At 60.0% G+C, this 56,167-nt stretch carries 54 protein-coding genes (1 of these 54 running past the window's edge); 25 read left to right on the top strand and 29 right to left on the bottom strand.

Annotated elements, in window-relative coordinates:
* On the bottom strand, nt 1-1,184 hold the 5' portion of the coding sequence (gene dsbD / locus BMZ63_RS06575; protein WP_091703345.1) for a protein-disulfide reductase DsbD. Its footprint begins 724 nt before the window's first position; 1,184 of the gene's 1,908 nt are visible here — the first part of the coding sequence; it begins with the start codon at nt 1,182-1,184; its stop codon lies beyond the left edge, outside the window.
* Nucleotides 1,185-1,303: 119 nt separating this feature from the next.
* Between dsbD and BMZ63_RS06580 the strand changes: the two genes are divergently transcribed.
* From BMZ63_RS06580 to pdxB, 3 genes are read left to right on the top strand one after another with little or no spacing between them, the layout of a single operon-like run.
* Complete coding sequence (locus BMZ63_RS06580; protein WP_091703347.1) at nt 1,304-1,870, top strand: elongation factor P hydroxylase; 567 nt, start codon at nt 1,304-1,306, stop codon at nt 1,868-1,870.
* A 19-nt stretch (nt 1,871-1,889) separates the two neighbouring features.
* The gene (locus tag BMZ63_RS06585; RefSeq protein ID WP_091703349.1) at nt 1,890-3,188 is read left to right on the top strand and encodes a DEAD/DEAH box helicase; all 1,299 of its coding nucleotides are present in this window, start codon (nt 1,890-1,892) and stop codon (nt 3,186-3,188) included.
* Between the two features lie 13 nt (nt 3,189-3,201).
* Nucleotides 3,202-4,356 (top strand): 4-phosphoerythronate dehydrogenase PdxB, encoded by a 1,155-nt coding sequence (gene pdxB, locus BMZ63_RS06590; RefSeq protein ID WP_091703352.1) that lies wholly within the window; start codon nt 3,202-3,204, stop codon nt 4,354-4,356.
* A 178-nt stretch (nt 4,357-4,534) separates the two neighbouring features.
* Here the strand turns inward: pdxB and htpX are convergent, their stop codons facing one another.
* From htpX to BMZ63_RS06615, 5 genes are all read right to left on the bottom strand, one after another.
* A complete protein-coding gene (htpX, locus tag BMZ63_RS06595; RefSeq protein ID WP_091703354.1) occupies nt 4,535-5,416 on the bottom strand; it encodes a protease HtpX in 882 nt (293 codons plus the stop codon).
* A gap of 92 nt (nt 5,417-5,508) precedes the next feature.
* Nucleotides 5,509-5,982, bottom strand: coding sequence for a hypothetical protein (locus BMZ63_RS06600; RefSeq protein WP_091703357.1), 474 nt, complete (start codon nt 5,980-5,982; stop codon nt 5,509-5,511).
* 13 nt (nt 5,983-5,995) lie between these two features.
* A complete protein-coding gene (locus BMZ63_RS06605) occupies nt 5,996-7,210 on the bottom strand; it encodes a pyridoxal phosphate-dependent aminotransferase (RefSeq protein WP_091703360.1) in 1,215 nt (404 codons plus the stop codon).
* A gap of 122 nt (nt 7,211-7,332) precedes the next feature.
* Entirely contained in the window at nt 7,333-9,654 is a 2,322-nt protein-coding gene (locus tag BMZ63_RS06610) for a hybrid sensor histidine kinase/response regulator (protein ID WP_227663542.1), read from the bottom strand.
* A 68-nt stretch (nt 9,655-9,722) separates the two neighbouring features.
* Entirely contained in the window at nt 9,723-10,496 is a 774-nt protein-coding gene (locus BMZ63_RS06615) for a hypothetical protein (RefSeq protein WP_091703362.1), read from the bottom strand.
* 225 nt (nt 10,497-10,721) lie between these two features.
* On the opposite strand from BMZ63_RS06615, the gene BMZ63_RS06620 reads away from it, so the two are divergent.
* Nucleotides 10,722-11,732 (top strand): LysR family transcriptional regulator, encoded by a 1,011-nt coding sequence (locus tag BMZ63_RS06620; protein WP_091703365.1) that lies wholly within the window; start codon nt 10,722-10,724, stop codon nt 11,730-11,732.
* Here the strand turns inward: BMZ63_RS06620 and BMZ63_RS06625 are convergent.
* The 7 genes from BMZ63_RS06625 to BMZ63_RS06655 all read right to left on the bottom strand — a co-directional run bounded on the left by BMZ63_RS06625 (nt 11,721) and on the right by BMZ63_RS06655 (nt 18,226).
* The gene (locus BMZ63_RS06625; RefSeq protein WP_091703368.1) at nt 11,721-12,686 is read right to left on the bottom strand and encodes a GNAT family N-acetyltransferase; all 966 of its coding nucleotides are present in this window, start codon (nt 12,684-12,686) and stop codon (nt 11,721-11,723) included. The genes BMZ63_RS06620 and BMZ63_RS06625 overlap by 12 nt on opposite strands.
* A gap of 3 nt (nt 12,687-12,689) precedes the next feature.
* Nucleotides 12,690-13,841, bottom strand: a complete 1,152-nt coding sequence (locus BMZ63_RS06630) for a cupin domain-containing protein (RefSeq protein ID WP_091703371.1) — start codon at nt 13,839-13,841, stop codon at nt 12,690-12,692.
* Between the two features lie 16 nt (nt 13,842-13,857).
* On the bottom strand, nt 13,858-15,225 hold the full coding sequence (purB, locus tag BMZ63_RS06635; protein ID WP_091703375.1) for an adenylosuccinate lyase: 1,368 nt from the start codon (nt 15,223-15,225) through the stop codon (nt 13,858-13,860).
* A 78-nt stretch (nt 15,226-15,303) separates the two neighbouring features.
* Entirely contained in the window at nt 15,304-15,924 is a 621-nt protein-coding gene (gene hflD, locus BMZ63_RS06640) for a high frequency lysogenization protein HflD (RefSeq protein WP_091703378.1), read from the bottom strand.
* Entirely contained in the window at nt 15,921-17,093 is a 1,173-nt protein-coding gene (mnmA, locus tag BMZ63_RS06645; protein WP_091703380.1) for a tRNA 2-thiouridine(34) synthase MnmA, read from the bottom strand. Before mnmA ends, hflD begins: the two co-directional genes overlap by 4 nt.
* Nucleotides 17,094-17,150: 57 nt before the next feature.
* Entirely contained in the window at nt 17,151-17,600 is a 450-nt protein-coding gene (locus tag BMZ63_RS06650; protein WP_091703382.1) for an NUDIX hydrolase, read from the bottom strand.
* Nucleotides 17,597-18,226: a pseudouridine synthase gene (locus BMZ63_RS06655; protein WP_091703384.1), complete on the bottom strand. Its 630-nt coding sequence runs from the start codon at nt 18,224-18,226 to the stop codon at nt 17,597-17,599. Before BMZ63_RS06655 ends, BMZ63_RS06650 begins: the two co-directional genes overlap by 4 nt.
* 158 nt (nt 18,227-18,384) lie before the next feature.
* Between BMZ63_RS06655 and BMZ63_RS06660 the strand changes: the two genes are divergently transcribed.
* Nucleotides 18,385-20,403 carry a putative bifunctional diguanylate cyclase/phosphodiesterase gene (locus tag BMZ63_RS06660; protein WP_177187041.1) on the top strand — a complete coding sequence of 673 codons (2,019 nt, stop codon included), beginning with the start codon at nt 18,385-18,387 and terminating at the stop codon, nt 20,401-20,403.
* Nucleotides 20,404-20,418: 15 nt separating this feature from the next.
* On the opposite strand, the gene BMZ63_RS06665 is transcribed toward BMZ63_RS06660, so the two are convergent.
* Entirely contained in the window at nt 20,419-20,643 is a 225-nt protein-coding gene (locus tag BMZ63_RS06665; RefSeq protein ID WP_091703389.1) for a cold shock domain-containing protein, read from the bottom strand.
* Between the two features lie 238 nt (nt 20,644-20,881).
* Here BMZ63_RS06665 and clpS point away from each other — a divergent pair, with 238 nt between their 5' ends.
* Both clpS and clpA read left to right on the top strand, forming a co-directional pair.
* Nucleotides 20,882-21,241, top strand: a complete 360-nt coding sequence (gene clpS / locus BMZ63_RS06670) for an ATP-dependent Clp protease adapter ClpS (RefSeq protein WP_091703392.1) — start codon at nt 20,882-20,884, stop codon at nt 21,239-21,241.
* Between the two features lie 17 nt (nt 21,242-21,258).
* Nucleotides 21,259-23,526: an ATP-dependent Clp protease ATP-binding subunit ClpA gene (gene clpA / locus BMZ63_RS06675; protein ID WP_091703394.1), complete on the top strand. Its 2,268-nt coding sequence runs from the start codon at nt 21,259-21,261 to the stop codon at nt 23,524-23,526.
* Between the two features lie 69 nt (nt 23,527-23,595).
* On the opposite strand, the gene infA is transcribed toward clpA, so the two are convergent.
* The 9 genes from infA to BMZ63_RS06720 form a co-directional block, all read right to left on the bottom strand.
* Nucleotides 23,596-23,814 (bottom strand): translation initiation factor IF-1, encoded by a 219-nt coding sequence (gene infA / locus BMZ63_RS06680; RefSeq protein ID WP_070057980.1) that lies wholly within the window; start codon nt 23,812-23,814, stop codon nt 23,596-23,598.
* 80 nt (nt 23,815-23,894) lie between these two features.
* Nucleotides 23,895-24,608 carry an arginyltransferase gene (locus tag BMZ63_RS06685; RefSeq protein ID WP_091703397.1) on the bottom strand — a complete coding sequence of 238 codons (714 nt, stop codon included), beginning with the start codon at nt 24,606-24,608 and terminating at the stop codon, nt 23,895-23,897.
* Complete coding sequence (aat, locus tag BMZ63_RS06690) at nt 24,609-25,322, bottom strand: leucyl/phenylalanyl-tRNA--protein transferase (RefSeq protein WP_091703400.1); 714 nt, start codon at nt 25,320-25,322, stop codon at nt 24,609-24,611.
* 12 nt (nt 25,323-25,334) lie between these two features.
* Nucleotides 25,335-26,288 carry a thioredoxin-disulfide reductase gene (trxB, locus tag BMZ63_RS06695; protein WP_091703403.1) on the bottom strand — a complete coding sequence of 318 codons (954 nt, stop codon included), beginning with the start codon at nt 26,286-26,288 and terminating at the stop codon, nt 25,335-25,337.
* A 110-nt stretch (nt 26,289-26,398) separates the two neighbouring features.
* Entirely contained in the window at nt 26,399-27,310 is a 912-nt protein-coding gene (locus BMZ63_RS06700; RefSeq protein ID WP_091703406.1) for an AAA family ATPase, read from the bottom strand.
* A gap of 6 nt (nt 27,311-27,316) precedes the next feature.
* A complete protein-coding gene (locus tag BMZ63_RS06705; RefSeq protein WP_091703409.1) occupies nt 27,317-28,237 on the bottom strand; it encodes a carbon-nitrogen hydrolase in 921 nt (306 codons plus the stop codon).
* Entirely contained in the window at nt 28,234-29,286 is a 1,053-nt protein-coding gene (locus BMZ63_RS06710; RefSeq protein WP_265013601.1) for an agmatine deiminase family protein, read from the bottom strand. Before BMZ63_RS06710 ends, BMZ63_RS06705 begins: the two co-directional genes overlap by 4 nt.
* Nucleotides 29,287-29,387: 101 nt before the next feature.
* Nucleotides 29,388-29,681: a hypothetical protein gene (locus BMZ63_RS06715; RefSeq protein WP_091703795.1), complete on the bottom strand. Its 294-nt coding sequence runs from the start codon at nt 29,679-29,681 to the stop codon at nt 29,388-29,390.
* A 98-nt stretch (nt 29,682-29,779) separates the two neighbouring features.
* Entirely contained in the window at nt 29,780-30,367 is a 588-nt protein-coding gene (locus tag BMZ63_RS06720; RefSeq protein WP_091703414.1) for a PilZ domain-containing protein, read from the bottom strand.
* 97 nt (nt 30,368-30,464) lie between these two features.
* On the opposite strand from BMZ63_RS06720, the gene BMZ63_RS06725 reads away from it, so the two are divergent.
* Nucleotides 30,465-31,709: a lipoprotein-releasing ABC transporter permease subunit gene (locus BMZ63_RS06725; RefSeq protein ID WP_091703416.1), complete on the top strand. Its 1,245-nt coding sequence runs from the start codon at nt 30,465-30,467 to the stop codon at nt 31,707-31,709.
* Nucleotides 31,702-32,406 carry an ABC transporter ATP-binding protein gene (locus BMZ63_RS06730; protein WP_091703419.1) on the top strand — a complete coding sequence of 235 codons (705 nt, stop codon included), beginning with the start codon at nt 31,702-31,704 and terminating at the stop codon, nt 32,404-32,406. Before BMZ63_RS06725 ends, BMZ63_RS06730 begins: the two co-directional genes overlap by 8 nt.
* On the opposite strand, the gene BMZ63_RS06735 is transcribed toward BMZ63_RS06730, so the two are convergent.
* Nucleotides 32,394-32,939 (bottom strand): DUF2062 domain-containing protein, encoded by a 546-nt coding sequence (locus BMZ63_RS06735; protein WP_091703422.1) that lies wholly within the window; start codon nt 32,937-32,939, stop codon nt 32,394-32,396. The two genes, BMZ63_RS06730 and BMZ63_RS06735, sit on opposite strands and share 13 nt — an antisense overlap.
* Before the next feature lie 83 nt (nt 32,940-33,022).
* Between BMZ63_RS06735 and BMZ63_RS06740 the strand changes: the two genes are divergently transcribed.
* The 9 genes from BMZ63_RS06740 to murB all read left to right on the top strand — a co-directional run bounded on the left by BMZ63_RS06740 (nt 33,023) and on the right by murB (nt 41,942).
* Entirely contained in the window at nt 33,023-35,467 is a 2,445-nt protein-coding gene (locus tag BMZ63_RS06740) for a DNA internalization-related competence protein ComEC/Rec2 (protein ID WP_091703425.1), read from the top strand.
* Nucleotides 35,468-35,540: 73 nt separating this feature from the next.
* Nucleotides 35,541-36,167: a MotA/TolQ/ExbB proton channel family protein gene (locus tag BMZ63_RS06745; protein WP_091703428.1), complete on the top strand. Its 627-nt coding sequence runs from the start codon at nt 35,541-35,543 to the stop codon at nt 36,165-36,167.
* A gap of 5 nt (nt 36,168-36,172) precedes the next feature.
* Nucleotides 36,173-36,598 (top strand): ExbD/TolR family protein, encoded by a 426-nt coding sequence (locus BMZ63_RS06750; RefSeq protein WP_091703430.1) that lies wholly within the window; start codon nt 36,173-36,175, stop codon nt 36,596-36,598.
* Nucleotides 36,598-38,367: a lipid A export permease/ATP-binding protein MsbA gene (gene msbA, locus BMZ63_RS06755; RefSeq protein WP_091703433.1), complete on the top strand. Its 1,770-nt coding sequence runs from the start codon at nt 36,598-36,600 to the stop codon at nt 38,365-38,367. Before BMZ63_RS06750 ends, msbA begins: the two co-directional genes overlap by 1 nt.
* On the top strand, nt 38,364-39,404 hold the full coding sequence (lpxK, locus tag BMZ63_RS06760) for a tetraacyldisaccharide 4'-kinase (protein ID WP_091703436.1): 1,041 nt from the start codon (nt 38,364-38,366) through the stop codon (nt 39,402-39,404). The genes msbA and lpxK overlap by 4 nt, the downstream gene beginning before the upstream one ends.
* 23 nt (nt 39,405-39,427) lie before the next feature.
* On the top strand, nt 39,428-39,616 hold the full coding sequence (locus BMZ63_RS06765) for a Trm112 family protein (protein WP_091703798.1): 189 nt from the start codon (nt 39,428-39,430) through the stop codon (nt 39,614-39,616).
* A gap of 22 nt (nt 39,617-39,638) precedes the next feature.
* Complete coding sequence (gene kdsB / locus BMZ63_RS06770) at nt 39,639-40,424, top strand: 3-deoxy-manno-octulosonate cytidylyltransferase (RefSeq protein WP_091703439.1); 786 nt, start codon at nt 39,639-39,641, stop codon at nt 40,422-40,424.
* The gene (locus tag BMZ63_RS06775) at nt 40,417-40,899 is read left to right on the top strand and encodes a low molecular weight protein-tyrosine-phosphatase (protein ID WP_091703442.1); all 483 of its coding nucleotides are present in this window, start codon (nt 40,417-40,419) and stop codon (nt 40,897-40,899) included. The genes kdsB and BMZ63_RS06775 overlap by 8 nt, the downstream gene beginning before the upstream one ends.
* Complete coding sequence (gene murB / locus BMZ63_RS06780; protein ID WP_091703444.1) at nt 40,896-41,942, top strand: UDP-N-acetylmuramate dehydrogenase; 1,047 nt, start codon at nt 40,896-40,898, stop codon at nt 41,940-41,942. The genes BMZ63_RS06775 and murB overlap by 4 nt, the downstream gene beginning before the upstream one ends.
* A gap of 55 nt (nt 41,943-41,997) precedes the next feature.
* Here the strand turns inward: murB and BMZ63_RS06785 are convergent, their stop codons facing one another.
* The gene (locus tag BMZ63_RS06785; protein ID WP_091703447.1) at nt 41,998-43,731 is read right to left on the bottom strand and encodes a proline--tRNA ligase; all 1,734 of its coding nucleotides are present in this window, start codon (nt 43,729-43,731) and stop codon (nt 41,998-42,000) included.
* A 97-nt stretch (nt 43,732-43,828) separates the two neighbouring features.
* A complete protein-coding gene (locus tag BMZ63_RS06790) occupies nt 43,829-44,326 on the bottom strand; it encodes an Lrp/AsnC family transcriptional regulator (RefSeq protein ID WP_091703449.1) in 498 nt (165 codons plus the stop codon).
* A 137-nt stretch (nt 44,327-44,463) separates the two neighbouring features.
* On the opposite strand from BMZ63_RS06790, the gene leuA reads away from it, so the two are divergent.
* Nucleotides 44,464-46,152 carry a 2-isopropylmalate synthase gene (gene leuA / locus BMZ63_RS06795; protein WP_091703452.1) on the top strand — a complete coding sequence of 563 codons (1,689 nt, stop codon included), beginning with the start codon at nt 44,464-44,466 and terminating at the stop codon, nt 46,150-46,152.
* Nucleotides 46,153-46,264: 112 nt separating this feature from the next.
* Here the strand turns inward: leuA and BMZ63_RS06800 are convergent, their stop codons facing one another.
* Nucleotides 46,265-46,474 (bottom strand): cold-shock protein, encoded by a 210-nt coding sequence (locus BMZ63_RS06800; RefSeq protein WP_091703455.1) that lies wholly within the window; start codon nt 46,472-46,474, stop codon nt 46,265-46,267.
* Between the two features lie 136 nt (nt 46,475-46,610).
* Entirely contained in the window at nt 46,611-47,987 is a 1,377-nt protein-coding gene (xseA, locus tag BMZ63_RS06805; protein ID WP_091703458.1) for an exodeoxyribonuclease VII large subunit, read from the bottom strand.
* Nucleotides 47,988-48,200: 213 nt separating this feature from the next.
* Between xseA and guaB the strand changes: the two genes are divergently transcribed.
* The 5 genes from guaB (at nt 48,201) to BMZ63_RS06830 (ending at nt 53,234) form a co-directional block, all read left to right on the top strand.
* Entirely contained in the window at nt 48,201-49,664 is a 1,464-nt protein-coding gene (gene guaB / locus BMZ63_RS06810; protein WP_091703461.1) for an IMP dehydrogenase, read from the top strand.
* Nucleotides 49,665-49,730: 66 nt separating this feature from the next.
* Nucleotides 49,731-51,308, top strand: a complete 1,578-nt coding sequence (gene guaA / locus BMZ63_RS06815) for a glutamine-hydrolyzing GMP synthase (RefSeq protein WP_091703464.1) — start codon at nt 49,731-49,733, stop codon at nt 51,306-51,308.
* A gap of 12 nt (nt 51,309-51,320) precedes the next feature.
* Nucleotides 51,321-51,842, top strand: a complete 522-nt coding sequence (tadA, locus tag BMZ63_RS06820) for a tRNA adenosine(34) deaminase TadA (RefSeq protein ID WP_091703467.1) — start codon at nt 51,321-51,323, stop codon at nt 51,840-51,842.
* Entirely contained in the window at nt 51,839-52,831 is a 993-nt protein-coding gene (galE, locus tag BMZ63_RS06825; RefSeq protein WP_091703470.1) for a UDP-glucose 4-epimerase GalE, read from the top strand. The genes tadA and galE overlap by 4 nt, the downstream gene beginning before the upstream one ends.
* Nucleotides 52,824-53,234, top strand: coding sequence for an HIT domain-containing protein (locus tag BMZ63_RS06830; protein ID WP_091703473.1), 411 nt, complete (start codon nt 52,824-52,826; stop codon nt 53,232-53,234). Before galE ends, BMZ63_RS06830 begins: the two co-directional genes overlap by 8 nt.
* Nucleotides 53,235-53,241: 7 nt before the next feature.
* Here the strand turns inward: BMZ63_RS06830 and fabR are convergent, their stop codons facing one another.
* Complete coding sequence (gene fabR, locus BMZ63_RS06835; RefSeq protein WP_091703477.1) at nt 53,242-53,868, bottom strand: HTH-type transcriptional repressor FabR; 627 nt, start codon at nt 53,866-53,868, stop codon at nt 53,242-53,244.
* 478 nt (nt 53,869-54,346) lie between these two features.
* Between fabR and aspS the strand changes: the two genes are divergently transcribed.
* Complete coding sequence (gene aspS, locus BMZ63_RS06840) at nt 54,347-56,146, top strand: aspartate--tRNA ligase (RefSeq protein ID WP_091703480.1); 1,800 nt, start codon at nt 54,347-54,349, stop codon at nt 56,144-56,146.
* The last annotated feature ends 21 nt before the right edge of the window (nt 56,147-56,167 follow it).

The following is a 56,167-nucleotide window of genomic DNA, read 5'->3' on the forward strand; positions in this document are numbered from 1 at the left end:
CCAACGGCGACCAGTATCAACGGCACGCCCATGCCCAGGCCCAGCGACAGCAAGGCAAAGCCACCGACCACGGCGTCCTGGGTCGTGGAGATATACAGAAGGCTGCCAGCCAGCGGGGCCGACACACAGGGTGAGACAATCAGCGATGACAGGGCGCCAATGCCGAAAATGCTGGCGACCCGGCCGCCTGTCAGTTTATGGCTGGCATTATCCAGTGGTTCCCGGATGAAACGGGGCAGCTGGATTTCAAACAGATCAAACATCGACAGGGCGAAGAGCACAAAGAACGTGGCAAAAATGCCCAGCACCCAGGGAGACTGCAGTTGTGCCTGCAGGTTGAAGCTGGCCCCCAGCAGGCCCGTGATCACCCCGGCTGCTGCATAGGTTACCGCCATTCCGAGCACGTAACTGCCCGAAAGCAACAGGGCATGGCCGGTGGATTGGGTGTTTCGACCGGAGACCATGCTGGAGATGATCGGCACCATGGGCAGGACGCAGGGCGTGAAGGTCAGCCCCAGGCCAAGCAGGAAAAACACGCCGGCAATGGCCAGGGTGGACTGGCTGGACAGAAAGCCGGCCAGGCCGGTGGCACTGGACGTGTCCGGAGAGCCGGCGTTGCCGGAATCCGGAATGCTGGCAGATGAACCGCCCTCGGGTGACGCTGACTCATTGCCGGCCGGGGCGTCACCACCAGGGTAATACAGCACTGTCTGGGTCTGGGGCGGATAACACAGGCCGGCTTCGGCACAACCCTGGTAAGTTACCTGCAATTCCGCTTCTTTGGTGCCCTCCGGCAGGGTGACCGGTACCCGGGCGTCCACCGGTTCGAAAAAAGCCGTGATCTCCCCGAAAAACTCGTCTTCAGTGACCTCGCCGGACCGGGAAAATTCCGGATCGCCGAGGGTCACGCCCTGGGTATCGGAACTGATCCGGATACGACTTTTGTAAAGATAGTGTTCCGGTGCGATGTTCCAGGACAGAATCACCGCGCCGTTGTCTGTGGTGTAACTGAAGGGCAGGGCCTCATCCACCGGCAGGAAATCGCCCTGGCCGCCCAGGGGCGAGCTGCCGCTACCAAACGCATGGAGATGAGTGGGCAGGAGGGCCAGCATTAACAGGCCGGCAAACATCAAGGCTATCGAATACCAGCGTGGGTTGGGTCGGGAAAGCTCAGAAGCGGTCATGAATCCTTCGTTATCCTGAATCCGGAATGCATGGAAAGTCGTTGCAGGCAGTGGACACGACCGGCGTGGCAAAGTTCCCACTGGAATTGCCGGCACTAAAGTCGCACAATAGCCAACCGATGACGCACAATCCAGACGATCTTATCACGCTGTTCAACAACCTGTTCCGGGAAAGTTACCGGACCGTGCTGGTGCGTGGTGGTGATGAACCTGAATACCTGCCGGCCAGTACTGCCAACGGTCTGGCACAGGTGGTGTTTGCCCGTGGTTTCTTTGCCAGCGCCCTGCATGAAATTTCCCACTGGTGCATTGCCGGTGAACACCGCCGCACGCTCTATGATTATGGTTACTGGTATTGCCCGGACGGCAGAACACACGAGCAACAACAGGCCTTCGAGCAGGTGGAAGTAAAGCCACAGGCGCTTGAGTGGCTGTTTGCACTGGCCGCCGGTTCCAGTTTCCACATCAGTGTCGACAACCTGGCCGGCGATGGCGCGGCGGATGAACATGGCTTCCGCCGGCGCGTCAACAGGCAGGTGGCGCAATACCTGGAGCAGGGCCTGCCAAAACGGGCACAGATGTTTTTCGACTCACTGGCCGACTTTTATGGAACCCGGGGCAGAATCCGGGAAAACTGGCAGCGGGACAAACAGCGCATCCTGCCAGCCGAGGCCGAGCTTCAATAACAAGGATTACCCGAATTTTATGACTTCCGAAAAGACCCACACCAGCGAATTGCGTTTTTCCGAACTGCATCTGGACCAACGCCTGCTGGATGCCATCAGCAAAATCGGTTTTGAATACTGCACTCCGATTCAGGCCGAGACACTGCCCTGGACACTCGCCTGTGAGGATTTGATCGGGCAGGCCCAGACCGGTACCGGCAAAACAGCAGCCTTCCTGATTACCGCCATCCAGTCCATGCTGGAAACGCCGATCGACGAGAAAGACCGGTTTGCCTCCGAGCCCAGGGTGCTGGCCCTGGCGCCTACCCGCGAGCTGGCCATGCAGATCGCCAAGGACGCCGAGCAGCTCTGCCACTTTACCGGCCACAATGTGGTCACCGTGGTGGGCGGCATGAACTACGACAAACAGCGCGAACAGCTGCAGAACGAGATTGTTGATATCCTGGTTGCCACCCCGGGCCGTCTGATCGATTTCCTCGGCTCCCAGGACGTGTTCCTGGACCAGCTCGACATCCTCATCCTGGATGAAGCTGACCGCATGCTCGACATGGGCTTTATTCCGGACGTCAAACGCATCATCCGCAAGTGCACGCCCAAGGATGATCGCCAGACCCTGCTGTTCAGTGCCACCTTTAACCAGGACGTTCTCAACCTGGCCTCCATGTGGACCCGCAACGCCGAGTTTGTGGAAATCGAGCCGGAACAGAAAACCGCCGAGCGTGTCCAGCAGACCGTCTACCTGGTCTCCGACGACGACAAGCTGCAGGTGTTGACCAACTACCTGAAACGCCCGGAAGTGGAAAAGGCCATTGTGTTCGCCAATCGCCGGGACCAGTGCCGGGACCTGGAAGAAGACCTGAAAAACCAGGGCGTGAAGGTGGCCCTGATGTCCGGTGAAATTGCCCAGAATAAACGGCTTAAAACCCTCGATCAGTTCAAGAAAGGCGAGATCCAGGTGCTGGTGGCCACCGACGTGGCTGGCAGGGGCATCCACGTGACCGGTGTGACCCACGTATTCAACTACAACCTGCCGGACAACGCCGAAGATTACGTACACCGCATTGGTCGTACCGGCCGGGCGGGCAGCACCGGGGTTTCGGTCAGCTTTGCTGGCGAGGACGATTCCTTCGCCTTACCGGCGATTGAAACCTACATCAGCCAGAAACTGAAAACCGAAGTGCCCGAAGAAGCCTTGATGGCGCCGTTGGAGCAACCCGCCATCCAGCGCAAGCGCCGCAGCCGGCCTTCCGGCGGTCAGCGCTCTGGTGGTCGCCGCCCCCAGGGCAATCGTGGTGGATCACGGCAACGCCGCAATTAAAGGAGCCCTTGCCATGCTGATTGTTGCTGATGAAAACATTCCGCTACTGGATGCTTTTTTCGCGGACATGGGCGACATTCGCCGGGTTTCCGGTCGGCACATGAGTCGGAAAGACGTACGCGATGCCGATGTGCTGCTGGTGCGCTCGGTCACCCGGGTTGACCGCGACTTGCTGGCTGGCAGCCGGGTAAAATTCGTCGGTACCGCCACCATCGGCACCGACCACATTGATCAGCAATGGCTTGCCGACAACGGCATCGGTTTCTCGGCCGCACCCGGCTGTAACGCCAACAGCGTGGTTGAATATGTGCTTGCGGTGCTGTCTTTACATGCAGAGCGATGCGGGTTTGCCAACGGTAACGAATTGAGCGTCGGCGTCGTGGGTGCCGGCAACGTGGGCAGCCGCCTGGCTGAGAAGCTGCAACGCCTCGGTTTCAAAGTTCTGTTGTGTGACCCGCCCAGAGCGGAAGCCGAAGGTGACCAGGGCCCCGAATTCGTCAGTCTGGAACAGGCACTGCAATGCGATGTAGTAACCCTGCACACGCCACTCACGGATCAGGGCCGCCACCCGACCCATCACCTGATTGGCGAAAAACAGCTGGCGCCGCTCAATGCCGGCCAACTGCTCATCAACTCGGGCCGTGGTGAAGTCATCGATACCGAAGCGCTGAAGGCACGGTTAAAGCAAGATGACGCACCTCTGGTTGCGCTGGATGTGTGGGAAAACGAACCGGCCATCGATCCCGAGCTGGTCGGTCTGGTCTGGCTTGCCACCCCGCACATCGCCGGCTACAGCCTGGAAGGCAAGGTGCGCGGCACGGAAATGATTTACCAGGCGCTCAGCAAACATCTGGGCCTGCCGGTCCGCAAAAAGGCCGGTCAGTTTCTCCCTGAGCCGCCGCTGAGCAAGCTTACGTTCACTTCCACAGCCGATGAGCAAAAAGCGCTGAGAACCGCTTTGCGGGTTTGTTATGACCCAAGAGCCGATGATGTGCAGCTGCGCTTGGCTATGAATGGTGATGCGGGAGAAAGGGCTGAAGCTTTTGATGGTTTGAGGAAAAACTACCCGGTACGCCGGGAATGCTCCAGCCTGAAGGTTCAGTTAAAAGGGGCTGGCCGCTCAATGCAGGAAAGCTTCAAGGCGGTTGGCTTCAAACTGAAGCTTTGATGGTATAGCTAAATCAGCACCAGGGCCGGGAGGGGTTCCCGAAAATTTGCGGAGCCAGGGATGGCGGAGCATAAGCGCCACAGGGACGTGCCGAAGGAGCGCTTTTCGGGAACCTCTCCCGGCCCTGGTGCGTCTGTTCAAGCAACCAAAGCCGGAAGTACCCCCGATAATGGCCCGCTTAAAGCTGCGCCTCCTGCAACGCCTTGATACGATCTTCCAGCGGCGGGTGAGTCATGAACAGGCTGGCCAGCCCCTGCCGGGCACCACGGTTGATACCGAACGCCTGCAGGGTATCGGGCATCTGATCCGGCACTTCACTCTCTTTCTTCAGGTGCGCCAACGCACTGATCATCGCCCCACGGCCGGCCAATTGGGCACCGGCGATATCCGCCCGGAATTCACGGCGGCGGGAGAACCAGAACACGATGGTACTGGCCAGAATGCCAAGTACAATCTCGGCAATGATACTCACCACGAAAAAGCCGATGCCGTGGCCTTCCTCGTTTTTGAACACCACCCGGTCAACAAACGAGCCGATCACCCGTGATGCAAAGATCACGAAGGTGTTGACCACCCCCTGAATCAGGGTCAGTGTCACCATGTCACCGTTGGCCACGTGGCCGATTTCATGGCCCAGAACCGCCCGGATTTCCTCTTTGTCAAAACGCGATAGCAGCCCTTCACTGACCGCCACCAAAGAATCGTTCTTGTTCCAGCCCGTGGCAAAGGCGTTGGATTGGGTGGCCGGGAATATCGCCACTTCCGGCATGCCGATACCGGCTTTTTTGGCAAGCTCGGCCACGGTATCCACCAGCCACCGTTCAGCCGGTGTGCGCGGTTTTTCGATGATTTTGGCTTTGGTGCTCCACTTGGCCATGGTTTTGGACAGGAACAGCGAAATGAACGCACCGGCAAAGCCGAAGACCGCCGCAAAGGCCAGCAGAGAACCATACTGGATGCCGTTTTGCGCCAGATAACTGTCCACGCCCAGCAGGCGCAGGGTGAAACTGGCTACCAGAATGACGGCCAGGTTGGTGGCCAGAAACAACAGAATACGCATGGTTATTTTCCTTTTAACCGCCAGGGAATTCAGTGGATTATCTGACCGGGATATAGGGGCCGGGTTCTCTGGTTCAAGCGTCTTTCGTTAATTTAATGAAAGTGTCCGGCCAGGGTCTCGGCAAAAAATGCCGATTGCACCGTCAGGCTGATCCTGTCCGAGTTGCCGCTTTTGATCGCGTTTTTGAGCAAATGTGCGTAAGAAGACAGGTCCCGCCTGATCGAGGAGGGCAGCGACTCATCGCCGGGCGGCGGGCTGATCCGCTCAACAATGGCGGCAGGCGCCGGCGTGCTCAGTCGAACGAATGCCTGCTGGGTCAGCACGGCCTGGTCCAGCGCCTCCTGGCGTATGGTGTCGACGTAGCGCAACAAGCCCTCTTCTTCGAGCCAGAGCAGCGCACCAAAACAGGCCATGTGGCGAGGGCTGTGCAGGCCGAACTCATCGGGTTCGTCCGGCCCGGCGATGTCTTCAACAAACAGGTTGGTGCGCCGGGGAAATACCGAATACAGCTGAACCAGTGCCACGGCAACGTCCTTGTAAAAATCCTCGACGTGGATGTCGGCCATGAAAAGCTCCCGATTACTGGCGGTAGTGTTCCAGGAAATTGCCCAGCCGGCCCATGGCGTCGGCCATGGTGTCCTGGCGAGGCAGAAATACCACCCGCAGGTGTTGCTTGTCGTCGATGTTGAAGGCCGAGCCCTGTACCAGCAGGATTTTTTCCTGCAGCAGCAGATCAAGCACCAGCTTTTCGTCATTGACGATCGGGAAATGCTTCGGGTCCAGCTTCGGGAACAGGTACAGGGCGCCCTTGGGCTTGACGCAACTGACCCCCGGAATGTCGTTGAGCATTTTCCAGGCGGTTTCCCGCTGTTCGTACAGTCGGCCACCGGGCGCCACCAGGTCATTGATGGACTGGTAGCCGCCCAGGGAGGTCTGGATCGCCAGCTGTGCCGGCACGTTGGCGCACAGGCGCATGTTCGACAGCATTTCAATGCCTTCGATCAGATCCTGGGCCTTGTGCTTGGCGCCGCTGATGATCATCCAGCCGGAACGGTAGCCGGCGGCCCGGTAGTTTTTCGACAGGCCGTTGTAGGTGAAAAACAGCACGTCGTCGGCCATGGAGGCGATGGAGGTGTGCACAGTGCCGTCGTACAGGATCTTGTCGTAGATCTCGTCGGACAGGATGATCAGGTTGTGCTTGCGTGCCAGCTCGATTACCTGTTGCAGCAGTTCTTCGGAATACACCGCGCCGGTGGGGTTGTTGGGGTTGATCAGTACAATCGCCCGGGTGCGGCGGGTGATCTTCTGTTTGATGTCATCAATGTCCGGGAACCAGTCCTGCTGTTCGTCACAGCGGTAGTGCACCGGCTTGCCGCTGGAGAGGGTTACGGCTGCGGTCCAGAGAGGATAGTCCGGTGCAGGAATCAGCACTTCATCGCCGGTGTTCAGCATGGCCTGCATGGACATGACGATCAGCTCGCTGACGCCGTTACCCAGATAGATGTCGTCGATATCGACCCGGTCGATGCCCCGCTGCTGGCAATAGTGCATGACCGCCTTGCGGGCGGAGAACAGGCCCTTGGACTCCACGTAACCCTGGGCCTGGTGCATGTTATAGATGACGTCCTGCTGGATTTCTTCCGGCACATCCAGTTCGAAGGCGGCGGGGTTGCCGATGTTGAGTTTCAATACCCGATGGCCTTCCTCTTCCAGCCGGCGCGCCTCGCGCAGAACCACGCCACGGATTTCGTAACACACATTATCGAGCTTGGCGGATTTGAAATAGTTCTGCATGGGTGTCTGATTTCCTTGAAAAACAGTCTGGTTAGGTCAGCAGGTGCGTCGAGCGGCAACCTTGTCACGAATCCTCCATTCTAGCGGACGGAAGGGGGCGGGCAACAGGGCCCGGTCGTGATTTACTCGGATTGGGTGTTGATCCAGCGGGCGATGACGGTCTCCAGCTGTTCCCGGCTGTAGGGTTTGGTGATGTAATCGTTCATGCCGGCATCCAGGCAGGCCTGTTTGTCGCCCTCCATGACATTGCCGGTAACCGCAATGACCGGCAGCGACTGCCAGCGAGGATCGCGCCGCAGGGCGCGGGTGGCCTGATAGCCGTCCAGCACCGGCATCTGGCAATCCATCAGAACCAGATCATAGTGTTGGGATTCCAGCGCTTCGAGCGCCCGCTTGCCATTGTCCGCGTGGCCGACCCGGTGCCCCAGCTTTTTCAGAATGCCGCTGGCCACCAATTGGTTTACCTGGTTGTCTTCCACCAGCAGAATATCGAGCCCATCTCGGTCGCGCGTTTCCCGGCGCACGTCATTCCTGCCTGCTGCCATGCCCCTGGCCGGCGAGGCTTCGCCCAGAGCCAGTCTCAGGCATTCGAACAATTCGCCCCGGCGCAGGGGTAACGAGAGCACACAGGTCCCCGGCCGATCTTCAATTGCGGTACCGTGACGGTCGGCGATTATGACCCCGGTACCCTGCCATTGCCGTGCCTGGGTTTCATCGGTCGTCAGCAGAATGGCACCGGGCGTGCGTGCCGGCGAGCGTACCGGAATGCTCCAGGCCCGCAATTGCGATTCAATGGCCAGCCGGTGCGGGTCGGAATCCGGAATGGCGAGGGCCACGCCGATTACCTGCAGAAGGCTGAGGGTTTTTTCCGGCCAGGGCAGTTTCTCCTGCTGGTAGACTTCCAGGGGCAGGGTAACGGTGAAATGGCTACCCTGGCCCTGCCGGGACTGCACGTCAATCCTGCCGCCCATCCTGTCAACCAGTTGCCGGCAAAGGGTCAGGCCCAGGCCCGTGCCACCATAGCGCCGCGTGGTATCCGGGTCGGCCTGGGAGAAGGGCGAGAAGATGTGTTCCTGGGCCTGTTTCGACATGCCGATGCCGGTATCGACAACGTCCAGCTGCACCCGGTCGCCAGTGTAATCAGCGCGGACCCGGATGGTGCCCCGTTCGGTGAATTTGATGGCGTTGCTCAGCAGGTTGTTGAGAATCTGGCGGGTGCGGGTCGGGTCACCCAGAAAGCAGTCAGGCAGATCCGGCACGGTCTCGTTGACCAGATCAATGTGCTTGCGATGGGCCTGCTGGGCGTGGAGGGTGGCGGTTTCCTCCACCAGTGCCCGCAAATCGAACGGAATGATCTCCAGGCTCAGTTTGCCCGCTTCCACCTTGGAGACATCCAGTATGTCGTTGAGCAGTGCCAGCAGGCTGCGGCCGGCCTGGTGAGCGATTTCCAGCCGGTTGCGCTGGGCCTGTTCGCGGGTGTTGTCCAGGGCCACATCCAGCATCCCCATCAGACCATTGAGCGGGGTGCGTATTTCGTGACTCATGCTGGCCAGGAAATCCGCCCGGGAGCGGGCCCGGCGTACCGCGTCCTCCTTGGCCCGCACCAGCGCCCGGTTACCCTGTTGCAGGGCCCGGTTTTTCTCGGAAATTTCCCGGGTGCGGTCCTGAACTTCCTGCTCCAGTTGGCTGGAGTAGTTCTTCATGGCGTTTTCTGCAGCCTTGAAGCGAGCCAGGCTGCTTTCCATGTTGGCCAGGTGCTGGTTAACAATAGCGACCATGGCGCCAATTTCATCATGCTCGTGATTGGCGGGTGTCGGCAGGCGGGCTTTTTCGGGCATGTCGACGTTTACCCGGCTCAGGGCGTTAATCAGCCCTATCATCGGCCGGGTCAGAACCATGTAAAACACCACCAGCAGCACGATCGAGAGCGCCAGACTTTTCAGCAGGCCGATCAGCAGGGTATAACTGGCCCGCTCAAGAAATTCGGTGCCGTAATGGTAGGTATCAATTGTAACCTGCAGCCGGCCGAGTGGCAGGTTTTCCAGTTGTCGTACATTGAGTTCCGAGCTGAATACCCGGCTGGTCCCGAACAACTGGTCGCTCAGCCAGCGATAACGGGATGCCGGTTTGCTCTTGCTGGCGGAGGACATGGTGTTGCCCTCGGAGTCCAGAATGCGGGCATCGGTGGTGGCCGGGTGTTCCAGCAGGCCGTCAAGCAGTTCTTCGGCGAGGCGAATGTTGAGGTTGTAGGCGATCTGTGAAGCCGGGCTGTGGCTGATCCGCATCAGCGCACGGATGTCCTGCTCCATGTCGGTCTTGGCGGAAAAATAATCCTGGGTAATCTGCACCAGGTTCAGGGCCAGCCCCACCAGCATGGCGATCAGTACCGTATCGCGGGTCAGGCGCCAGGACAGCCGGCGTTTGAAGGGATCAAGCACCGTCATGGGTGAAAGGATGCTCGCTGGTTTGCTGGCTCATGACATCGGGCTGAGATTATGGGATTGCGCCGGACTCAGTTGTCGTAATCGGCTTTTTTCTTCCAGGATTCGTCTTCCTGCAGGAAGTTGTCCCACTCCTTGTCCAGCTTGTTGGCGCCCGGACTTTCTTCCACGTTGCCGGCGGCGATCTGTGCCTCAAGCTCCTTGATGCGGGAGCGGAAACTCTTCACGGCCTTCACCGCCAGCGGGTTGTCCTTGGATTTGCCCATCTCTGTGCTCGCCAGGTGATAGGCGTGGATGGCTTTGCGGGTTTCGTTCTTCTTCAGATGGTCCCGCGCCTGAAACACATACAGGTCGGCGTGGGTCTTGTGTACCAGAAATAACACGTGTTTGAGGTGTTTCTTTGCCGTGGGCGTGTCAAGCCGACCGGCTTTGTGCATGGCTTCGATCATGTTGAACAACGCCTGCAGCAGTTTCTTGATGTAATTGGCCTTGTCTGGCGAATCGATTTTCATGGACGGCCGCTGGTCGTTCTTTTCCTTGACCTTCTGCCGGGTCTGGCGAACGCTCTCCAGCCACTGGGTTACCGGCTGGTCGGATTTCAGCTGCAGCAGGCCGTTGCAGGCGTCTTCCATGCGCTTGAGCAGCACCAGTTTCAGTTCGTCGGTCAGATACTGGCCGGGCAGTTCGGAAAACAACCGGTTGGCGAGGTTGTAACTGTCTTCCAGCGCCGTCATCCGGCGGGCGCGTTCTATCCGGGCCTTTTCCCGCATCTGGCTGAGGAAAATGATAATCAGAGATACGCCGACAATCGCGGCAAGCAGCAGCACAATGGTAACGGTATCCATGGTGTCAGAGAGGCTCCGGGTCCGGTAATGCGTCAAACCGAAAGAATGTTAATGATATTGGCTAAACTTTTGAGAGCCTAGCAGATTTGTTCAGGCCCGTCCGTTTCCGGTTGTAATCGACCGGCGAATCATTCACCTTGTGAATTATAAATTTTTGTGTATTGTTCTGGTGAATGGTTGTTTGCCGGGTATGTGTGCCCGGCCTTGGTAAAACAGGAGATGATAGTGGACGTATCCCGTGTGGATCTCAACCTGCTGGTGTACCTGGATGTGCTGCTGCGTGAGCGCAATGTGACCAAGGCCGCCAATCACCTGGGCATTACCCAGCCGGCCATGAGTAACGGGTTACGCCGTTTGCGGGATCTGTTTGGTGATCCATTGCTGGTGCGCACCAGCGAGGGCATGAGCGCCACTGAACGGGCGCGGGAACTGCAGCCGATGGTGAGGACCATCTTGTCTGACATTGAGCTGGCGGTCCAGGAAAAAACGCCGTTTTCGGCCCGGGAAAGCCAGCGGGTGTTCCGGATTATGGCCAGTGATTACGCGGAATCCTGCCTGATGCCCCGGGTGCTGCGCCGGCTGCGCCAGGAAGCACCGGGCATTACCCTCGATGTGTTGACCCCCAGTGACGTCAGCTTCCTGGATGTGGAGCAGGGTCGTCTGGACATGGCCATTAACCGCTTCGACAAAATTCCTCAGTCGTTTCATCAGAAAACCCTGTGGACCGAGTATTTTGCCTGCTCGATGAATTCCCGGAACCCGATCCTCAAAGAACCTTTCACGCTCGAGACCTACCTGGCGGCCAGCCATATCTGGGTGAGTAAAACCGGTTTTGGCGTGGGCGTGGGGGTGAACCCGAAAGACGTCCAGCGCCTGGGCTGGGTAGACGAAGCCCTGGGCCGCATGGGTCGGAAACGCCAGATTTCCGTATTTACCCGCCACTACCAGGTGGCCATGCTGCTGGCTGAGCAGCACGATCTGATTGCCACGCTGCCGTCCCGGGCGGCCTGGTTACAGAAGGACAACCCGGATCTGGTGGTGAAGGTGCCGCCGTTCGAGATTCCGCCATTCGAGCTGAAGATGGCCTGGAGCCCGCTGCTGCAACACAATACCGACCATCAGTGGCTGCGCCGGCTGATCGTCGAGGTGGCCGAGGAAGTAGATGAGGAGTTTGCACCTTTCGGTGCCCGGTTCGAATCGCCCCAGAGTTTGCCGGGGCGGCATTCAGAGCGGTAGTTCACGCAGTTCCAGTGATGGACGGGCTGCGTCCCACATGCGTTGAAAAGACTCCTCCAGCGGTTTGACCCGGCCACCGGCGGTGAAGCCGGCAAACCCTTCGGGCCTGTCGAAGTTATGGCGGTAGAGCACCCCTTCGCGGTCGGCCAGCAGGAAAGGCTGATCCTCACTGGGGTAATCCGGATTAACCAGGCGCAGCTCCATCCGGCTGGGAAGCCTGCGCATCAGTTCGACTAACTGATGGCGTTTTTTGATCAGTGGCTTGTCATCGTGAATCAGCAGACGGATGTCGCTGAGCCGGTGGCGGCGGGCCAGCGCCGAAAGCAGTTCGCGCAGGTTGTGGCGGTCGTACAGGTTGTGGTCGAGCTCCCGGTCGTACAGCCACAGGCGCTGACGGGCCTGGCCGGCGAGCGAGTCCATCAGCGACAGCATGGGGGCTTCCTGAGCGAACAACCAGCTTTCGGTGTCTGCACCCAGAATCAGGGGGTTGAAGTGCCCGGCGGGTGATTGTGCGATTAACTCCGGCGCCAGGCAGCGCATGTCGAGGTGCGGGATGCCGGCGTCGTCGTAGACGTCCGAGCACACATGAAAACCGCTGCGCTGGTAAAAACCAACGGCATGCCGCTGGGCCGACAGGCGAAGCTCCTGATACCGGCCAGCCGCTTCGCTGATCAGGTGGCGTAGCAGAGCCTCGCCCACCCCCTGGCCCCGGTATTCCGGCAGTACCGCCATGCGCCCGATGTAGCCGGTTTCCTCCAGTGCGGAGAATAGCCGGGCGGTTGCGACCGGCCGGTTGTCGGTATCCACGGCCAGATAGTGGTCAGAAATTTCATCCGTGTCGTCCCACTCTAGTGCTTCCGGCACCTTCTGTTCGTTGATGAACACGGTTTGCCGTATGTCGCGAACGGAGTCGGGTGCCAGTTGCCAGGTATATTTCCGGAATCTCAGGTCCATGGTTTACTCGACGTAGATCGAGCCCTGGTTATAAAGATTGGTGAGCAGACCCAGCAGGGCCTCGTCGCCGGCGAACTCGGCCAGTTCGGCCATGTTAATTCGGGCCTGGGCGCACAACAGCGGCGCCAGTGGCCGGGCATCACCCTTGAGCAGATACTGCTCGCCATCAACAAACAGGGCGGTATCGGTGTCAAAGTCATGATAGGCGAAGCGGGAGCCTTCGTTCCAGCGCAGTTGCTCACCGGCCTCGATGGCTTCGGCCAGATCTGCCGGTGTGGCCGGTTCTTCCGCCGGCACCACGATATCCAGGCTCTTGGGGGCGGTGGTGAACTGGCCGAACCACAGGGCCATTTGCCGGCGGTCGCCCAGTTGTTCGCGGATCACCGCATCCACCCGGTTGATGACCTCGTTGCCGATGGTGCCCGGGTTGTCCTGCAGTTGCAGGTCCGGATCGTCCAGGTGTTCGGCGGCCTGGGGGCGCTGGGACAGAAAATCCGTGAAGCTGGTCAGCACATCGTCCACGGTGGGTGAACGGAAACCCACGGACAGGGTGATGCAGTCGTCCTCGGCCACCCCATGATGGCCCACGCCCGGTGGCAGGTAGAGCATGTCGCCGGGCTCCAGGGTGACGGTTTCCTCGCCTTCCCAGCTGCTCAGGATGCGTAGCGGGGTGCCTTCCACCCGTGGGCAGGTATGGTCGCATTTGCCGCCGAAGGTCCAGCGGCGATGGCCCTGGGCCTGCAGCAGGAAGACATCGTACATGTCGTAGTGGGGGCCGACGCTGCCGCCCTTGGGGGCGTAGCTGGCCATGATGTCGTCCAGGCGCCAGTTGGGGATGAAGCGGAAATGCTCTAGCAGATCGGCAACCTCCGGCACCCAGTGGTCCAGGCCCTGCACCAGCAGGGTCCAGTCCTGTTCGGGCATTTCACTGAAGCGCTCGGGGCTGAACGGGCCGTTGAACAACTGCCACGGCTTGCCGTTGTGTTCTTCCACCACGATGCGGGATTCCACCGCTTCCTCACAGGCCAGGCCGGCCAGTTCGTCCTGGCTGACCGGGCACTGGAAGCCGGGAAATGCCTGGCGGATGACCAGCGGCTTTTTCTGCCAGTAGTCCCTTAAGAATTCCGAGGGGCTGATGCCGCCAAGCATGTCCATGGTGCGTCTCCTGCTTTTAAATGTTGCGGGCCTGCTCGATGGCGTTGCCGATGTAGTTGTCCGGCGTCAGCGAACGCAGCTCGGCCTTGGCCTGCTCCGGGATATCCAGGGTTTCCACGAAATTCTTGATCACCTCGGGCGTCATCGCCTTGCCGCGAGTCAATTCCTTGAGTTTCTCGTAGGGCTTTTCGATGTTGTAGCGGCGCATGACGGTCTGGATCGGCTCGGCCAGAACTTCCCAGGCGTTGTTCAGATCTTCGTTCAGGCGAGCCGGGTTGATCTCCAGCTTGCCCAGACCCTTGAGGGTGGCTTCATAGGCAATCAGGCTGTGAGCGAAACCAACGCCCAGGTTGCGCAGCACGGTGGAGTCGGTCAGGTCACGCTGCCAGCGGGAAATCGGCAGCTTGGCCGCCAGGTGGTCCAGCAGGGCGTTGGCGATGCCCAGGTTGCCTTCGGAGTTCTCGAAGTCGATCGGGTTGACCTTGTGGGGCATGGTGGAGGAGCCCACTTCGCCGGCAATGGTCTTCTGCTTGAAGTAACCCAGGGAGATGTAGCCCCAGATGTCCCGGTCCAGGTCGATCAGGATGGTGTTGAAGCGGGCGATGGCGTTGTACAGCTCGGCGATGTAGTCGTGGGGTTCGATCTGGGTAGTGTACGGGTTCCAGTCCAGACCCAGGCTTTCAATGAACTCCTCGGCGTTGGCGGCCCAGTCCACGTCCGGGTAGGCGGACAGGTGGGCGTTGTAGTTGCCAACGGCACCATTGATCTTGCCCATGATTTCCACTTCGCGGATCTGCATCAGCTGGCGGCGCAGGCGGTAGACCACGTTGGCCAGTTCCTTGCCCACAGTGGTGGGGGAAGCGGTCTGGCCGTGGGTGCGGGACAGCATGGGCTGCTCGGCGTGCTCTTTCGCCAGCTCGGTCAGCTTGTCGATGACCTTTTCCATGCCCGGCAGCAGGCCGTGGTCCAGGCCCTCGCGCAGCATCAGGCCGTGGGACAGGTTGTTGATGTCCTCGGAGGTGCAGGCGAAGTGGACAAATTCGGTGACCGCGTGCAGTTCGGGCACGTCGGCGATTTTTTCCTTGATGAAATACTCGACCGCTTTCACATCGTGGTTGGTGGTGCGCTCGATTTCCTTGATGCGCTCGGCGTCTTCCAGGCTGAACTCGCTGACCAGCTTGTCCAGTGCCGCGTTGGCCTCATCGGAGAAGGCCGGCACTTCGGTGATGGCCGGGTGGTTGGCCAGCTGCTGCAACCAGCGGATTTCGACGGTTACCCGGTTACGGATCAGGCCGTATTCACTGAAGATGCTGCGAAATACGCTGACTTTGCTGCCGTAGCGGCCATCGACCGGGGAAATAGCGGTCAGGGCGGTGAGTTCCATCGAAAACCTCTCAGTTGTTCAAAGATGCGGATCGGTAAAATTTGAAGATGCGTATGATACACCAGCGCGCGACGTGAATCAGCGCAGCAGCTCCCGGGCGTGGTGAATCACTTTCTTGCGGGTAAAAATCAGCTGCCAGCGCTGACCGCCGCACTGGCGCCAGAGCACCGCGGAGCGGATGCCGGCCAGCAGAAGTGCCCGGACTTTCTCGGCGTTTTCCTCACGCTGCAGTACTTGCGGGTTGCCGCTGACCTGTATGCGTAAACGGAAGGTGCTGATGGTGTCGGTGTAGATGGACGCCAGATTGCCCACCAGGTTGGGGTGGGTGTAGCCAAAGTGCGCGGCTGTATGCCGGGCCTGCTCGATACGGTTGCCGATCACCTCCAGCATGTCTTTCTGGCGCTTGAGCTTGGACTCCAGATTGATCAGGTTCAGCACGTAGCGCAGGATCTCCATGTCCTGGGGGCGGGATTGCTGGGCCAGGGAGGTGGATACTGCCTGCAGGCCTTCGCGGATATCACTGATCTCGCCGCCGTAAACATCCAGCGTGGAATCCGGGTTGGTGGCGAACAGGGAACGCAGGGAGCTTTCCAGTGAGGCCTGGTCGCACATGCCGCGGTGGGCGATCTGGTGCACCAGGGAGGCAGCCTGGAAGATGCCCGCCAGGGCCAGGGTCTGGTCGTGCAGGGAACGGCTCATGATCGGACTTCCATTTCCGGGTTAATGCGCGCGGGCAGGGGTTCGCCGTCGCGCCAGGTCTGCTCGATCACGCCGCCGCCCAGGCAGACGTCATCGATGTAGAACACGACTGATTGCCCGGGGGTGACGGCTCGCTGGGCTTCATTAAAGACCACTTTTACGCCGCCATCGATAACCGTGACCTTGCAGTCCTGGTCCGGTTGGCGATAACGGGTCTTGGCCTTGCAATGGAATTGGCCGGAGGGTGCCTCACCGGCGATCCAGTCAATGGGGCCGGAGACCAGGCCTCGGGAGAACAGCAGTGGATGATGTTTGCCCTGAACCGCAACCAGAACGTTACGGGTCAGATCTTTTTCCGCCACGTACCAGGGCTCGTCACCGAATTCGCTCAGGCCACCAATGCCCAGACCCTGGCGCTGGCCAATGGTGTGGTACATCAGGCCCTGGTGCTTGCCGATCACCTGGCCGTCGGGTGTTTCAATGTCACCGGGCTGGGCCGGCAGGTATTGCTTGAGGAAATCCCGGAACTTGCGCTCGCCGATGAAGCAGATGCCGGTGGAGTCTTTCTTGTCATGGGTGACAAAACCCTGCTCCTCGGCAATGCGCCGGACCTCGGGCTTTTCCAGCTCCCCGACCGGGAACAGGGTGCGGGCAATGCGCTCGCCGGAGACCGCGTGCAGGAAGTAGCTCTGGTCCTTGTTCGGGTCCAGGCCCTTGAGCAGCTGTGCCTTGCCGCTGCCATCCTTCAACGGGCGCTGGCGGGCGTAATGGCCGGTGGCGATGTAGTCGGCGCCCAGGGTAATGGCGTAATCCAGGAAGGCGCGGAATTTCACTTCCTTGTTGCACAGGATGTCCGGGTTGGGAGTGCGCCCGGCGCTGTACTCGGCCAGGAAGTGTTCGAATACCCGGTCCCAGTACTCGGCGGCGAAGCTGGCGGTGTGCAGGGTAATGCCTATGGCATCGGCCACGGCCCGGGCGTCGGCCAGGTCGTCCATGGCGGTGCAGTATTCGGTGCCGTCGTCTTCATCCCAGTTTTTCATGAACAGGCCTTCAACCTGATAGCCCTGGTCCTTCAGCAGCCAGGCGGCAACGGAGGAGTCCACACCGCCGGACATGCCGACGATCACGCGGGTGTTTTGCGGAGCTTGGGTTTCAGGTGTCTGGGTCATGGGTCTCTGGGTGTTGGTTAGCCAAAGTGGAGCGCGGATTTTAACAGCTTGCCGCCCTCACGTCTGCGCGTCGACCACAACATCCAGCGGGAATTGCCGGCCGTTGCGGTAATCCTCGATGCATTGCAGCACCATGGGGCTGCGCAGTTTGTCGCCCAGGGCGCGCACCTCGTCGATGCTCAGCCAGTGCGGGGCAATGATCTCGTCGTCAAGCTGGGCGGTTACCTGCTCAAGCGCCCGGGCTGCGTAGCAGAAGCGGTAGTAAGTCACGCCATTGGCGGGCGCCTTGTAGGTGTACACGCCGATAAAATGCGTCGGTTCGATGGTCCAGCCGGTCTCCTCCAGAGTTTCCCGATGCACGGCGCTCAGTACAGGCTCGTCTTCTTCAATGTGGCCGGCCGGCTGGTTGAACACGACCTTGCCCCGGCTGACTTCCTCCACCAGCAGAAAGCGGCCCCGGGTGTCTTCAACAATTACGGCAACAGTGGCGTGGGGTGTCCAGGTCATGGTTTAACGGGCCTCGTTTTGCGGGTTGGGCGGCGCTTGCCGGCGGATTTGGGGCGAGTCCCGGCCGGCTGGGGCAAGTGGACGGTTTCCAGCCGGGATTCCCCGGGCTGGAGGTCATCCAGGTGCCATTCGCCAATGCGGCAGCGCACCAGGCGCAGGGTTGGGTGGCCAACCGCTGCGGTCATGCGCCTTACCTGGCGATTACGGCCTTCGGTAATGGTCAGCTCCAGCCAGGACGTGGGCACGGATTCCCGGTAGCGCACCGGCGGATTGCGAGGCCAGAGCTGTGGTTCTGCAATGCGCTGGACCGCAGCCGGCCGGGTGGGGCCATCCTTGAGTTCCACGCCCTGGCGAAGCCGGCTGATGGCTTCGTCGGCCACATCGCCTTCCACCTGCACCCAGTAGGTTTTCGGCATCTTGTTGCGGGGCGAGGCAATCCGGTGTTGCAGGGCTCCCTCACTGGTCAACAGCAACAGGCCTTCGGAGTCGTAGTCCAGTCGTCCGGCCGGGTAAAACCCGGGCTGGTCGATCCAGTCGGCCAGGGTGGCGCGGCGCTCACCGGCACGGTCATCGGTGAACTGGCTCAGCACCTGGAAAGGTTTGTTGAAGATCAGTAATTGCGCCATATTGGTTCCTGTGGTTTGCCGCCCCGATGGTACCTGAAAAGTTATTGGCGCAGCCAACACGCGGTGCACCGGGGGGACTGGTTCGGAACTGCACCTTGTTGTGCCCCGACTTATTGGGTAATTTCACGACATGTCTTTCAACTCGCCGGAACTTCATTTTGCCTGAAATCCGTCTGCGTTTGCGCCGGGCCGTGTTAGCACTGGTCTCGGTTATCATCGGTTTCATCCTGGCGTTCGGCAGCCTGGCATCGGTCGTGGCAGAGGGGCCGGGGTTCGAGACGGTGTTTGCGGATTTTGATATTCCCATGCTGTTGATCGAGCCCGATACGGGCCGGATTGTCGAGGCCAACCCGGCCGCGGTGGATTTTTACGGCTATCCCGAACGGTCACTGATGCGGATGACCATTCAGCAGATCAACACCTTCACTGCCGAACAGGTTGCCGAGGAACGGCAACTGGCTGAAGAGCAGGGGCGCAACTATTTTATCTTCCGACATCAACGGGCCAATGGAGATGTCCGGACGGTGGAGGTTCATTCCCGGCCCTATGACTTTGACGGCCGCAGGTTACTGTTCTCAGTAATCAACGATATTACCCCTGGCCGGCACGAATCGCAGGATTTGTGGCACTACCAGAGCCGGCTGGAGGAAATGGTGGACGAGCAGGTGGCTGAGCTTGAACAGACCCGCTTGCAGCAAATCTGGCTGTTGGCGGTGGTCCTGGTCGCGCAGGCCCTGGCCATAGGTGTTCTGGTGCTGAATATCCGCCGCCGCCGGCAACTTGAAGCTGAACGCAAGCAGGTGACCGATGCGCTGCGGTACAACGAGGGAGAGTTGAGGCGCTACGCCAGTACGCTCAAGCACCAGCAGAAACAGTTGGAACGCATTGCCCATTTTGATCCGCTGACCGGCCTGCCCAACCGAACCCTGCTGGCCGACCGTCTGCAGCAGGCCATGGCGCGGTGTGTCCGTAATGGCTCGAGCGTTGCCCTGGTCTTTATCGACCTGGACGGTTTCAAGGCGATCAACGATACCCACAGCCATGCCGTTGGTGATCAGTTACTGGTGCAGGTCGCGCGCCAGATGAAGCGGGTCATGCGTGCCGAAGATACCCTGGCCCGGCTTGGGGGAGATGAGTTTGTGGCGGTGTTGCTGGATCTTGATGCCCAGCAGGACAGTATTGAAGCCATCAATCGTTTGCTGGAAGCGGCGGCCGAACCGATCACCCTCGATGACCTGGATCTGTCCGTCTCGGCCAGTATCGGCGTGGCCTTTTATCCGCAAAGCGAACCTCTGGATCCCGATCAGTTGCTGCGCCAGGCCGATCAGGCCATGTACCAGGCCAAACAGGCGGGCAAGAATCGCTATTGCCTGTTCGACGCTGAGCAGGAGCGGGCCGTGCGGGATCAGCTCGATAGCCTCGAGCGTATCCGTGTGGCCCTGGAGAATGAAGAACTGGTGCTGCACTATCAGCCGAAAATCAACATGCGCACCGGTGAGGTGCTGGGCGCCGAAGCACTGGTGCGCTGGCAACATCCCGAGAGGGGCCTGTTGCCGCCCGGACAGTTCCTGCCGGTGATCGAGAATACGGCGGTGGCCATCGAGCTGGGTAACTGGGTAATGCGTACCGCGCTGGCGCAGGTGGTCAGTTGGAAAAGCCAGGGATTGCGGATTCCGGTCAGCATCAATATTGATGCCATTCACCTGCAGCATCCGGATTTCATGAAATGGCTGACCGAGGCTCTGGATGAACACCCTGGCACCGAGCCTGGAGACCTGGAGCTGGAAATTCTGGAAACCGCCGCCCTTGATGATGTGGTGCAGGTGTCCGGGATCATCAAGGACTGCGATAAGCTGGGCGTCGTGTTCTCGCTGGACGATTTCGGTACCGGCTATTCGTCCCTGACTTATTTGAAGCGCCTGCCCGCCCGCGTGCTGAAAATTGACCGCAGTTTTGTCCGTGACATGCTGGAGGACCCGGATGATCTGGCCATTCTGCAGGGGGTGATCCGCCTGGCCGACGCTTTCGGGCGACGTGTTATTGCCGAAGGGGTGGAAAGCCAGGCTCATTGCCGGGCTTTGCTGGAATTGGGCTGTGATTGGGGCCAGGGCTATGCCATAGCCAAACCGATGTCGGCGAGAGCCTTGCAGGGGTGGGTTATTGGCCGACCGGAATAATTGCCCGGGGTGTGGTTAACCCATGGCTCTGGGTGGTGTTTCCGGAATAATGTTCACGGCATGCACACCGCGTTCGCTCGGCTTTTTGTCGAAGGTGACCGGCTGGCCGGCTTTCAGGGTTTTGTAGCCTTCCATCTGCACCGAAGAGAAGTGGGCGAACAGGTCGTCACTGCAGCCATCCTCGATGATAAAACCGTAACCTTTGGCGTTATTGAACCATTTGACCTTTCCTCGCGGCATGACGAACTCCCTTGTTGTTGTTTTAATGGTGCAGCCCTAAATGTTGTTCAGGATGGGCGAGGTGTCAAGGCGGCGTGGGTAAACCCGCGGTTTGGGGAATTCGGTGGTTGAGCCGGGGTCGGACGCGGTATGATGGTAGACTCGCACCCGCGAGCGCCAGACCCGGGCTGCGCTTGAAAACCCGACAGCGGGCAACCACATTCTATTCAGGCAAGAGACCAAACCGGCTAACTGAACCATGCGGACAATCGACAATTCTCTACTAGTATTTAATCAGGGGGAAGACGATCAGCCCGAGCGCCATGACGGCGTGAGTGTTGCACCTGAAAAGCCTGCTCTGAAGCGGCCGGCACGCTACCGTGTCGTGTTACTCAACGACGATTACACACCGATGGATTTTGTGGTAGAGGTGTTAATGACGTTCTTCGCAATGAACGAAGAAAAGGCGACGCAGGTGATGCTGCTCGTCCATACGCAGGGAAAAGCCGTATGTGGGGTATATACCCGTGACATCGCGGAAACAAAAGCAGCACAGGTGAACCAGTATTCCTCGGAATGCGATCACCCGCTCCTTTGTGAGATTGAACGTGCGGACTGACAGACGTTGGGGTGCCCATGCTGAGCAAAGATCTTGAAATTACGCTGAATACGGCCTTCAAAAATGCCCGCGACAAGCGTCATGAATTCATGACCGTGGAGCATCTGCTGCTGGCCCTGCTCGATAACGACTCGGCTGTGGGTGTACTCAAAGCCTGTGGCGCCGATCTGGAAGGGCTCGAAGACGAGCTCATTGAATTCGTCGATTCCACCACCCCGCTGATTCCGAGTACCGACAGCGAGCGGGAAACCCAGCCCACTCTGGGCTTCCAGCGGGTGCTGCAGCGGGCTGTATTCCATGTACAGTCCTCCGGCAAGAAAGAGGTGACCGGCGCCAATGTGCTGGTGGCCATCTACAGTGAGCAGGAGAGCCAGGCGGTTTACCTGCTTAAAAAACAGAACATCAACCGCATTGACGTGGTGAACTTCGTCTCCCACGGCATTTCCCGCGTGCAGGGTGCCGAGGACGAAGAAAATGTGGACCACGCCCAGGAAGAAATGGCGGAGGAAGGCACACAGTCCCGTCCGCTGGACAACTACGCCACCAACCTGAACGAACAGGCCCGCCAGGGCCGCATTGACCCGCTGATTGGCCGTGAGCACGAGGTTGAGCGGGTAGTGCAGATTCTGGTGCGCCGGCGCAAGAACAACCCCCTGCTGGTGGGCGAGGCCGGTGTTGGTAAAACCGCCATCGCCGAAGGTCTGGCCAAGCGCATTGTTGATGGTCAGGTGCCGGAAGTGATCTCCGATGCGGTGGTCTACTCGCTGGACATGGGTGCCTTGCTGGCCGGCACCAAATACCGGGGCGATTTCGAAAAACGCCTCAAGGGCCTGCTGGCGGACCTGAAAAAGCAGAATCACGCCATTCTGTTTATCGACGAGATTCACACCATTATTGGCGCCGGCTCGGCCTCCGGTGGCGTGATGGATGCCTCCAACCTGCTCAAGCCCATGCTCAGTTCCGGCGAGCTGCGTTGTATTGGCTCCACCACCTTCCAGGAGTTCCGTGGCATTTTCGAAAAAGACAGCGCCCTGGCCCGTCGTTTCCAGAAGATCGATGTGAACGAGCCGAGCGTGGAAGACACTTACCAGATCCTCAAGGGCCTGAAGAGTACCTTCGAGAAACACCACGACCTGGAGTACACCGACCAGGCCCTGCGTGTGGCGTCGGAATTGTCGGACCGTTACATCACCGACCGGCACCTGCCCGATAAAGCCATCGACGTGATTGATGAGGCCGGTGCCCGGCAGCGTCTGCAGCCTGAAGGCAAACGCAAGAAGGTAATAGACGTGTCGGAAATCGAGGACGTGGTGGCGAACATTGCCCGTATTCCGCCGAAGAACGTGTCCACCAGTGACAAGGATCTGCTGCGCAACCTGGAGCGGGACCTGAAAATGGTGGTGTTTGGTCAGGATCCGGCCATCGAGTCGCTGTCCACCGCCATCAAGCTGGCCCGTGCCGGCCTGAAGGCACCGGAGAAGCCGGAAGGCGCCTTCCTGTTCGCTGGCCCCACCGGTGTCGGCAAGACCGAAGTGACCAAGCAGCTTGCCAAGGTACTGGGTATTGAGCTGGTGCGCTTCGATATGTCCGAATACATGGAACGGCATACCGTTTCACGGCTGATCGGCGCGCCTCCGGGCTATGTCGGCTACGACCAGGGTGGTCTGTTGACCGAGGCGGTGAGCAAACAGCCGCACTGTGTGCTGCTGCTGGATGAAATCGAGAAGGCGCATCCGGAAGTGTTCAACCTGCTGCTGCAGGTGATGGACCACGGTACCCTGACCGACAATAACGGCCGCAAGGCGGACTTCCGCCATGTAATTCTGGTGATGACCACCAACGCTGGTGCCGAGAGCATGGCGCGGCGCTCCATCGGCTTCAGTGAGCAGGATCACAGTACCGACGGCATGGAGGTGATCAACAAGACCTTCACACCGGAATTCCGCAACCGGCTGGACGGCATCATCCAGTTCCGGGATCTGGAGAAGGGCACCATCACCCATGTGGTGGACAAGTTCCTTACCGAGCTGCAGGCGCAGCTGGACGAGAAGCGGGTAGTGCTGCACGTGGACGAAGACGCCAAGGTGTGGCTGGCCGAGCGTGGTTACGATGTGACCATGGGCGCACGGCCCATGGCCCGCCTTATCCAGGACAAGATCAAGCGGCCGCTGGCCGAGCAGATCCTGTTCGGACGCCTTTCGGACCACGGCGGCGACGTGTTTGTGCACTTGCGGGACGACGAGCTGGTGTTCGAATACGAAGACGAACCGGCCGAAGCGGTGTAACAGCCGCTTCGCCACAAAAAAGCCCCGCTTTTGCGGGGCTTTTTTAATGCTCAGATGCCACGGCGCTGATTAACGGGCGCGGTACACAATGCGGCCCTTGCTCAGGTCGTACGGGGTCAGCTCAACCTTGACCTTGTCGCCGGTCAGGATGCGGATGTAGTTCTTGCGCATCTTGCCGGAGATGTGGGCTGTCACAACGTGGCCGTTGGAGAGCTCGACACGGAACATGGTATTGGGAAGGGTGTCGATAATAACGCCTTCCATTTCAATAGCATCTGACTTCGCCATTCAGTAGAAACCTCTTTGGTATACTTTCGTGTGATTTTAAATGGCGCAATTCTGCCTGAAATCTTACCGTTTGGCAAAATTCAGTCAGTGATCATTTCGCGCCAGTGGCCATCTCGCAGGGCTTCGATGGGCCGGAAACGGGTTTTGTAGTTCATCTTTCGACACTCGCTGATCCAGTAGCCCAGGTACAGGTGCGGAAGGCCACGGCGCTGCGCCTCCCCGATTTGCCAGAGTATGGCAAAGGTGCCCAGGCTTCGGTGTTCCATCTCCGGACAGAATACGGTGTAGATGGCAGACAGCCCGTCGTCCAGCAGGTCCAGTGCCGCCAGGCCGATCAGCTCGCCATCCAGGGTCATTTCCACAAAACGGGAATCAGTGGCGCCTTCCACCAGGAACGAGCTGAACTGGTCCCGTGAGGGCGGATACATGTCTCCGTCCCAGTGACGCTCCTCAATGTAATGAGCGTAGAGCTGGTAATAGCGCTCGTTGAATTCGGCAGGCACAATCCGGCACTGGATATCACTGTTCTTGCGCAGCACCCGGCGCTGGTTGCGGTCGGGCCGGAACTCGTTGACCTTGAGCCGGACCGGCACACAGGCGTTGCAGTGCTCGCAGTGGGGGCGGTAATAATGGGAGCCACTGCGGCGGAAACCCAGCGCGGTCAGTTGGCTGTACAGCTTTTTATCGACCTCGGCCCGCGGGTCCACAAACATGGTGGTGGCCTCACGGTCCGGTAAATAGCTGCACTCATGCGGGGGCGTGGCGAAGAACACCAGGGTTCTGAGGTTGCTCATTCAAGCCTCCGGGCCTGGCCACTGCCAGGTGATATTCCATTCCTGCACCGACGGTTCGCGATTCACGCTTGCCCTGAGTATAGACAGAAACTCGGCTCGCGGTATGGAGCGAGCGCCCATCGATAGCAGATGGGCGCTCTCCACCTGGCAGTCCATAAGCCGGTAGCCCCAGTTGATCAGTTGGCGGGCCAGATGCACCATCAGCACCTTGGATGCGTTGGTTTCCATCGAAAACATGGATTCACCGAAAAAACAGCGGCCGATGGCCAGGCCATACATGCCGCCGGCCAGTTCGCCGTCGCGGTTCCAGGCTTCGATGGAGTGAGCGTAGCCCAGCCGGTGGAGCTCGGTATAGGCGGCGATCATGTCATCGGTAATCCAGGTACCTTCCGCGCGGGTTGTGGCACACAGCCGGATAACCCGGCCAAAACACTGGTCCGAGGTGATGCGAAAACGCTGCTGGTTAAGCACCCGGCGCAGGCTGCGGGATACGTGGATTTCAGACGGCGGCAATACACAGCGTGGATTGGGTGACCACCAGAGAATGGGCTGGTCATCGCTGAACCAGGGAAAAATACCGTTGCGGTAGGCCAGCAAAAGACGTTCGGGATGCAGGTCGCCCCCCAGCGCCAGCAGACCGTCCGGGTCGTCCAGCGCTTCTTCGACCGGGGGGAACCAGAGCTGGTTCGGGTCAAGCCAGGGTAGCGACGTCATGATATCCCGGTTTCAGTCCTGCTGGTCCAGGAACTTTTCCGCATCCAGGGCGGCCATGCAGCCGAAACCGGCCGAGGTGACCGCCTGGCGGTATACGTGGTCGGCCACATCGCCGGCAGCGAATACACCAGGAATGCTGGTTTCTGTTGCCATGCCGTTCAGGCCGGAGCGGATTTTGATGTAGCCGTTGTTCATGTCCAGCTGGCCTTCAAACAGCCCGGTGTTGGGTTTGTGGCCGATGGCAATGAATACGCCGGCCAGCGCCAGTTCCCGGGTGCTGTCGTCCTTGGTGCTTTTGATGCGCATGCCGGTTACACCGGTGCCATCGCCCAGGACTTCGTCAAGGGTGTGATCCCAGATGATATTGATGTTGCCGTTTTCGGCCTTTTCGAACAGCTTGTCCTGCAGGATCTTCTCCGCCCGCAGGCTGTCACGGCGGTGTACCAGCGTCACTTCGTCGGCGATGTTGGACAGGTAAAGGGCTTCTTCCACGGCGGTATTGCCACCGCCAATCACCGCGACTTTCTGCTTCTTGTAGAAGAAACCGTCGCAGGTGGCACAGGCGGAGACGCCCTGGCCCTTGAATTTTTCTTCGGACTCCAGGCCCAGATACATGGCCGACGCGCCGGTGGCGATGATCAGTGAATCGCAGGTGTAGGTGCCGCTGTCGCCTTTCAGAACAAACGGGCGCTGGTTCAGGTCGGTTTCGTTGATGGTGTCGTAAACGATCTCGGTTTCAAAACGCTCGGCATGCTGCTGCATGCGCTGCATCAGTTCCGGGCCCTGAACGCCGTCGTTATCGCCTGGCCAGTTGTCCACATCGGTGGTGGTGGTCAACTGGCCGCCCACCTCAATGCCGGTGATCAGTGTCGGCTTCAGGTTGGCACGGGCTGCGTAGACAGCAGCGGTATAACCGGCCGGGCCGGAACCGAGAATGATCAGTCGGGAGTGTTTGGTTTCGCTCATGGGTGTCTCCAACCAGAAAAAAGTGTTGAAAGGCTATCACGAATGGTCGCGGCTGCCATTCGTTTGAAGCAATGCCATTTATAAAGTTGTGCTATATGGTCAGTTGGCCGTCATTCAAGGACGGATACCGTGGTCAGCAGTTGCCGGACCCGCTCTGCGCTCTTGCCGGATTCCCCCTGTTCCAGCCGGTGTTCGGCGATGGCAGGGAACACCGCCTGCAGGTCATCCGGCAGCACGTGGTTTCGACCGGCCATCATTGCCCAGGCCTTGGCCGCGCGCAGCAGACCAAGCCCCGCCCGGGGAGATAAACCATACATCAGGCCGGGTAGACGCCGGCTTTCAGCCAGCAGGCGTTGCAGGTAGTCCAGCAGGGCCGGGCTGGCACTGACTGTCTCCACGGCCGCCTGCAGGGTTTGCAGCTGTTTCCGGGGCAAGAGGGTGGGCAGACGATCGGTGATGGCGCGGCGGTCTTCACCTTCCAGCAGCTCCCGTTCGGCCTTGGGGTCGGGATAACCGAGCCGCAGGCGCATCAGAAACCGGTCCAGCTGGGATTCCGGCAGCGGGAAAGTGCCACCCTGTTCGATGGGATTTTGCGTGGCGATGACAAAAAATGGCGAGGGCAGTGGGCGGGTTTCGCCTTCTATTGATACCTGCCGCTCTTCCATTGCCTCGAGCAGGGCGCTCTGGGTGCGCGGGGAAGCGCGATTGATCTCGTCCGCCAGAACCACCTGGGAGAAGATCGGCCCGGGATGGAACACCAGATCACCGGCCTGTTTGTCGAACATGGCGTAGCCGAGCAGGTCAGCCGGTAACAGGTCGTTGGTGAACTGAATGCGACGGTAACTCAGGCCCATGACTTTGGCCAGCGCATGGGACAGGGTGGTTTTGCCCATGCCCGGAATGTCCTCAATCAGCAAGTGGCCGCGTGCCAGCAGCCCACACACGGCCAGGCGAACCTGTGGTTCCTTGCCCAGCAGTACGCTGTTCAGTTCGTTGACCAGTTGGTCGATGGTTTGCTGCATGCGGTTTTAATCCCTTACCCGCTTGAGAATGTCGCCGTAGGCGTCGATGCGCCGGTCCCTGAAGTACGGCCAGATGCGCCGTATGGATTCAGTACGCCGGCAATCTAAAGTGGCGGTCAGAACGGTCTGGCTGTGTTCGTCGGCCCGGGCCAGGAATTCGCCCTGGGGGCCGCAGATAAAACTGTTGCCCCAGAACCGGATGCCGTTGGTCTGGTCGGACGGGTCTGGTTCGGTTCCTACCCGGTTGGGAGCAATTACCGGCAGGTTGTTGGCAATGGCATGACCGCGTTGAACGGTAACCCATGCGTCAAGCTGACGGGCCTGTTCGTCCGGGTCGTCGGTGGTGTCCCAGCCGATGGCAGTGGGGTAGATCAGCAGTTCGGCACCGGCCAGGGCCATGAGCCTGGCGGATTCCGGGTACCATTGGTCCCAGCACACCAGTACGCCCAGTTTGCCGACAGACGTGTGGATGGGGGTAAAGCCGCTCTGTCCGCCATTAAAGGTGGCGTCGCCCGGCGTGAAGTAGAATTTCTCATAGAAGCCTGGGTCATCCGGGATGTGCATTTTCCGGTACAGGCCAGCGATGCTGCCGTCGGTTTCGAAGACCACGGCGGTGTTGTGGTACACCCCGTTCATCCGCCGTTCAAAGATGGAACCCACCAGCACGATACCCAGCTCTGCCGCCAGCGCCGACAGCCGTTCGCTGGTCGGGCCGGGAATGGGTTCGGCCAGCTCGAATACGCCGGTGTCCTCGGTCTGGCAGAAGTACAGGGTGGCATGCAGCTCCTGCAGGATAACCAGCTCGGCACCGCCGGCGGCCGCTTCGCGCACGAGGGCTTCGGATGTGGCCAGGCTGGTTTGTTTGTCGTTGCTGCAGGTCTGCTGAATGGCGGCCACCTGCAGTTGGCGGCGGTTGGCCTGGCTCATACTTCAAGCACTCCTTCAGGGAATTGCATGGTCAGGCAGTGCAGGCTGCCGTGCTGGTGAACCAATGCCCGGCAATTGACGGGAATGATTTCCCGTTCCGGGAATAATCCGGCCAACACCCGGATGGCTTCATTGTCCTGGGGTACGCCATACACGGGCAGCAACACGGCACCATTGATGATCAGGAAGTTGGCATAGGTGGCCGGCAGGCGCTGGCCGTCGGCGTCATAAATGGGGTCGGGCCAGGGCAGGGCAGTCAGCTGATAGGGCTCGCCGTTGGCCTGGCGAAACTCCCGCAGCTCTTCCTGCATTGCCTGCAGGGCATCGTAATGTTCGTCGGTCGGGTCCGGGCAGGCGATGTAACAGATGTGGTCCGGGGCGCAGAAGCGGGCCAGTGTATCTATATGACTGTCGGTGTCGTCGCCGGCGAGGTAGCCGTGATTGAGCCAGAGCACCCGTTCTGCGCCGAGTTGTTCACGCAGTTGCTGTTCAATGCCGGTGCGGTCCAGATCTGGATTGCGTGACGGAGTCAGCAGGCATTCGCTGGTGGTCATCAGTGTGCCTTCACCGTCCGATTCGATGGAGCCACCTTCGAGCACCATGTCCACCTGTTGCAGGCGGTGTTTGCCGAAAACCCCAGCGCCGGCGAGGTGGCTGTTCAGGGCGTTATCTTTCTCCCACGAGAACTTGTTGCCCCAGGCATTGAAGCGGAAATCCAGTACGGCATAGCCGTCATCGGTTTTTACCGTGATCGGGCCGTGGTCCCGCGCCCAGGTGTCGTCTGCCGGAGCAGGGACTGTGATTACGCGGCCGGGCAGCCGGTCTGCCTCGGCCCACTGGTTGAGTTGCTCACCCAGTTTTTGCAGACGGGAGACAAACTCGCAACTGATCACAAGATGCTCGAAGCGAAGAATGTTTTTGGCAATCTCCAGAAACACCGGTTCAACGTCGTCCATCATCCGCACCCAGTCGGTACCCGGGTGTGGCCAGGTCAGCATGACCCCGCTCTGGGGTGCCCATTCGGCCGGCAGTATTGGTCTGGAAGTCACTGGTTTCGCCCCCTGCAGATCAAAAGCGGTCATTCTATCTGACCGCCGGGGCGGCGTCAGGTGTCCGTGTCATAAAATCCGCTTTTACAGACAGCCCGTCACTATTTTCGTTTCATTACGGTGTGCAGTACCCGCTCTCCCTCGAAATACACCACGAATTCCTTGTAATACCACTGGCTTATGGGCGGTTGGCCAACAGGCTCGCGTATTTCTTCCGGCGAGCCCCAACGCTCGCGTACTGCATCCTGGGTGATGCCGTTGGCTGGCAGACTGATCTGGCTGTGATCACCCTGGGCACCCACCGGAATGGTCACTTGTTCGGCGTAGGCGGGGACGGCGCCCATCAGACAGGTTGCCAGGGCCAGGGCGGCCAACCGGATTCCTTTTTTGTTCATGCTGCTCTCCATTGTCAGTGCCGGGGGGCGATTTTTCCGAGGTGACGTAAAGGTAATATCCCGTAATTTTGCGCAAAAGTGCAAGGCTGTCCGGAAGTCTAGCGGTTTTGCCGCTGGCGTACCTGCCACTTCATCACATGCCGGGCAATTTGCTGGCGGTCGCCATCGTCAATCCGGATGAAAGCCGTGTGAACCCGCGCCCGGCCTTGCCTGGCGGCCTCTACCTCAAAGACTTCCGCCATTGCCTGCGGCTGATATAGCTCCGGTGGCAGGGTCATGCGCACGGCCATCCGGTCGCCTTTTTGCCACGCGTGGGCCCGGTCGTCAAAGGACAGGCCACCTTCGCTCAGGGTGACATCCTGCCAGTCCTCCGGTTGCAACGGATTTTGCTCAAAGGCGATAATGCGCGCCAGCGTGTCGATCTTGCTGTTCAGTGACTTGATCAGCCCGGCCAGATTGCGGTCGTGTTCGGCTAGTGTTACCAACTGGCCTTTAACGTCTTGGTCGAGCCGGCGGAATTCGGCTTGCAGGGCCTGCTCTGGTGAGTCAGCGAAGAAATCGGCATCCAGGCTCTCGTCGGCGTCAAGGCGGCGCATTTCCAGACCGATGTGATCATCAATGCGGAAAAATTCCCGGCGGTCACCGGTTGATGGGTGGGTCGGGGCTTTGTGGTCGGTGCCTGGCATCCTGTCTCCGGGAGGCTGGGTTTCTATGTACGTGAGACAAGTCTAGCAGTTTTCCAGAGGCGACAGACCTAACGGTAGCAACAGGCACCCCAATCCTATGTTCAGACCCCTATCCTTTTACATTGGCCTGCGGTACACCGCCGCCAAGCGCCGTAACCACTTCATTTCCTTCATATCACTGACCTCCATGATCGGGCTGATGCTCGGTGTGGCGGTGTTGATTATCGTGCTGTCGGTCATGAACGGCTTTGATCGAGAGCTGAAGCAGAGAATTCTGGGCATGGTGCCCCATGCCACGGTGCAGGGCGCCGACGGGCCGCTGGATGATTGGCAAAGCATTGATGAGCGTGCGCAGCTGCATCCGAGAGTGGAAGCGGCCGCGCCGTTCATTCAGGGTCAGGGCATGGTCACCGGTGGGGGCAATGTGCGTGGCGTCATGCTCAACGGTGTGGTGCCGGAGCAGGAGGCATCGGTGTCTATCATCCAGGACCATTTTGTCCAGGGCTCGCTGGATGAGCTCAAATCCGGCGAGTTCGGCATTATTATCGGCCGGCTGATGGCTAACAGTCTGGGGCTGGGTATTGGTGACCGGCTGACCGTGGTGCTGCCGGAGGCATCGGTGACGCCGGCGGGGGTGCTGCCACGGCTGAAGCGCTTCACGGTGAAGGGGATTTTCAGTGTCGGGGCCGAGCTTGATGGCAACTATGCCCTGGTGCATATGGACGACGCAGCCCGGTTGATGCGCACCGGTGGCCGTGCCGAAGGGGTGCGACTGCTGGTGGATGATCTGTTTGCCGCGCCGAAAGTGGCCCATGAGGTGGCCCGGACCCTGGACGGGCGCTACTACGTATCGGACTGGACCCGCACCCACGGTAATCTTTTCCAGGCAATCCGCATGGAAAAGACCATGATCGGCCTGTTGCTGATGTTTATTGTCGCGGTGGCCGCCTTCAATATTGTCTCCACACTGGTGATGGTGGTTACCGACAAGACCGCGGACATCGCCATTTTGCGTACCATGGGCGCCACGCCGGGCAAGATTATGCGCATCTTTATTGTTCAGGGTGCTGTTATTGGCATCTTCGGCACGCTGGTCGGCACCGCTCTGGGTATTCTTGGCGCTGTTTACATCTCCGACATTATTGCCTGGATCGAAACGTTGCTGGGGCAGCAGTTCCTCAGCGCCGATGTCTATTTCATCAGTTATCTGCCCTCGCAGTTGCAGTGGAAGGATGTGCTGATCATAAGCGGCTCCGGGCTGACCATGAGCCTGCTGGCCACTATTTATCCCGCCTGGCGGGCGTCCAGGGTAGAACCGGCAGAGGCCTTGCGTTATGAATGATGCTTCCGCTCCGGCAAGCGTGCCGGTTATCGAGTGCAGCCAACTGACCCGTACCTACAGTGAGGGGCCGGAAACGCTGACTATTTTCTCGGACATTTCCCTGCGGGTTGAGCCGGGCGAAACCGTGGCTATCGTTGGCAGCAGCGGAGCCGGCAAGACCACTCTGCTTAACCTGCTGGGGGGGCTGGACAGGCCCACCTCAGGCCATATCCGTATCTGTGGGCAGGATATCCATCGCCTGTCGGAAGCGGGACGGGCGAAGTTCCGTAGCCGGAACCTGGGATTTGTCTATCAGTTTCATCACCTGTTGCCGGAGTTCTCAGCATTGGAGAACGTGATGATGCCCTGCGCCCTGGCGGGCATGAAGCCGTCTCAGGCGGCGGTGAAGGCGGAATCTTTACTGGCCCGGGTAGGTCTGGCGGAGCGGCTGAAACACAAGCCGGGCGAACTGTCCGGCGGCGAGCGCCAGCGGGTGGCGATTGCCCGGGCTCTGGTTAATGAGCCCCAATGCGTTCTCATGGATGAACCCACCGGTAATCTGGACGAGCAGACTGGGGCGGGTATTCGTGCCCTGATTGAGGATTTGCGGGACCAGTCCGGCACTGCGTTCGTCATGGTGACCCATGACATGACCATGGCGCGAAGCCTGGGGCGGGTGCTTCGGCTGGAACAGGGGCGCCTGGTTCAGGAACTGTGAGGCCCGCCGGTGGCCGGTCGTGAATGAGTGCGCCGGCGTTGGCGCCAGTCGGTGCGGATCTTGCGCCGCCAGATATACTGAATAATCAGGTAGGCCAGGCAGGCCACTACCGTGGCGGTGATCAGAGAGCCCAGGTAGAGCGGTATGCCGATATCCACCAGTCGGTGGCCCAGCCATTCCCGGGAAACCTGGAACTCGAACGCCAGTAACGGCCGGTCCAGAATCCATGCGCCCAGGCGGTAATTGAAATAGAAGATGGGTGGCATGGTCAGTGGGTTGCTGATCCAGACCAGGGCGACCGAGAGCGGCAGGTTGGCGTTCAGCCAGATGGCACAGAGCGCAGCGCCCAGCATCTGGAACGGCATGGGGATGAAGCTGAACCAGACGCCCACCAGAAACGCCCTGGCAACCGAGTGCCGGTTTATATGCCACAGGTTGGGTTCATGAAGGACATCCCCGAGAAAGTGCAGCGACCGGATCGAACGCACTTTTTCCGGAGTGGGCAAATACCGCTTCATGAACTTCTTCGGCATTGGAAGTCCGGCCTGTGATCTGATGTCAGGATGATAACCGGCCAGTTGTTCTGCCGGTTTGCCAAATGTAAGGAGGACAGGGAATGTCCCGCTTTAACGGCGCCGCACCGGTGCCCCGGGTACGGATTCTGAGCAATGCCAATCTGCTGGCATTCTGCAGTGGTGCAATCTTACTGTATCGGTTGACGCCGTGGCCAGCCTTCAGCGTCATGCTGTTGGCCGTTATTCTGGTCAGCGTCGCACTCTGGTACCGGCTCCGATCTTCTCCCGCAGCCTGCTTGCCGGCCTTGCTCTGCTGCCTGGCGCTGGGGCTGGCGTGGACATACTGGCAGGCGGATAACCGCTTGCAACAACGCTTGCCGGAGGCAGCACAGGGCAGGGAGCTGGCCGTATCCGGGTACCTGTGCAGTTTGCCCAGGCCGGGCAGCTTTGACAGTCTGCGCTTCAATTTCTGCGTGGAAAGCTGGCATACCGCCTTCAACAGCGACTGGCAGGCGCCGGAAACGCTGCGGCTGGCCTGGTACGGACGGGATGGCGGTGTGTTACCGGGCCAGCGCTTGCGCCTGAACGTGGTCCTGAAACGACCGCACGGCTATCTGAACTCCGCCGGTTTCCGCTATGAAGACTGGTTGTTCCGCCACGCCATCAGGGCCACGGGCAGCATTCGCTCCGTGGCCCATGCGCCGGACGTCCGTTGTGGCTGGCATTGCCGTTACCATGCCTGGTATCGCCAGATTGCCGGGCAGGTTGAGCGCCTGTTCGGTAACGCTCGCTATTATCCGTTGGTTGCCTCGCTGTTGATAGGCAACCGCAACGGATTGACTGATGCCCACTGGCAGACCCTGCAGGCCACCGGCACCATTCACCTGGTGGCCATCTCCGGCCTGCATTTGGGGCTGGTGGCAATGCTGGCTGCCGTGGTACTGCGCAAGACCCTGCTGTTGCTGCCCGTGGGGCACATTCAGGAACGACGGGTTCGCCAACTGGTGTTTGCCGGTCTGGTTTCCATCTGTGTGTCATACGCCTTGCTGGCCGGCTTTGGGGTGCCCACGCGCCGGGCGCTGATCATGGTGATCATTGGCGGCTGGTATCTGTTACTGGCCCGGGAATTCAGTCCCTGGCGGCCGTTTGTGCTGGCATTGACCCTGGTGTTGCTGACAGACCCTTTCGCGCCACTGGACCAGGGGTTCTGGTTGTCGTTTGGCGCGGTGGCCATTCTGTTGCTGGCGTTTGCGGGGCGGCTGGGGCCACCCGGTTGGTTCAAGGGGCTGGTCATCGCCCAGTTGGCGATTTTTGCCGGACTTTGGCCGATTCTGGCGCAATTCGAGCAGCAACAGCCGCTGGCTGGCATAGTGGCCAACCTGGTCGCCATTCCCTGGCTGTCCGTGGTGGTGATGCCGGTATTGCTCATCGGTGGCGTGGTGGCTGGCCTGGCGGGGAGTGCCGTGCTTGTCTGGCTGTTGCCCCTGTTTGATGGGGTGTTGGCGGTGTTATGGCGCTGGCTGGTGTTTGTCGAAACCCTTCCCTGGCCGCCGATCGCCGAACCTCACTGGGCGGTGATTGCGCTGCTGGCGGTTTGCGTGCTGGTGTTATTGCGTTTCCCTTTTCCGGGGTTCCGGCTGACCGGTGGGCTGGTTCTGTTTGCGTGGGCGATTTCGGTTGTGGTGCCCGCATCCGCGCCCGGGAATCCGGTAGTCAGTGAACCGGAGCTGGTGGTGTGGGATGTCGGCCAGGGTCTCTCCGTGATGATTCGTGCCCGGAACCGGGTGCTGGTTTACGACACGGGCCCGGGGGTGCCGGGGGTCTATTCTGCGGCCGATTCGGTGTTGATTCCCGGGCTGGCCGAAAGAGGCGTGCATCGGCTGGACCGGCTGGTGATCAGTCACGGGGATAATGACCACGCCGGCGGTTTGCCCGAGCTGTTTGGCCGGTTCCGGGTGGGCCGGGTGACGGCCGGGGAAATCCAGGAATGGCCGGATGACTCGTACGCCGGGTTCACGGGTGGGGTTGATGCCTGCCGGCCGGGTATTGAAACGTGGGCAGGCCTGGAGCTGGGTTTCTGGCAATCGGCAGGGGAGCAGTCCGGAAATGCGGCATCCTGTGTGGTGCAGGTGTTCCACCGGCCTTCGCAAACGCTGATCTGGCTGACCGGTGATATAACCCACGCGGTTGAACGGGAAATGCTGGAGGCCGGGGTGCACCGGTGGTTTCCCGCCAAAGCAGGCCGGCGCTGGGTGATTGCGCCGCATCATGGCAGCAAGACCTCGTCATCCCCGGAGTGGGTTAGGGCGGTGGCACCGGACCGGGTCATTTACACGGCGGGTTTCCGGCACCGATACGGTCATCCCCATGCCGATGTCACCGCCCGTTACCGTCAGGCCGGGGCTCGCGCACTGAGCACGGCGTGTTCGGGGCAGATTGTCCTGGCGTTGTCGGGTGAAGGGCCACGGGTGAGTGAGCAGCGCAGCGTTGCGCCTTTCTGGATAGCGGCAGATGGCCTGGCCCGTGATCAATGTCAGATCCCGTAAGGTTGCGGGTGTGGCTCGGTGATACAGCTATGCTAAAGTAGCGCCCGCTCGTTATTAATCAGGGAGATCAAGCGTGTTCGAGCTTTTGAAAGCCGGTGGCATCCTGATGGTGCCCATTGTTGCCTGTTCCGTTCTGGCTCTGGCCATTATCCTGGAGCGATTCTGGTCGTTGCGGCCGTCGAGGGTTGCCCCGCCGCAAACCGTGAATGAACTGTGGCGCTGGATCAAGAAGAAGGATCTGAACAGCAAGAAACTCAAAGCCCTGCAGGCGTCCTCGCCACTTGGTCGGGTGCTGGCGGGTGGTTTGATGAATGCCAAGCACGGCCGTGAAATCATGAAGGAAAGTATCGAGCAGGAGGCCAGCCAGGTCATTCATCAGCTTGAGCGCTTTCTCAATCCGCTCGGTACCATTGCCACCATCACCCCGCTGCTCGGTTTGCTGGGCACGGTGGTCGGCATGATCAAGGTGTTTGCTGAAATTCAGCTGGCCGGCGTCGGTAATGCCGGCAACCTGGCGGGTGGTATCTCCGAGGCTCTGATGACCACGGCGGCCGGTCTGAGCGTGGCTATTCCGGCGCTGATTGCCCACCGCTATTTCATTCGCCGTGTGGATGAGCTGGTGGTCAACATGGAGCAGGAAGCCATCAAGCTGGTTGAAGTGGTCCACGGTGACCGCGAAATCGACGTGGAAGGAGCCTGAACGTCGTGAAGTTCAAACGCCAGAGAAGCAAGGAGGTCGGGGTCGACCTGACGCCACTGATTGACGTGGTCTTCCTGCTGCTGATCTTTTTCATGGTGTCCACCACATTTACCCGGGAAAGTCATCTGCAGGTGGAGCTGCCCGAGGCCAATGGCGAGCCGGCCACGCCTGCCGAAGTACAGCAGATTGATGTGGTGATCAACGCCGATGGCCAGTACATCCTGAACGACAGGACGCTGGTCAATAACCGCCGCGAGACCCTGGAGCGGGGTGTCCGGGAACTGTCGGAAGGTGATAATACCTTGCCCTTCATTATTACCGCAGACGCCCGTACCCCCCACGAGTTCGTTGTCCGTGCCATGGATGTCGCCGGCCGCCTCGGGTTCGCAAAACTGAGCATAACCACCGAACGAGAGGCTGAAAGCCAGTGATGAATACAAGGCCGGAGCCGCTGCAGGCACCGCCAACCACCGGTTGGGCCACCTACAAACGCCTGCTTCGGTACGTGAAGCCGTTCTGGCTGGCGTTTGCCCTGGCTATATTTGGCAATGTGGTCTATGCCGCCGCATCCACCGGCATGGCGGCAGCAATGGAGTATGTCATTGCAGCCATCGAAAACCCGACCGATGAAAACCGTGTGCTGCTGACCAGCATGATTGTGGGTGTGTTCGCCATGCGTGGCGTTGGCACTTTTTTCAGTCAGTACTTCATCAGCTACGTGGGCCGTAACGTGATTAACGCCCTGCGTAACGACGTGTTCGACCGCTTGATGACCCTCCCATCCCGGTACTTCGACGACAACGCAGCCGGCCGGCTGGTTTCCAAGCTTACCTTCAACGTGGAGCAGGTGGCGGAGGCCACCACCAACGCGGTGACCATCACCCTGCGGGAAGGCCTCACCATCGTCGGCCTGCTCGGTTTCATGATCTACACCAACTGGAAACTGACCCTGGTGTTTCTCGTGGTCGGGCCGATCATCGGCCTGGTGGTGAATTACGCCAGCAAGCGATTCCGCAGGATCAGCCAGCGCATCCAGGGCTCCATGGGTGATATCACCCATGTGGCCTCCGAATCCATCAGTGGCTACCGGGTGGTACGAACCTTTGGTGGTGAGGACTATGAGCGCGCCCGTTTCCGGGACGTCAGTGCCCGCAATCTCAAGCAAAGCCTGAAAATGGCCTCTACCCAGGCCATCAGCGTGCCGGTCATCCAGGTGCTGGTCGCGTTTGCCATTGCGACGCTGGTCTGGACCATGCTGTCGCCGGAAATCCGTGGCGAAATGTCCACCGGCCAGCTGGTGGCCTTTATTACCGCTGCTGCCACCATGGCCAAGCCGATCCGGCAGATTACCTCGGTGCATTCCAAGATCCAGAAAGGGGTGGCGGCTGCCTACGATGTGTTTGAGACCATGGACGAGGAGCCGGAGCACGACAAAGGCACCTACGCACCGGAGCGGGTTGAGGGGCACATCGAGTTTGATCACATGGCGTTTCGTTACCGGGATCAGCTCGACAACGTGCTTGAAGACATCTCACTGGAGATTCCCGCTGGCCAGAGTGTCGCGCTGGTGGGTCGTTCGGGCAGCGGCAAATCCACGATGGTGAGCCTGTTGCCCCGTTTCTATGAATTCACCGACGGTGATATCCGCATTGATGGTCATTCACTGAAGGAATATTCCCTGGCGGCATTGCGGGCTCAGATTGCCCTGGTCAACCAGAACGTGGTGCTGTTCAACGACACCATTGCCGCCAACATTGCCTACGGTGCTTTGCGCCACTGTACTCGCGAAGAGATTCGCGAGGCGGCGGAGAAAGCCCACGCCCTGGAATTTATCGAGCGCATGCCCGACGGCATGGATACCCTGATTGGCGATAACGGCCTGATGCTTTCCGGCGGACAGCGCCAGCGCCTGGCCATTGCCCGGGCGATTCTCAAAGACGCGCCGGTACTTATCCTTGATGAAGCCACCTCGGCGCTGGATACCGAGTCTGAGCGCCATATCCAGGAAGCTCTGGAAACGGTGATGAAAGGGCGTACCACACTGGTGATCGCCCACCGGTTATCAACCATCGAGAAAGCTGACCGCATATTGGTCATGGATAATGGCCGGATTGTTGAGTCCGGTACCCACGATGAGCTTCTGGCCAAAGACGGTGCTTACGCCCAGTTACACCAGATCCAGTTCAGTGAGCATGCATGAGTAAGGACCTGGTTGAAACGCTTTGGTACGGCAAGCGCCGGCCTTTGTGGCCGCTGACACCACTGGCCTGGCTTTACCGTGCGGTGGCGGAAACAAAGCGCAAAAAAACAAGCGTGGATGGCACCGAAGAACTGGCCTTGCCGGTGGTGGTGGTGGGCAACATTACCGCCGGTGGCACCGGTAAATCGCCTCTGACCGCCCGCCTGGTGCAGTTGATGAAAAGCCGGGGCTGGCACCCGGTGATACTCAGCCGCGGTTACGGCGGCAAAAGCGACACCTACCCCCTGGAAGTTGTGGATAGCACGCCTGCGGGCGTTTGCGGCGATGAGCCACTGATGCTGGCGCGAGCCACTGGTTGCCCGGTGGTGGTGGACCCGGACCGTTTGCGGGGCGCCCGGTACGCTATTGACCGGCAACTGGGTGACGTACTGATTTGTGATGATGGGCTGCAGCACTACCGGCTGCCCCGGGATATTGAGCTGGCGGTCTTTGATGCCCGGCGGGGCGTTGGCAACGGTGCACTGATTCCTGTTGGCCCGTTAAGAGAACCGGTTGGGCGGATAGCAAACGTCGATTTTGTTGTCGTTAACGGACTGTCGTCCTCGGGTAGCGAACCGGCTCCGCAAGCCTATGCCGGCGTCACGCATGGTGACGTGCACGGCATGACACTCAGGCCCGCCGCTCTGGTCAACCTCACTACCGGTGAAACGCGGCCACCCGAGGCATTGGAAAACCGGGGCGTTCGGGCGGTCGCCGGTATCGGTAACCCAGGCCGGTTTTTCGATACACTGCGCGCGCTTGGTGCCCGGGTCACGGAAAGACCCTTTCCGGACCACCACCATTTCCGCCCCGAGGATCTGGGCTTTCATCGCGGTGAATGGCTGGTGATGACCGCCAAGGATGCGGTTAAATGCCGGGGGATTGCTCCGGACAACGCCTGGATGTTGACGGTGGAGGCCGAATTGTCGGAATCTTTTGAACGACGCTTCCTGGAACGGCTGGCGGCGTGTGCGCCTGCCAGCGGATCACCAGACTGATTATCAGACACAGAGACATGATCATGGATAAAAAACTGTTAGCCATGCTGGCCTGCCCGGTGTGCAAGGGCGAGCTCAAACTGACCGAGGATCGCAGCGAACTGATCTGTTACCAGGATGCCATGGCGTTCCCGATTCGCGAGGGCATTCCGGTTATGTTGTCGAGTGAGGCCAGAACCCTCAGCACCGACGAACGCCTGGACAAACACTGACCGCGCACGGGTGCAAGCAGATATGTCGTTTACCGTTGTTATTCCCGCCCGTTACGCGTCCAGCCGTTTGCCGGGCAAGCCGCTGGCCGATATTGCCGGCAAGCCCATGATCCAGCATGTGTGTGAGAGGGCAGAAGAAAGCCGCGCCCAGCGGGTTGTTGTGGCCACCGATGATGCCCGTATTGAGCAGGCCTGCCGGGGCTTCGGGGCCGAAGTGGTGATGACGTCACCGTACCATGCCAGTGGCACCGACCGGCTGGAAGAGGTCGCCCGCAAGCTGGACCTTGAGCCGGACCACCGGGTGGTCAATGTTCAGGGAGACGAGCCAATGATTGCCCCGGCCCTGATAAACCAGGTGGCCGATAATCTGGAGCAATACCCGGATGCCTCGATTGCCACTTTGTGTGAGCGCCTGCACGACGTACACCAGGTATTCAACCCGAACGTGGTGAAGGTGGTGTGTGATGCCCGGGGCATGGCCCATTATTTCAGCCGCTCCCCGATTCCCTGGGCGCGGGACTTCTGGCCGGAAGGTGCACACCCGGATGAGCTGGACCTGCCCGACAACATTGGCTATTTCCGCCACATTGGCATCTATGGCTACCGGGCCAGTGTGCTAAGCGAGTTTGTCCAGTGGCCACCGGCGCCCACCGAGCGCATTGAGTCCCTGGAACAGTTGCGGGCGCTGTACAACGGCGCGCTGATTCACGTGGATATTGCCGACCAGCCGCCTGCCCCGGGTGTTGATACCGAGGCGGATCTGGAGCGGGTTCGTGCCCTGTTGGGCGAGGGAGGTCAGCATGGCTGACGGCAAGATCGGGGTTCTGTTCGTTTGCCTGGGCAATATTTGCCGATCGCCCAGTGCCGAGGGCGTGTTCCGTCAGCTGGCGGAGCAGGCGGGATTGCTTGAGGCGCTGGAGATAGATTCCTGTGGCACCGGCGGCTGGCACGTCGGCAAGCAGCCAGACAGTCGCGCGATGGCCGCGGCCGCCCGCCGCGGGATCGACTTGAGCGGGTTGCGCGCACGTCAGTTCGAACCGGCAGACCTGGACCGCTTCGATTATATTGTCACCATGGACCGGGCCAACCTGGCAGATGTCCGGGATGTCTGGCGGCAGAATGGCGGCACCGAACCGCGCCTGTTTCTGGAATTTGGCCGGGCGGGTGCCGGGGAAGTGCCGGACCCGTACTACGGCGGTGAAGACGGTTTCGAGCAGGTACTGGATCTGATTCAGGATGCCAGCGAAGGGCTGCTCCGGGACATTCGGGAGCGCCTGGCTTGACTGCCCCGGCCACACAGTGGGCTCCCCGTGAACAGGCAGACCTGACGGCGCTCAACACCCTGGCGGTTCCAGCCAGGGCCCGCTACCTGGCCGATGTCCGGTCCGTGGATGAGCTGCAGCAGGCGCTGGACTGGGCGGCCGAGCACCAACTGCCCCTGCAGCTTCTGGGCGGTGGCAGCAATCTGGTCTTTGCCGGTGATTTTCCAGGCCTGGTGATACACATTGCGCTGCGTGGTCGCAGGCTGGAACCGTTGGATGACAACAGCGCGGAACTGGTTCTTCAGGCCGGTGAAAACTGGCACGAAGCGGTGCTGTTTGCCGCCCGCGCCGGTTATCGCGGTATCGAGAACCTGGCGCTGATTCCCGGCACCGCTGGTGCCGCGCCGGTACAGAATATTGGCGCCTACGGTGTCGAGCTGTGCGATACCCTGGTGTCAGTCACCGCCCTTGATCGCCGGCAAGGCCGGGTGGTGGTGCTGGATGCCGACGACTGTTGCTTCGGCTACCGAGACAGCCTGTTCAAACACCAACCGGGGCGATACATCATCCTGGAAATCCGTTTGCGGTTGTCACGCTGTGCGCCATTCAAGCTTGGCTATGGTGATTTGCAGCAGACCCTGGGCGTGACTGGTGATGATGGCGGCCTGACCCCCCTGCAGGTTGCCCAGGCTGTTATGTCCGTGCGCCAGCAAAAGCTGCCGGACCCATCAAACTTGCCCAATGCGGGCAGCTTTTTCAAAAATCCGGTGGTGCCCCTTGAGCAATACCGACAATTGCGCGAGCGTTTTTCGGAGCTGGTTTCCTATCCGGTCGAAGGTGGGGTGAAGCTGGCCGCCGGCTGGCTGATTGATCAGGCTGGCTGGAAGGGCTTTCGCAACGAGAAGGTTGGGGTGCATGACCGCCAGGCACTGGTACTGGTGAATCACGGTAGCGGCTCGGGAGCGGATATTCTGGCCCTGGCTGAGCAGGTGCAGGCGTCGGTGCTGGAGAAATTCGGAGTGGCGCTGGAGATGGAGCCCGGCATTGTAGGTGCCCGGGCGTAAAACCATTCAGCGACAGCCATCCCGTTCAGTGCCCGGGATGGCTGTTGGTTACCCTTTACAGGCTGTTTTTCGGTGAAGCCTTGACCAGGAACGACAGGGCTTCCTCCAGGGGGACATCCTGCTTGTCCGCATCCCGCCGGCCTTTGTATTCCAGCGTTCCCGCCTCCAGCCCGCGCTCAGACACCACGAAGCGGTGCGGCAGGCCCATCAGCTCCATATCGGCAAATTTCACGCCCGGGCGTTCCTTGCGGTCATCAAGCAGCACGTCGTAGCCGGCCTGGCGCAGTTGCGCGTACAGCTTCTCGCCGGCCTCGGCAACGGCTTCGGATTTGTGGCCGTTGAGGGTGACAATGGCCACTTCGAACGGGGCAATGGCGTCCGGCCAGATGATGCCCCTGTCGTCGTGGTTTTGTTCAATGGCGGCGGCGACGATCCGGGATACACCAATGCCGTAGCAGCCCATCTCCAGAGTGACCGCCTTGCCGTTTTCATCCAGCACGTTGGCGTTCATGGCCTCGCTGTACTTGTTGCCCAGCTTGAAGATGTGGCCCACTTCGATGCCTCGGCGGATTTCGAGGGTGCCCTTGCCGTCCGGGCTCGGGTCGCCTTCCACCACATCGCGCAGGTCTTCCACGCGGCCCAGGGCGACGTCGCGTTCCCAGTTCACGCCGGTCAGGTGGTAGTCGTCCCTGTTGGCGCCGCAGACAAAGTCCGCCAGATGAGCGGCGCTGCGGTCAACAATCATGGGCACTGGCAGATCCACCGGGCCGATGGAGCCGGGCTTGCAGCCGATTGCTTTCTCGATCTCCTCATCGGTGGCCATGGTCAGCGGCTCGGCGATGCCGTCCAGCTTCTCCGCCTTGATCTCGTTCAGGTTGTGGTCACCGCGCAGGATCAGGGCCACCAGACCGGACTTGCCGTCTTCATCGGGTTCGCCGTGGACCAGCAGGGTTTTCACGCTGTTTTCCGCCGGCAGGCCCAGGAATTCGGAGACGGCCGCGATGGTTTTCTGGCCAGGGGTGTGCACTTCGGTCATGGCCTGTGAGGGCGCCGGGCGATCACCGGCCGGGGCCACGGCCTCGGCTTTCTCGATGTTGGCGGCGTAATCGCTGTCGGTGGAGAATACGATGTCGTCTTCACCGGAGGAGGCCAGCACGTGGAACTCGTGGGAAGCACTGCCACCAATGGCGCCGGAGTCGGCCTGCACCGGGCGATAGTTCAGACCCAGACGGTCGAAGATGTTGCAGTAGGTCTGGTGTATGAGCTGATAGGTTTCATCCAGGGATTCCCGGTTGATGTGGAACGAGTAGGCGTCCTTCATCAGGAATTCCCGGGCGCGCATCACGCCAAAGCGGGGGCGGCGCTCGTCCCGGAACTTGGTCTGGATCTGGTAGAAGTTGGCCGGCAATTCCTTGTAGCTTTTCAGCTCGTTGCGGATCAGGTCGGTGATCACCTCTTCGTGGGTGGGGCCGAAGCAGAAGTCGCGGCCGTGGCGGTCGTTCAGGCGCAGCAGCTCGCCGCCGTACTGTTCCCAGCGACCGGATTCCTGCCAGAGCTCGGCGGGTTGCACGGCCGGCATCAGCACTTCCTGGGCGCCACTCTTGTCCATTTCCTCGCGAACAATCCGCTCCACCTTGCGCAGTGTGCGAAGGCCCATGGGTAGCCAGGTGTAAAGGCCGGCGGCCAGTTTGCGGATCATGCCGGCACGCAGCATCAGCTGGTGGCTGATAATTTCGGCGTCGGCCGGGGTCTCTTTCTGGGTGGCAATCAGATAACGGCTTGCTCGCATGGTGTTTTCCGCTTTCCTGCAAAAATAAACGTGGGATGAAAAATTGCCTTGTATTGTACGGAGCCCGCCCGGTCAGGTACAGCCAGACAAAGGGCGGTTACGAGAGATAACCCAGGGGCAGGGCGGTGCTGTCCAGTACCCGGCGCAACACAAAGCTGGAATGCACGCCACTGACCCCGGGAATGCGGGTAATGTGATTGAGCAGGAACTGGTGGTAATGGTCCATGTCCGGTACCACCACTTTCAGCATGTAGTCAGCGCTCTGGCCGGTGATCAGGTAGCACTCCTGCACTTCCGGGTAGCCGGACACCTGCTCTTCGAAGGCGGCGAAGCGTTCGGGGGTATGCCTGTCCATGCCGATCAGGATGATGGCGGTGAGCGACAGGCCGAGCTTTTTGTGATCCAGGATCGTGGCGGTACGCAGAATGATGCCGGCTTCTTCCAGCGCACGCACCCGCCGCAGGCAGGGGGAGGGAGATAAGCCCACTTTTTCCGCCAACTGCTGGTTGGTCAGCGAGCCATCCTTCTGCAAGTGTTCGAGGATTTTCCGGTCTGTGCGGTCGATTTTTGCCAGGGTGCTTTCTTTTTCGGCCATTATGTATCCCGTATTGTTTAATGAGAGCAATATAATAGTTAAAAGTATCCGTAGGCGGTCAAAAACGCAAACAAATAGCGCGAATCCAGCGTTACACTGTTGGCAAGTCGACGTTTCATTAAAAGGAAGGTTTCACCATGGCTTTTGATCATCGTAAATATGCTCCGTTCAAGCCGATTGCAAAGAAAGACCGTCGTTGGCCAGACCAGACCATCGACAAGGCGCCGGACTGGTGCGCGGTGGATCTGCGTGATGGCAATCAGGCGCTGGTCAAACCCATGACGGTTGCGCAGAAGCAGCGCCTGTTTGATCTGCTGGTGAAACTGGGTTTCAAGGAGATCGAAATCGGCTTTCCCGCAGCCAGCCAGCCGGATTTCGATTTCTGCCGGAAACTGATCGAGGAAGACCGGATCCCGGGAGATGTGAAAATCCAGGTACTGACCCAGGCGCGGCCGGAATTGATCGAACGTACCTATGAGGCCCTTGCCGGAGCCAAGCAGGCCATCGTGCATGTGTATAACTCCACCTCCACGGTGCAGCGCGAACAGGTGTTTGGTCTGGACCGCGCCGGCATCCGCGACATTGCCATTCGTGGTGCGAAAGTAGTGCAGGACTTTGCCGCGAAATACCCGGATACCGACTGGAGCTTCCAGTATTCGCCCGAAAGCTTCACCGGCACCGAGCTGGATTTCGCCGCCGAGGTGATTGACGCGGTGAACGACGTCTGGCGTCCGGACCAGGGCCAGAAGGTGATCATCAATCTGCCGGCCACGGTGGAAATGGCCATGCCCAACGTGTTTGCAGACCAGGTGGAGTGGATCTGTGACAACATCCGTTACCGGGATGACATTCGCATCAGCCTGCATACCCACAATGACCGTGGCTGCGCCGTGGCGGCCGCGGAGCTGGGTGTGATGGCCGGCGCCGATCGGATTGAGGGCACCCTGATGGGTAACGGTGAGCGCACCGGCAACATGGATCTGGTGACCATGGCCATGAACCTGTACTCCCAGGGCGTGGACCCGGAAGTGGACCTGTCCGGCATGGCCGAGATTACCGAAGTGGTGGAAGCCTGCACCGAGATTTCCACCCATCCGCGTCATCCTTACGCTGGCGAACTGGTTTTCACCGCGTTCTCCGGCAGCCACCAGGATGCCATCCGCAAGTGCCTGGCGCGTCGCAAAGAGGGCGAGACCTGGAATGTGGCGTATCTGCCTATTGATCCGTCGGATGTCGGGCGTCGTTACGAGGAAGTGGTTCGCATCAACAGCCAGTCCGGCAAGGGCGGTGTGGCCTACGTGCTGGAGCGGGATTACCGGATTACCCTGCCGCGCTGGTTGCAGATCGAGTTTGCCAAGGTGGTTCAGCGTGAAGCGGAAACTAACGGCGGTGAAATTGATTCAGACACCATTCACCGGTTGTTCGAAGAGCGTTACCTGAAAGTACCGGCCGGTTGGGCACTGCGTTCCTACGACCTGCATCGCAACGAAGAGGGTGTGGGCGCCATGGTCTCCATGGGCCCGGACGGCGACGTTGTTGAGCTTCAGGGGCACGGCCTGGGTGCCGTGGAGGCGGTCAGTGACGCCTTGAACAAACGATTTGGTGTGGCCATTGCCGTTGAGGCTTACGACGAGTTTGCGCTGGGCGAAGGTACCAACGCCAATGCCCTGGCGTGCATCCGGTTGACCGCCAATGGCCAGCACTGCAGTGCCGCGGCATTGGCTGAAGATACAACGTCCGCCACGCTGCAGGCCCTTTTCTCTGCGGTGGCCCAGGCTGTTGGTGCAGCGGCGCAGGCAAAAGCCGAGGAGGCTGCGGAAGTCTGAGTGTAACGGTGGCTGGATAAAACAAAGGCCGGCAAAACTGCCGGCCTTTGTTTTTCAGTTCTGTTATCCACCCGTTTGCCCGTGAGGGGCATCCGGCAGATGACATAACCGCTTACAGCGGGGTTACGTTTTCCGCTTGTGGGCCTTTCGGTCCCTGGGTCACGGTGAATTCCACCTTCTGTCCCTCTGCCAGAGTGCGGAAACCGCTGGCATTGATTGCGCTGTAGTGAACGAATACGTCACTGCCGCCTTCCTGCTCGATAAAGCCAAAGCCTTTGGCTTCGTTAAACCATTTAACCTGGCCGGTTTTTTTATCAGACATCGATCTATCCTGTGGTACTAAAGCATTTGCCCTCACGGGACCTTCGGGTGCTGGTTATCGCAGCAGTTTCAGTATAGACCGAGTTCAGGGGGCGTCAATACAAACCAGGCGCCTGAGAGGATGAAAAACCCGGCGTTTAGTGATTGATTTTTATCATTTTGTCATCATCCTCGTGTACGCCGGTCACCTCTGCCACCACGCTGCCCCGGCCGAGGCGGGCGCTGATGCTCTGGCCCTGGCTCAGCTCGCCGGCCCGGCGGATAATCCGTCCGTGCTCGTCCCGGACAATCGCGTAGCCCCGCTCCAGTGTGGCCAGTGGGCTGACCAGGTGCAGGCTCTGGGCCGAGTGTTGCAGTCGCTCACGGTTCTGTCGCAGGTTTTGTTGTACCGCGCTGTCCAGCCGTCGCCGCAGAAGTGCCACCTGCTCGCTGGCCCGCACCAGTGTTTGCTGCGGTGACTGGGCGGCCAGGCGGCGCTCCAGGTGTTCGGTCCGGACGCCATACTGTTCCAGCTTTTGGGTGATGACCCGGTTCAGGCGCAGGTCCAGTTCATCCATGCGCTGGGCTTTTTCCTGCAGCTCCCGGCGAGGGTCTCGCAGGCGCGCCGTCAGGTGGCTTAGCTGGGTTTGCAGGCGTTGCAGCTGGCGTCTGGCCGACTGGGCAAGGCGCAGTTGTTGATCATTCAGGCGACGCAGCCAGTCTTGCTGGTCCGGTGAGATTTTTTCCGCGGCGGCCGAGGGTGTGGGAGCGCGCAAATCGGCGACAAAGTCGGCAATGGTGACATCCACCTCGTGGCCCACGGCGCTGACAGTTGGAATGCTACAGGCGGCGATGGCCCGGGCCACGGCTTCTTCGTTGAAACACCACAGATCTTCCAGCGAGCCGCCACCCCGGCCGATGATCAGCACGTCAGCCACGTTATGCCTCTGCGCCCGCTCGATTGCCTGAACAATGTCGGCAGTGGCTGCCTGGCCCTGAACGGCGGTGGGATAGAGGGTGACCGGGATCGCCGGGCAACGCCGGGCCAGCACCGTCAGAATGTCGTGAATGGCGGCGCCGGTGGGGGATGTGACCACGCCAATGTGGCGGGGCGTGGCGGGCAGTGGCTTCTTGCGTGCCGGGTCGAACAGCCCCTCGGCCTGCAGTTTCATTTTCAGGGCGTCGAACGCCTGCTGTAGAGGGCCCAGGCCCGCCGGTTCCAGGTGTTCGACAATAATCTGGAAGTCGCCCCGGTTCTCGTACAGGGTCACCTTGCCGCGAATGCGGATCTGGTCGCCCTCTTTCGGCAGGGTGCGGATGCGCTGGTTCGCGCCCCTGAACATGGCGCATCGTATCTGGCACTTCTTGTCTTTCAGGGAGAAATACCAGTGCCCGGACGAGGGGCGTGCGAAGCCTGAAATCTCACCTTCCACCCACACCTGCATGAACGAGGCTTCCAGCAACTGCTTGGCCTGGTGATTCAGCTCGCTGACGGTGAGCGCTCTGGGGCGGGAGTCCGGGTAGGCGGTTGTCAAGGTGTGCACTCCGTAGTGGTTCGTACGCAATAGCCGAAGTTGACGGTTAAAAATAAAGGAAATTCAAAAAGATGCAATAATCCGGAAAAAATCGCGCGGTTTACTGCAGGCGATCACGACTTTATAATAGATCGATTAAGGATTTTGCTTTGCTGTGCCGGCTCCGGCGCAGTGCAGAAATCTCAACTTAGCACGTTCAAAAGGCGGATCCCAATGCTGCGTATTGCCGAAGAAGCCCTCACGTTTGACGACGTTCTGCTCGTTCCCGGATATTCCGAAGTCCTGCCTCACCAGGTTGACCTCAAAACCCAGCTGACCAAGGGAATTACGCTCAATATCCCGCTGATTTCGTCAGCCATGGATACCGTGACCGAAGCGGAACTGGCCATCGCCATGGCCCAGGAAGGCGGCGTTGGCATCATGCACAAGAACATGACCGTTGAGCAACAGGCCGCTGCCGTGCGCAAGGTCAAGAAATTCGAAAGCGGCGTGGTGAAAGACCCCATCACCGTCAGCCCCGATACCACCGTGCGCGAGCTGGTGGATATTACCATGGCCAACAACATCTCCGGTCTGCCGGTTGTCGATGGCAATGACCTGGTTGGTATTGTCACCGGCCGCGACATTCGCTTCGAAAGCCGCATGGATACGCTCGTTCGGGACATCATGACCCCGAAGGACAAGCTGGTAACCGTTAAAGAAGGCGCTGACGTTGAGGAAGTCAAAGAGTTGCTGCACCGCCATCGCATTGAAAAAGTGCTGGTGGTTAACGATGATTTCCAGCTGCGTGGTCTGATCACGGTCAAAGACATCCAGAAGGCCAAAGATTATCCGCTGGCCTGTAAAGACGACCAGGGTCGTCTGCGGGTGGGCGCGGCTGTTTCCACCGGTGGCGATACCGAAGCCCGTATTACCGCGCTGGCCGAGGCTGGTGTGGATGTGCTGGTTGTCGACACCGCCCACGGCCACTCCAAAGGCGTGATTGACCGTGTTCGCTGGGTGAAGGAAAACTTCCCGGAAGTGCAGGTTATCGGCGGTAACATCGCCACCTCCGACGCGGCCATCGCGCTGGCCGATGCCGGCGCTGATGCTGTCAAGGTGGGTATTGGCCCTGGTTCCATCTGTACCACCCGCATCGTGGCCGGTATTGGCGTGCCCCAGATCTCTGCCGTTTCCAACGTGGCAGCCGCCCTGAAAGACCGTGGTGTTCCGCTGATTGCGGATGGCGGTATCCGTTTCTCCGGTGACATCGCCAAGGCGCTGGCCGCTGGCGCCCATTGTGTGATGATCGGCAGCCTGCTGGCGGGCACCGATGAAGCTCCGGGTGAAGTGGAGCTGTTCCAGGGCCGTAGCTACAAGGCCTACCGTGGCATGGGGTCGCTCGGCGCCATGGGGCAGGGCTCCAGTGACCGTTACTTCCAGGACGCCAGCAAGGGTGTCGACAAGCTGGTGCCGGAAGGCATCGAGGGCCGGGTTGCCTGCAAGGGCCCGATGCGCAACATCGTCCACCAGTTGGTGGGTGGTATTCGTGCGGCAATGGGCTACACAGGTTGCGCCACCATGGAGCAAATGCGGAACAAGCCGGAATTTGTGCGCATTACCAACGCCGGCATGCGTGAGAGCCACGTACACGATGTGACCATCACCAAGGAAGCACCCAACTATCGAGTTGGTTAATCACCCCGCCTGATTTGACCCGGCCCGTTTAGGGCCGGGTTTGTTGTTTAATAGCCAGAGGACACCATGGCCCAGAATATCCACGACCACCGCATCCTGATTCTCGATTTCGGTTCCCAGTACACCCAATTGATCGCCCGCCGTGTGCGTGAGATTGGTGTTTACTGTGAGGTTAAGGCTTTCGATATCACCGACGAAGAGCTGGCCGCCTTCAATCCCAAGGGTATTATCCTTGCCGGTGGCCCGGAATCGGTCACCCAGCTCGGTGGCCCGCGAGCGCCGGAAGGCCTGTTCGAGCGCGGCATTCCCATTCTGGGCATTTGCTACGGCATGCAGACCATGGCCGAGCAGCTCGGTGGTCGCGTGGCCAGTTCGGAGAAGCGCGAATTCGGCTACGCTCAGGTGAAAGTGCGGGCCAAGGGGCCGCTGCTGGCCGACATTACCGATCACCTGACGCCGGCCGGCGATTCCCTGCTGGATGTCTGGATGAGTCATGGCGACAAGGTGGTGGCGATGCCGGAAGGCTTCGAGCTGCTGGCCTCCACCGAGAGCGCGCCGATTGCTGCCATGCAGGATTTGAGCCGCAACCTGTACGGCGTGCAGTTCCACCCGGAGGTGACTCATACCCTGCAGGGCAAGCGCATTCTGGAGCACTTTGTTCTGAACATCTGCCAGTGCGAGGCACTGTGGACGCCGGCCAAGATTGTTGACGACGCAGTTCGACAAATTCGCGAACAGGTGGGCAACGATAAAGTACTGCTGGGCCTGTCCGGCGGTGTCGATTCCTCGGTCACGGCAGCGCTGCTGCACAAGGCCATCGGCGACCAGCTGACCTGCGTGTTCGTGGACAACGGCCTGCTGCGCCTGCACGAAGGCGATCAGGTGATGGACATGTTCGCCAACAACATGGGCGTCAAGGTCATCCGTGTCGACGCCGAAGACCTGTTCCTGGCCAAGCTCAAGGGCGTGGACGACCCGGAACAGAAGCGCAAGATCATCGGTAACACCTTCATCGATGTGTTCGATGACGAAGCGGCCAAAATCACCGATGTGAACTGGCTGGCCCAGGGCACGATCTACCCGGACGTGATCGAATCCGCTGCCTCCAAAACCGGCAAGGCACATGTGATCAAATCCCACCACAACGTGGGTGGCCTGCCGGAAACCATGAAAATGAAACTGGTGGAGCCGCTGCGCGAGCTGTTCAAGGACGAAGTGCGCCGGATTGGTCTGGAACTTGGCCTGCCGTACGACATGGTGTATCGCCACCCATTCCCGGGGCCGGGTCTGGGCGTGCGTATCCTGGGAGAGGTGAAGAAAGAATACGCTGATATCCTGCGCCGCGCCGATGCCATCTTCCTGGAAGAACTGCACCGGGCCGACCTGTACCACAAGACCAGTCAGGCCTTTGCCGTGTTCCTGCCGGTCAAATCCGTGGGCGTGGTGGGCGATGCCCGCCGCTACGAGTACGTCATTGCCGTGCGTGCGGTGGAAACCGTGGACTTCATGACCGCCCGCTGGGCGCGCCTGCCGTATGAGCTGCTGGAAACCGTATCCAACCGGATCATCAACGAGATTACCGGCGTGTCCCGGGTGACCTACGACATTTCCTCGAAGCCGCCTGCCACCATCGAGTGGGAATAAAGTCCGGTCAATATGGTGCTTGACGCAGAGCATCCAGACGACGAAGTCTGGATGAACCGGGCCCTGCAACTGGCCGCCCAGGCGGCCGAGCTGGGCGAAGTGCCGGTGGGCGCCGTGGTGGTGCTGGATGGCCGGGAGATCGGCGCGGGCTTCAATGCGCCCATCTCCGGTTGTGACCCCACCGCCCACGCTGAAATTCGTGCCCTGCGGGATGCCGCCGCCCGAGTGGGAAATTACCGCCTGTCCGGAGCCACCCTGTACGTGACCCTGGAGCCCTGCACCATGTGTGTGGGGGCCATTGTCCATGGTCGCATCAGCCGGCTGGTGTATGGCGCCACCGAGCCCAAGGCCGGTGCTATTGAGTCGGCTCGGGCTACACTGGAAGAACCCCATCTCAACTGGCAGGTAACGCCAGTCGGTGGCGTGCTGCAGACTCGTTGCAGTCAGATCATCAGTGATTTTTTCAGCCGGCGGCGCCGGGAAATCCGTCAGCGTCGTCAACAGCCTTCAGGGAAGGGGAGTGAGAATTCATGAAAGTACTGGTCACCGGCGGTGCCGGCTACATTGGCAGTCACGTGGTGCGTCAGCTGGCCGAAGCCGGTCACGACATTGTGGTTTTTGATAACCTTTCCACCGGCTACCGCTGGGCGGTCACCGCCGGCGAACTGGTGGTGGGCGACCTGGCAGACGAAGAAGCCATTGAATACTTGTTTTCCCGGCACAAGTTTGAAGCAGTATTGCATTTCGCCGCCAACATCGTGGTGCCGGAATCGGTCGCCAATCCGTTGAAGTATTACAGCAACAACACCCGCAACACCCTGAACCTGTTGAAAGCAGTGGAGCGCCACCAGGTGCCCTACATGGTGTTCTCGTCCACTGCGGCGGTGTACGGCATGCCCGAGCAAACCGTGCTGACCGAAGACTTGCCGCTGGCGCCGATCAACCCCTACGGTGCCTCCAAGATGATGAGCGAGCGCATGATCATGGATCTGGCGGATACCGGTGATCTGAACTACGTGATCCTGCGTTACTTCAACGTGGCGGGCGCCAACCCGGACGGCCTGCTGGGACAGGCTACCCCGGAAGCCACCCACCTGATCAAAGTGGCCAGTGAATGCGTCACCGGTCAACGGCATGGCATGAGTGTGTTTGGCACGGATTACGACACCCGTGACGGCACCTGCATTCGCGATTACATCCACGTGGAAGACCTTGCCAAGGCCCATGTCATGGCGCTGGAGTACATGGCCGGCGGCGGTGAATCGCAGGTATTGAACTGCGGTTATGGCCGGGGCTTTACCGTGCGCGAAGTGATTGATGTGGTAAAACGGGAGTCGGGCGTGGATTTCCCGGTTCAGGAAACCGGCCGTCGTGCCTGCGATCCCGCCGCGCTGATGGCCGACAATACTCGCATAAAACAGATACTGGGCTGGCAGCCGGATTACGATGACCTGACCACCATCGTGCGCACCGCGCTGGCCTGGGAAAAAATCTGGCAGGAGAAAAAGACACAGAATGTTTGAACTGCACCCCAAGTTGGCAGCCGATACCCATCATCTGGGCAAATTTGGCCTGAGTGAGGTATTACTGATGAACGACAGCACCTGGCCATGGGTGATCCTGGTGCCGGCCGTGCCTGACATCCGGGAGATCTACGAGCTGTCAAAAATTCAGCGAATCCGGTTGCTGGAAAGTTCCTCGATTCTCAGCAAGGGCATGATGGATGTGTTTCGGGGCGACAAAATGAACGTGGCGGCGCTGGGTAACATGGTGCCACAGTTGCATTTGCATCACATTGTGCGTTTTGAAAACGACCCGGCCTGGCCGGCCCCCGTGTGGGGTAAGCAGGCGCCCGTTCCCTATACGGACGAAGCACTGGAGAAAATGCGCGAAAAACTCAGGCCTGTGCTGGAAAAACTGGTTTGATCGGCGATTATTCCAGGCCCTGCTGCCATTGAGCCAGGGTCTGGGAGCCCACCAGGATCATTCTCAGCTCGGTTTTCAGTTTTACCTTCAGCTCCTCCCGTTCCCGTGGCGTGGCATCCAGCGCCTCGGCCCCCTGATTGAACACCAGGGTGACCATGGATTCGGCCACCAGCCGGGCATCGGACAGCGGCTTGTCCTGTTGCTCGGCAAACAATTCCAGATCATCCGCCAGTTCAGCCACCACGTGGTCAATCTCCGCCTTGACGGCCGTCCGGAAGGTTTTTGATACGCCGGTCCGCTCGCGCAGCATCAGCCGGAACAGGTTGGCGTTGTCGCCCAGATACTCCATGAACGTATCCACCGACGTGGCAATGGCGCTGCCGTCCCGGGCAATCCGCTTGCGGGCCTGGCGCATCAACTGGCGCAGGGCTACGCCACCTTCATCCACCAGTGCCAGCCCCAGCTCATCCAGATCGGCGAAATGCCGGTAAAACGAGGTCGGCGCAATGCCCGCCTCCCGGGCCACTTCCCGCAAACTCAGGCTGCCAAACCCCCGGTCGGCGCTGAGCTGGCTCAAAGCCGCATCCATCAACGCCCGCCGGGTCCTTAGTTTCTGTTCTGCCCTGGTGGTCAAACCTGACTCCGTTTACCGCTGAAAACGGCCATTCTAGCGGGCAGTGCCGCTAACGTCATCCGCAGACCGGATTTGCCGTGCGGTACACCTGATTTCCAGTCTTATTGTGTTTATAATAGGCGGCTTTCTTTTGAGGTCGAACTCAGTGCTTGCGGCCAATAAACAGGTAGCGCCGGGCAGGGGAATGGCTTTCCGAAAATTTGTGGAGCCACGGATGGCGGAACATAAGCGCCCAGGGATGGCTAGAGCGCTTTTCGGAAAGCCATTCCCCTGCTCGGTGCGGGCGGGCCATCAGGCTGCCCAGGCGAGGCAAGCAATCAGGCAGCAGCAAACTTTCCGGGACACGCTGTGAATACGTCCCTGTACGCTTGACTGCAGCATCCATGCTGCAGACAGTCCCGGAAAGTTCGCTTCTGCCTGCTTGCCCAGACAACACAGTTAAACGTAAACGCACACATTAAACGTAACGGGAACCGGTATGCGCAGTCATTATTGCGGTGGGATCAACGAATCCCACATTGATCAGGAAGTCACACTCTGCGGTTGGGTACACCGCCGCCGCGATCACGGCGGGGTTATCTTCCTGGATCTGCGGGATCGGGACGGCATGTCCCAGGTCGTGGTTGACCCAGACACCCCCGAAAGCTTTGCCCTGGCCGAGAAAGTCCGCAGCGAATACGTCATCAAGGTCACCGGCCGTGTGCGTCGCCGCCCCGCCGGCACCGAGAACAACAACATGCCCACCGGTCAGGTGGAGTTGTTGGGCAAACAACTGGAAATCCTGAACGCCGCCGCCACGCCGCCGTTCCCTCTGGACGAGCACGTGGACGTGGGCGAGGACGTGCGTCTGCGCTACCGCTTTGTGGACCTGCGCCGCCCGGAAATGATCAACCGCCTGCGCTTCCGTTCGCGGGTGACCAGCTACATCCGCAACTTCCTGGACAGCCGCGGCTTCATGGATGTGGAAACCCCCATCCTGACCCGGGCCACCCCGGAAGGCGCCCGTGATTACCTGGTGCCTAGCCGCACCCACGAAGGCTCCTTCTTCGCGCTGCCGCAGTCGCCCCAGTTGTTCAAACAGCTGCTGATGGTGTCCGGGGTGGACCGCTACTACCAGATCGCCAAGTGCTTCCGCGACGAAGACCTGCGCGCCGATCGTCAGCCGGAGTTCACCCAGGTGGACATCGAGGCCTCCTTCATTGATGAAGAGACCCTGATGGGCCTGAACGAAGAGATGGTTCGCTCCCTGTTCAAAGACGTGCTGGAAGTGGACCTGCCGGAATTTCCGCGCATGCCGTACTCCGAGGCCATGCGTCGTTACGGCAGCGACAAGCCGGACCTGCGTATCCCGCTTGAGCTGCAGGATGTGAACGATCTGGTCGAAAATGTTGACTTCAAGGTGTTTGCCGGCCCAGCGAAAGACCCGAAAGGCCGTGTAGCAGCGCTGCGTGTACCAGGCGGTGGCAAGCTGACCCGCAAGCAGATTGACGACTACACCAAGTTTGTCGGCATCTATGGCGCCAAGGGGCTGGCTTACATCAAGGTTAACGAGCTGGCCAAGGGCATTGAAGGCTTGCAGTCTCCGATCATCAAGTTCCTGGGCGATGAGGCCGTGATGGCCATCATGGAGCGCGTGGGTGCCGAAGACGGCGATATCGTGTTCTTTGGCGCGGACAAGACCATGGTGGTCAACGAAGCCCTGGGCGCGCTGCGTATCAGGATCGGTCACGATCTGGACATGCTGACTTGCCAGTGGGCGCCGCTATGGGTGGTCGACTTTCCGATGTTCGAGGAAACCCCGGATGGCAGCCTGACCGCCATTCACCACCCGTTCACCGCGCCGTCCTGCAGCCCCGAAGAGCTGGCGGCCGATCCGGCCAACGCCCTGTCCCGCGCCTACGACATGGTGCTGAACGGTACCGAGCTGGGTGGTGGTTCCATCCGTATCCACAGCGAGCAGATGCAGGAAGCGGTATTCCGCATCCTGGGCATTGGTGAAGAAGAGGCTCGCGCCAAGTTTGGCTTCCTGCTGGACGCCCTCAAGTACGGCTGCCCGCCGCACGGTGGCCTGGCCTTCGGTCTGGACCGTCTGGTGATGCTGATGACTGGTTCCAGCTCCATCCGTGACGTGATTGCTTTCCCGAAAACCCAGAGCGCTACTTGTCTGATGACCCAGGCGCCGGGCGAAGTGGATGAGAAACAGCTCAAAGAGCTGAACATCCGCCTGCGTCGCTCGGCCAAGGCTGCCGATGGCAACAAGAGTGAGGACAAGGCGTAAATTCTGTTCACCGGGGCGGCT

Source organism: Marinobacter persicus (genome assembly GCF_900114155.1).
Lineage (GTDB): Bacteria > Pseudomonadota > Gammaproteobacteria > Pseudomonadales > Oleiphilaceae > Marinobacter > Marinobacter persicus.

Excerpts from the sequence above, each read along its gene's own strand:
- BMZ63_RS06580 (WP_091703347.1), top strand. The coding sequence starts at position 1,304 with ATGACGCACAATCCAGACGATCTTATCACGCTGTTCAACAACCTGTTC.
- BMZ63_RS06585 (WP_091703349.1), top strand. The coding sequence starts at position 1,890 with ATGACTTCCGAAAAGACCCACACCAGCGAATTGCGTTTTTCCGAACTG.
- pdxB (WP_091703352.1), top strand. The coding sequence starts at position 3,202 with ATGCTGATTGTTGCTGATGAAAACATTCCGCTACTGGATGCTTTTTTC.
- htpX (WP_091703354.1), bottom strand. The coding sequence starts at position 5,416 with ATGCGTATTCTGTTGTTTCTGGCCACCAACCTGGCCGTCATTCTGGTA.
- BMZ63_RS06600 (WP_091703357.1), bottom strand. The coding sequence starts at position 5,982 with ATGGCCGACATCCACGTCGAGGATTTTTACAAGGACGTTGCCGTGGCA.
- BMZ63_RS06605 (WP_091703360.1), bottom strand. The coding sequence starts at position 7,210 with ATGCAGAACTATTTCAAATCCGCCAAGCTCGATAATGTGTGTTACGAA.
- BMZ63_RS06610 (WP_227663542.1), bottom strand. The coding sequence starts at position 9,654 with ATGACGGTGCTTGATCCCTTCAAACGCCGGCTGTCCTGGCGCCTGACC.
- BMZ63_RS06615 (WP_091703362.1), bottom strand. The coding sequence starts at position 10,496 with ATGGATACCGTTACCATTGTGCTGCTGCTTGCCGCGATTGTCGGCGTA.
- BMZ63_RS06625 (WP_091703368.1), bottom strand. The coding sequence starts at position 12,686 with ATGGACCTGAGATTCCGGAAATATACCTGGCAACTGGCACCCGACTCC.
- BMZ63_RS06630 (WP_091703371.1), bottom strand. The coding sequence starts at position 13,841 with ATGGACATGCTTGGCGGCATCAGCCCCTCGGAATTCTTAAGGGACTAC.
- purB (WP_091703375.1), bottom strand. The coding sequence starts at position 15,225 with ATGGAACTCACCGCCCTGACCGCTATTTCCCCGGTCGATGGCCGCTAC.
- hflD (WP_091703378.1), bottom strand. The coding sequence starts at position 15,924 with ATGAGCCGTTCCCTGCACGACCAGACCCTGGCCCTGGCGGGCATCTTC.
- mnmA (WP_091703380.1), bottom strand. The coding sequence starts at position 17,093 with ATGACCCAGACACCTGAAACCCAAGCTCCGCAAAACACCCGCGTGATC.
- BMZ63_RS06650 (WP_091703382.1), bottom strand. The coding sequence starts at position 17,600 with ATGACCTGGACACCCCACGCCACTGTTGCCGTAATTGTTGAAGACACC.
- BMZ63_RS06655 (WP_091703384.1), bottom strand. The coding sequence starts at position 18,226 with ATGGCGCAATTACTGATCTTCAACAAACCTTTCCAGGTGCTGAGCCAG.
- BMZ63_RS06665 (WP_091703389.1), bottom strand. The coding sequence starts at position 20,643 with ATGCCGCGAGGAAAGGTCAAATGGTTCAATAACGCCAAAGGTTACGGT.
- clpS (WP_091703392.1), top strand. The coding sequence starts at position 20,882 with ATGCGGACAATCGACAATTCTCTACTAGTATTTAATCAGGGGGAAGAC.
- clpA (WP_091703394.1), top strand. The coding sequence starts at position 21,259 with ATGCTGAGCAAAGATCTTGAAATTACGCTGAATACGGCCTTCAAAAAT.
- infA (WP_070057980.1), bottom strand. The coding sequence starts at position 23,814 with ATGGCGAAGTCAGATGCTATTGAAATGGAAGGCGTTATTATCGACACC.
- BMZ63_RS06685 (WP_091703397.1), bottom strand. The coding sequence starts at position 24,608 with ATGAGCAACCTCAGAACCCTGGTGTTCTTCGCCACGCCCCCGCATGAG.
- aat (WP_091703400.1), bottom strand. The coding sequence starts at position 25,322 with ATGACGTCGCTACCCTGGCTTGACCCGAACCAGCTCTGGTTCCCCCCG.
- trxB (WP_091703403.1), bottom strand. The coding sequence starts at position 26,288 with ATGAGCGAAACCAAACACTCCCGACTGATCATTCTCGGTTCCGGCCCG.
- BMZ63_RS06700 (WP_091703406.1), bottom strand. The coding sequence starts at position 27,310 with ATGCAGCAAACCATCGACCAACTGGTCAACGAACTGAACAGCGTACTG.
- BMZ63_RS06705 (WP_091703409.1), bottom strand. The coding sequence starts at position 28,237 with ATGAGCCAGGCCAACCGCCGCCAACTGCAGGTGGCCGCCATTCAGCAG.
- BMZ63_RS06715 (WP_091703795.1), bottom strand. The coding sequence starts at position 29,681 with ATGAACAAAAAAGGAATCCGGTTGGCCGCCCTGGCCCTGGCAACCTGT.
- BMZ63_RS06720 (WP_091703414.1), bottom strand. The coding sequence starts at position 30,367 with ATGCCAGGCACCGACCACAAAGCCCCGACCCACCCATCAACCGGTGAC.
- BMZ63_RS06725 (WP_091703416.1), top strand. The coding sequence starts at position 30,465 with ATGTTCAGACCCCTATCCTTTTACATTGGCCTGCGGTACACCGCCGCC.
- BMZ63_RS06730 (WP_091703419.1), top strand. The coding sequence starts at position 31,702 with ATGAATGATGCTTCCGCTCCGGCAAGCGTGCCGGTTATCGAGTGCAGC.
- BMZ63_RS06735 (WP_091703422.1), bottom strand. The coding sequence starts at position 32,939 with ATGCCGAAGAAGTTCATGAAGCGGTATTTGCCCACTCCGGAAAAAGTG.
- BMZ63_RS06740 (WP_091703425.1), top strand. The coding sequence starts at position 33,023 with ATGTCCCGCTTTAACGGCGCCGCACCGGTGCCCCGGGTACGGATTCTG.
- msbA (WP_091703433.1), top strand. The coding sequence starts at position 36,598 with ATGAATACAAGGCCGGAGCCGCTGCAGGCACCGCCAACCACCGGTTGG.
- lpxK (WP_091703436.1), top strand. The coding sequence starts at position 38,364 with ATGAGTAAGGACCTGGTTGAAACGCTTTGGTACGGCAAGCGCCGGCCT.
- BMZ63_RS06765 (WP_091703798.1), top strand. The coding sequence starts at position 39,428 with ATGGATAAAAAACTGTTAGCCATGCTGGCCTGCCCGGTGTGCAAGGGC.
- kdsB (WP_091703439.1), top strand. The coding sequence starts at position 39,639 with ATGTCGTTTACCGTTGTTATTCCCGCCCGTTACGCGTCCAGCCGTTTG.
- BMZ63_RS06775 (WP_091703442.1), top strand. The coding sequence starts at position 40,417 with ATGGCTGACGGCAAGATCGGGGTTCTGTTCGTTTGCCTGGGCAATATT.
- BMZ63_RS06785 (WP_091703447.1), bottom strand. The coding sequence starts at position 43,731 with ATGCGAGCAAGCCGTTATCTGATTGCCACCCAGAAAGAGACCCCGGCC.
- BMZ63_RS06790 (WP_091703449.1), bottom strand. The coding sequence starts at position 44,326 with ATGGCCGAAAAAGAAAGCACCCTGGCAAAAATCGACCGCACAGACCGG.
- leuA (WP_091703452.1), top strand. The coding sequence starts at position 44,464 with ATGGCTTTTGATCATCGTAAATATGCTCCGTTCAAGCCGATTGCAAAG.
- BMZ63_RS06800 (WP_091703455.1), bottom strand. The coding sequence starts at position 46,474 with ATGTCTGATAAAAAAACCGGCCAGGTTAAATGGTTTAACGAAGCCAAA.
- guaB (WP_091703461.1), top strand. The coding sequence starts at position 48,201 with ATGCTGCGTATTGCCGAAGAAGCCCTCACGTTTGACGACGTTCTGCTC.
- guaA (WP_091703464.1), top strand. The coding sequence starts at position 49,731 with ATGGCCCAGAATATCCACGACCACCGCATCCTGATTCTCGATTTCGGT.
- tadA (WP_091703467.1), top strand. The coding sequence starts at position 51,321 with ATGGTGCTTGACGCAGAGCATCCAGACGACGAAGTCTGGATGAACCGG.
- galE (WP_091703470.1), top strand. The coding sequence starts at position 51,839 with ATGAAAGTACTGGTCACCGGCGGTGCCGGCTACATTGGCAGTCACGTG.
- BMZ63_RS06830 (WP_091703473.1), top strand. The coding sequence starts at position 52,824 with ATGTTTGAACTGCACCCCAAGTTGGCAGCCGATACCCATCATCTGGGC.
- aspS (WP_091703480.1), top strand. The coding sequence starts at position 54,347 with ATGCGCAGTCATTATTGCGGTGGGATCAACGAATCCCACATTGATCAG.